General features: G+C 60.3%; 56 protein-coding genes, 4 tRNA genes and 1 pseudogene (1 of these 61 running past the window's edge). 14 read left to right on the top strand and 47 right to left on the bottom strand.

Annotation, left to right across the window (positions count from 1 at the left end; all coding sequences use genetic code 11):
* From ACTHXA_RS11220 to ACTHXA_RS11100, 25 genes are all read right to left on the bottom strand, one after another.
* Window positions 1-553 carry the start of a primosomal protein N' gene (locus tag ACTHXA_RS11220; RefSeq protein ID WP_441672367.1) on the bottom strand. Its footprint begins 1409 nt before the window's first position, so 553 of the gene's 1962 nt are visible here — the first part of the coding sequence; the start codon lies at window positions 551-553; its stop codon lies off the left edge, out of view.
* 44 nt (window positions 554-597) lie between these two features.
* Window positions 598-1788 carry a methionine adenosyltransferase gene (gene metK, locus ACTHXA_RS11215; protein WP_441672365.1) on the bottom strand — a complete coding sequence of 397 codons (1191 nt, stop codon included), beginning with the start codon at window positions 1786-1788 and terminating at the stop codon, window positions 598-600.
* A gap of 89 nt (window positions 1789-1877) precedes the next feature.
* Window positions 1878-3140 (bottom strand): bifunctional phosphopantothenoylcysteine decarboxylase/phosphopantothenate--cysteine ligase CoaBC, encoded by a 1263-nt coding sequence (coaBC, locus tag ACTHXA_RS11210; RefSeq protein WP_441672363.1) that lies wholly within the window; start codon window positions 3138-3140, stop codon window positions 1878-1880.
* 6 nt (window positions 3141-3146) lie between these two features.
* On the bottom strand, window positions 3147-3482 hold the full coding sequence (gene rpoZ, locus ACTHXA_RS11205) for a DNA-directed RNA polymerase subunit omega (protein ID WP_441672361.1): 336 nt from the start codon (window positions 3480-3482) through the stop codon (window positions 3147-3149).
* Window positions 3483-3496: 14 nt separating this feature from the next.
* Entirely contained in the window at window positions 3497-4393 is an 897-nt protein-coding gene (gene gmk / locus ACTHXA_RS11200) for a guanylate kinase (protein WP_441672359.1), read from the bottom strand.
* Window positions 4390-5280, bottom strand: a complete 891-nt coding sequence (pyrF, locus tag ACTHXA_RS11195) for an orotidine-5'-phosphate decarboxylase (RefSeq protein WP_441672357.1) — start codon at window positions 5278-5280, stop codon at window positions 4390-4392. Before pyrF ends, gmk begins: the two co-directional genes overlap by 4 nt.
* The gene (carB, locus tag ACTHXA_RS11190) at window positions 5277-8585 is read right to left on the bottom strand and encodes a carbamoyl-phosphate synthase large subunit (RefSeq protein ID WP_441672355.1); all 3309 of its coding nucleotides are present in this window, start codon (window positions 8583-8585) and stop codon (window positions 5277-5279) included. The genes pyrF and carB overlap by 4 nt, the downstream gene beginning before the upstream one ends.
* Window positions 8586-8600: 15 nt before the next feature.
* Complete coding sequence (gene carA / locus ACTHXA_RS11185) at window positions 8601-9755, bottom strand: glutamine-hydrolyzing carbamoyl-phosphate synthase small subunit (protein WP_441672353.1); 1155 nt, start codon at window positions 9753-9755, stop codon at window positions 8601-8603.
* Window positions 9752-10270: a PH-like domain-containing protein gene (locus ACTHXA_RS11180; RefSeq protein ID WP_441672351.1), complete on the bottom strand. Its 519-nt coding sequence runs from the start codon at window positions 10268-10270 to the stop codon at window positions 9752-9754. Before ACTHXA_RS11180 ends, carA begins: the two co-directional genes overlap by 4 nt.
* Window positions 10271-11623, bottom strand: coding sequence for a dihydroorotase (locus ACTHXA_RS11175; protein WP_441672349.1), 1353 nt, complete (start codon window positions 11621-11623; stop codon window positions 10271-10273).
* Window positions 11620-12573, bottom strand: coding sequence for an aspartate carbamoyltransferase catalytic subunit (locus ACTHXA_RS11170; protein ID WP_441672347.1), 954 nt, complete (start codon window positions 12571-12573; stop codon window positions 11620-11622). The genes ACTHXA_RS11175 and ACTHXA_RS11170 overlap by 4 nt, the downstream gene beginning before the upstream one ends.
* Before the next feature lie 5 nt (window positions 12574-12578).
* Entirely contained in the window at window positions 12579-13142 is a 564-nt protein-coding gene (gene pyrR, locus ACTHXA_RS11165) for a bifunctional pyr operon transcriptional regulator/uracil phosphoribosyltransferase PyrR (RefSeq protein ID WP_441672346.1), read from the bottom strand.
* Window positions 13143-13214: 72 nt separating this feature from the next.
* Window positions 13215-13631: a transcription antitermination factor NusB gene (gene nusB, locus ACTHXA_RS11160; protein WP_441672344.1), complete on the bottom strand. Its 417-nt coding sequence runs from the start codon at window positions 13629-13631 to the stop codon at window positions 13215-13217.
* Window positions 13631-14194 carry an elongation factor P gene (gene efp, locus ACTHXA_RS11155; protein ID WP_441672342.1) on the bottom strand — a complete coding sequence of 188 codons (564 nt, stop codon included), beginning with the start codon at window positions 14192-14194 and terminating at the stop codon, window positions 13631-13633. The genes nusB and efp overlap by 1 nt, the downstream gene beginning before the upstream one ends.
* A gap of 58 nt (window positions 14195-14252) precedes the next feature.
* Complete coding sequence (gene aroB / locus ACTHXA_RS11150) at window positions 14253-15341, bottom strand: 3-dehydroquinate synthase (RefSeq protein WP_441672340.1); 1089 nt, start codon at window positions 15339-15341, stop codon at window positions 14253-14255.
* Window positions 15338-15928 (bottom strand): shikimate kinase, encoded by a 591-nt coding sequence (locus ACTHXA_RS11145; protein WP_441672338.1) that lies wholly within the window; start codon window positions 15926-15928, stop codon window positions 15338-15340. The genes aroB and ACTHXA_RS11145 overlap by 4 nt, the downstream gene beginning before the upstream one ends.
* Window positions 15925-17193: a chorismate synthase gene (aroC, locus tag ACTHXA_RS11140; RefSeq protein WP_441672336.1), complete on the bottom strand. Its 1269-nt coding sequence runs from the start codon at window positions 17191-17193 to the stop codon at window positions 15925-15927. Before aroC ends, ACTHXA_RS11145 begins: the two co-directional genes overlap by 4 nt.
* Window positions 17194-17265: 72 nt before the next feature.
* A complete protein-coding gene (locus ACTHXA_RS11135) occupies window positions 17266-18201 on the bottom strand; it encodes a shikimate dehydrogenase family protein (RefSeq protein ID WP_441672334.1) in 936 nt (311 codons plus the stop codon).
* Window positions 18194-19657 carry an endolytic transglycosylase MltG gene (gene mltG / locus ACTHXA_RS11130; protein ID WP_441672332.1) on the bottom strand — a complete coding sequence of 488 codons (1464 nt, stop codon included), beginning with the start codon at window positions 19655-19657 and terminating at the stop codon, window positions 18194-18196. Before mltG ends, ACTHXA_RS11135 begins: the two co-directional genes overlap by 8 nt.
* 15 nt (window positions 19658-19672) lie before the next feature.
* Window positions 19673-20134, bottom strand: a complete 462-nt coding sequence (gene ruvX, locus ACTHXA_RS11125) for a Holliday junction resolvase RuvX (RefSeq protein WP_441672330.1) — start codon at window positions 20132-20134, stop codon at window positions 19673-19675.
* Window positions 20134-22803 (bottom strand): alanine--tRNA ligase, encoded by a 2670-nt coding sequence (gene alaS / locus ACTHXA_RS11120; protein ID WP_441672328.1) that lies wholly within the window; start codon window positions 22801-22803, stop codon window positions 20134-20136. Before alaS ends, ruvX begins: the two co-directional genes overlap by 1 nt.
* Before the next feature lie 44 nt (window positions 22804-22847).
* On the bottom strand, window positions 22848-23057 hold the full coding sequence (locus ACTHXA_RS11115) for a hypothetical protein (protein WP_441672326.1): 210 nt from the start codon (window positions 23055-23057) through the stop codon (window positions 22848-22850).
* Between the two features lie 72 nt (window positions 23058-23129).
* Window positions 23130-23498 (bottom strand): DUF948 domain-containing protein, encoded by a 369-nt coding sequence (locus ACTHXA_RS11110; RefSeq protein WP_441672324.1) that lies wholly within the window; start codon window positions 23496-23498, stop codon window positions 23130-23132.
* Between the two features lie 94 nt (window positions 23499-23592).
* On the bottom strand, window positions 23593-24222 hold the full coding sequence (rpsD, locus tag ACTHXA_RS11105) for a 30S ribosomal protein S4 (RefSeq protein WP_441672322.1): 630 nt from the start codon (window positions 24220-24222) through the stop codon (window positions 23593-23595).
* Window positions 24223-24409: 187 nt separating this feature from the next.
* A complete protein-coding gene (locus ACTHXA_RS11100) occupies window positions 24410-25732 on the bottom strand; it encodes a replication-associated recombination protein A (protein WP_441672320.1) in 1323 nt (440 codons plus the stop codon).
* 75 nt (window positions 25733-25807) lie between these two features.
* On the opposite strand from ACTHXA_RS11100, the gene ACTHXA_RS11095 reads away from it, so the two are divergent.
* From ACTHXA_RS11095 to ACTHXA_RS11085, 3 genes are all read left to right on the top strand, one after another.
* Window positions 25808-26599, top strand: coding sequence for a peptidylprolyl isomerase (locus tag ACTHXA_RS11095; protein WP_441672318.1), 792 nt, complete (start codon window positions 25808-25810; stop codon window positions 26597-26599).
* A gap of 127 nt (window positions 26600-26726) precedes the next feature.
* Complete coding sequence (locus ACTHXA_RS11090) at window positions 26727-27959, top strand: DUF349 domain-containing protein (RefSeq protein ID WP_441672316.1); 1233 nt, start codon at window positions 26727-26729, stop codon at window positions 27957-27959.
* A 162-nt stretch (window positions 27960-28121) separates the two neighbouring features.
* Complete coding sequence (locus tag ACTHXA_RS11085) at window positions 28122-28562, top strand: hypothetical protein (protein WP_441672314.1); 441 nt, start codon at window positions 28122-28124, stop codon at window positions 28560-28562.
* Window positions 28563-28575: 13 nt separating this feature from the next.
* On the opposite strand, the gene ACTHXA_RS11080 is transcribed toward ACTHXA_RS11085, so the two are convergent.
* From ACTHXA_RS11080 to ACTHXA_RS11015, 14 genes are all read right to left on the bottom strand, one after another.
* Window positions 28576-30807, bottom strand: coding sequence for a RelA/SpoT family protein (locus ACTHXA_RS11080; protein ID WP_441672401.1), 2232 nt, complete (start codon window positions 30805-30807; stop codon window positions 28576-28578).
* Window positions 30808-30890: 83 nt separating this feature from the next.
* Window positions 30891-31907, bottom strand: coding sequence for a protein translocase subunit SecF (gene secF / locus ACTHXA_RS11075; RefSeq protein WP_441672399.1), 1017 nt, complete (start codon window positions 31905-31907; stop codon window positions 30891-30893).
* On the bottom strand, window positions 31901-33646 hold the full coding sequence (gene secD, locus ACTHXA_RS11070; protein ID WP_441672312.1) for a protein translocase subunit SecD: 1746 nt from the start codon (window positions 33644-33646) through the stop codon (window positions 31901-31903). Before secD ends, secF begins: the two co-directional genes overlap by 7 nt.
* 35 nt (window positions 33647-33681) lie before the next feature.
* The gene (gene yajC / locus ACTHXA_RS11065; RefSeq protein WP_441672310.1) at window positions 33682-34113 is read right to left on the bottom strand and encodes a preprotein translocase subunit YajC; all 432 of its coding nucleotides are present in this window, start codon (window positions 34111-34113) and stop codon (window positions 33682-33684) included.
* 53 nt (window positions 34114-34166) lie between these two features.
* A complete protein-coding gene (ruvB, locus tag ACTHXA_RS11060) occupies window positions 34167-35171 on the bottom strand; it encodes a Holliday junction branch migration DNA helicase RuvB (RefSeq protein ID WP_441672308.1) in 1005 nt (334 codons plus the stop codon).
* Complete coding sequence (gene ruvA, locus ACTHXA_RS11055; RefSeq protein ID WP_441672306.1) at window positions 35168-35791, bottom strand: Holliday junction branch migration protein RuvA; 624 nt, start codon at window positions 35789-35791, stop codon at window positions 35168-35170. Before ruvA ends, ruvB begins: the two co-directional genes overlap by 4 nt.
* 4 nt (window positions 35792-35795) lie before the next feature.
* Window positions 35796-36410, bottom strand: coding sequence for a crossover junction endodeoxyribonuclease RuvC (gene ruvC / locus ACTHXA_RS11050; RefSeq protein WP_441672304.1), 615 nt, complete (start codon window positions 36408-36410; stop codon window positions 35796-35798).
* 27 nt (window positions 36411-36437) lie between these two features.
* Entirely contained in the window at window positions 36438-37199 is a 762-nt protein-coding gene (locus tag ACTHXA_RS11045; RefSeq protein ID WP_441672302.1) for a YebC/PmpR family DNA-binding transcriptional regulator, read from the bottom strand.
* 61 nt (window positions 37200-37260) lie between these two features.
* Window positions 37261-38529, bottom strand: a complete 1269-nt coding sequence (locus ACTHXA_RS11040) for a M18 family aminopeptidase (protein WP_441672300.1) — start codon at window positions 38527-38529, stop codon at window positions 37261-37263.
* A 9-nt stretch (window positions 38530-38538) separates the two neighbouring features.
* Window positions 38539-39135 (bottom strand): HIT family protein, encoded by a 597-nt coding sequence (locus tag ACTHXA_RS11035; protein ID WP_441672298.1) that lies wholly within the window; start codon window positions 39133-39135, stop codon window positions 38539-38541.
* Entirely contained in the window at window positions 39135-41186 is a 2052-nt protein-coding gene (thrS, locus tag ACTHXA_RS11030) for a threonine--tRNA ligase (protein ID WP_441672397.1), read from the bottom strand. The genes ACTHXA_RS11035 and thrS overlap by 1 nt, the downstream gene beginning before the upstream one ends.
* Window positions 41187-41273: 87 nt before the next feature.
* Window positions 41274-41681 (bottom strand): hypothetical protein, encoded by a 408-nt coding sequence (locus ACTHXA_RS11025; protein ID WP_441672296.1) that lies wholly within the window; start codon window positions 41679-41681, stop codon window positions 41274-41276.
* Window positions 41682-41757: 76 nt separating this feature from the next.
* Window positions 41758-42453, bottom strand: a complete 696-nt coding sequence (locus ACTHXA_RS11020) for an SCO1664 family protein (protein WP_441672294.1) — start codon at window positions 42451-42453, stop codon at window positions 41758-41760.
* Entirely contained in the window at window positions 42450-43088 is a 639-nt protein-coding gene (locus ACTHXA_RS11015; RefSeq protein WP_441672292.1) for a histidine phosphatase family protein, read from the bottom strand. Before ACTHXA_RS11015 ends, ACTHXA_RS11020 begins: the two co-directional genes overlap by 4 nt.
* 34 nt (window positions 43089-43122) lie before the next feature.
* On the opposite strand from ACTHXA_RS11015, the gene ACTHXA_RS11010 reads away from it, so the two are divergent.
* Window positions 43123-44511 carry an AAA family ATPase gene (locus ACTHXA_RS11010; protein WP_441672290.1) on the top strand — a complete coding sequence of 463 codons (1389 nt, stop codon included), beginning with the start codon at window positions 43123-43125 and terminating at the stop codon, window positions 44509-44511.
* 9 nt (window positions 44512-44520) lie between these two features.
* Entirely contained in the window at window positions 44521-46560 is a 2040-nt protein-coding gene (locus tag ACTHXA_RS11005) for a hypothetical protein (RefSeq protein ID WP_441672288.1), read from the top strand.
* Here the strand turns inward: ACTHXA_RS11005 and ACTHXA_RS11000 are convergent.
* Complete coding sequence (locus ACTHXA_RS11000) at window positions 46557-47528, bottom strand: CPBP family intramembrane glutamic endopeptidase (protein ID WP_441672286.1); 972 nt, start codon at window positions 47526-47528, stop codon at window positions 46557-46559. The genes ACTHXA_RS11005 and ACTHXA_RS11000 overlap by 4 nt on opposite strands.
* Window positions 47529-47667: 139 nt before the next feature.
* On the opposite strand from ACTHXA_RS11000, the gene ACTHXA_RS10995 reads away from it, so the two are divergent.
* Complete coding sequence (locus tag ACTHXA_RS10995; RefSeq protein ID WP_441672284.1) at window positions 47668-48930, top strand: sensor histidine kinase; 1263 nt, start codon at window positions 47668-47670, stop codon at window positions 48928-48930.
* Window positions 48927-49151, top strand: a complete 225-nt coding sequence (locus tag ACTHXA_RS10990; RefSeq protein ID WP_441672282.1) for a response regulator transcription factor — start codon at window positions 48927-48929, stop codon at window positions 49149-49151. The genes ACTHXA_RS10995 and ACTHXA_RS10990 overlap by 4 nt, the downstream gene beginning before the upstream one ends.
* A 97-nt stretch (window positions 49152-49248) precedes the next feature.
* Here the strand turns inward: ACTHXA_RS10990 and ACTHXA_RS10985 are convergent.
* The 3 genes from ACTHXA_RS10985 to ACTHXA_RS10975 form a co-directional block, all read right to left on the bottom strand.
* Window positions 49249-49320 (bottom strand) — tRNA-Val (locus tag ACTHXA_RS10985).
* Between the two features lie 28 nt (window positions 49321-49348).
* Window positions 49349-49419: transfer RNA gene (locus ACTHXA_RS10980), tRNA-Cys, on the bottom strand.
* 50 nt (window positions 49420-49469) lie between these two features.
* Window positions 49470-49542, bottom strand: a tRNA-Gly gene (locus ACTHXA_RS10975).
* A gap of 256 nt (window positions 49543-49798) precedes the next feature.
* Between ACTHXA_RS10975 and ACTHXA_RS10970 the strand changes: the two genes are divergently transcribed.
* Window positions 49799-49873 (top strand) — tRNA-Val (locus tag ACTHXA_RS10970).
* A gap of 60 nt (window positions 49874-49933) precedes the next feature.
* Here ACTHXA_RS10970 and ACTHXA_RS10965 read toward each other — a convergent pair.
* Window positions 49934-50710 carry a hypothetical protein gene (locus tag ACTHXA_RS10965; protein ID WP_441672281.1) on the bottom strand — a complete coding sequence of 259 codons (777 nt, stop codon included), beginning with the start codon at window positions 50708-50710 and terminating at the stop codon, window positions 49934-49936.
* 309 nt (window positions 50711-51019) lie between these two features.
* Here ACTHXA_RS10965 and ACTHXA_RS10960 point away from each other — a divergent pair, with 309 nt between their 5' ends.
* Both ACTHXA_RS10960 and ACTHXA_RS10955 read left to right on the top strand, forming a co-directional pair.
* The gene (locus tag ACTHXA_RS10960) at window positions 51020-51289 is read left to right on the top strand and encodes a hypothetical protein (protein WP_441672279.1); all 270 of its coding nucleotides are present in this window, start codon (window positions 51020-51022) and stop codon (window positions 51287-51289) included.
* The gene (locus tag ACTHXA_RS10955; protein ID WP_441672277.1) at window positions 51286-51642 is read left to right on the top strand and encodes a type II toxin-antitoxin system RelE/ParE family toxin; all 357 of its coding nucleotides are present in this window, start codon (window positions 51286-51288) and stop codon (window positions 51640-51642) included. Before ACTHXA_RS10960 ends, ACTHXA_RS10955 begins: the two co-directional genes overlap by 4 nt.
* 96 nt (window positions 51643-51738) lie before the next feature.
* Here the strand turns inward: ACTHXA_RS10955 and ACTHXA_RS10950 are convergent.
* The 3 genes and pseudogenes from ACTHXA_RS10950 to ACTHXA_RS10940 all read right to left on the bottom strand — a co-directional run.
* Window positions 51739-53100 (bottom strand): annotated as a pseudogene (locus ACTHXA_RS10950) (integrase core domain-containing protein); the annotation flags it as partial.
* A gap of 182 nt (window positions 53101-53282) precedes the next feature.
* A complete protein-coding gene (locus ACTHXA_RS10945; RefSeq protein ID WP_441672275.1) occupies window positions 53283-53645 on the bottom strand; it encodes an ATP-binding protein in 363 nt (120 codons plus the stop codon).
* A complete protein-coding gene (locus ACTHXA_RS10940; protein ID WP_441672273.1) occupies window positions 53579-53974 on the bottom strand; it encodes an ATP-binding protein in 396 nt (131 codons plus the stop codon). The genes ACTHXA_RS10945 and ACTHXA_RS10940 overlap by 67 nt, the downstream gene beginning before the upstream one ends.
* 568 nt (window positions 53975-54542) lie before the next feature.
* Between ACTHXA_RS10940 and ACTHXA_RS10935 the strand changes: the two genes are divergently transcribed.
* The 4 genes from ACTHXA_RS10935 (at window position 54543) to ACTHXA_RS10920 (ending at window position 57319) form a co-directional block, all read left to right on the top strand.
* Window positions 54543-55133 carry a hypothetical protein gene (locus tag ACTHXA_RS10935; RefSeq protein ID WP_441672271.1) on the top strand — a complete coding sequence of 197 codons (591 nt, stop codon included), beginning with the start codon at window positions 54543-54545 and terminating at the stop codon, window positions 55131-55133.
* A gap of 449 nt (window positions 55134-55582) precedes the next feature.
* On the top strand, window positions 55583-56134 hold the full coding sequence (locus ACTHXA_RS10930) for a hypothetical protein (protein WP_441672269.1): 552 nt from the start codon (window positions 55583-55585) through the stop codon (window positions 56132-56134).
* Window positions 56135-56324: 190 nt separating this feature from the next.
* Window positions 56325-57005 (top strand): hypothetical protein, encoded by a 681-nt coding sequence (locus ACTHXA_RS10925; protein WP_441672267.1) that lies wholly within the window; start codon window positions 56325-56327, stop codon window positions 57003-57005.
* Between the two features lie 20 nt (window positions 57006-57025).
* Window positions 57026-57319: a hypothetical protein gene (locus ACTHXA_RS10920; RefSeq protein ID WP_441672265.1), complete on the top strand. Its 294-nt coding sequence runs from the start codon at window positions 57026-57028 to the stop codon at window positions 57317-57319.
* Window positions 57320-57347: the final 28 nt, after the last annotated feature.

Genomic DNA, 57347 nt, shown 5'->3' with positions numbered 1-57347 from the left:
CGGCAAGCGTGCCTGCGGCAATATCGGCGAGGGATACGAGCGGTCGCGGTACGCCTTCAGTCATGCCTGTCGCAACCCGCAGCGACGCTCGGTTTCCAGGCTCCCCAGCGCAAAGCTCCATGGCTGCATCACCGTATGCGGCCGTGAGCGTGGTGGCGTCGAATGCAACGCGCTCACGGTGCTGCACACGCGCGGCGCGCTCCCCTGTTTCATCCGCGAACCACTCTGTCTCGAGCTTTACGGATCGAGCAGGAATGGCCAGCCTGAGGACATCCGACATTGTTCCGGCCTGCCGATCAGCGACGTCGCGTGCGAGCTTCGCGATCGGTCGAGTGAGCACCGGCACAGGAGATTCGATGGTATCGAGGGCTGCGAGCCGCCCCGAATACTCGGGGGTCTCGGCGGTGTCCAGCACATAGCCGCGCAGAATCCTGCCGCCGGTTCGAAGCGGCACCTTGACGCGCATTCCAGCCGCAACCTCGCCACGAAGCACGGGCGGGATCTCGTACTCAAATATTCGGTCGAGTTGGGGCAACGGGGAATCGAGTACCACCCGCGCAATCCTGTGCTCAGCACTCGCCGACTCGCCGAGCATCGCTACCTGATTGCAGCGCGTAGCGCTTCGACTCGGTCCGTGCGCTCCCACGTAAATTCGGGAAGTTCTCTGCCGAAGTGACCGTATGCCGAGGTGAGCGAATAAATCGGTCGGTTGAGGTCAAGGTCGCGAATAATCGCGCCGGGTCGAAGATCAAAGACGTCTTTTACGGCGTTGACGATCTGCTCCGGTTCCACAGTGTGCGTGCCGAACGTTTCGCAGTACAAGCCAACAGGCTCTGCCGAACCGATTGCATAGGCAACTTGGAACTCGACGCGCTTGGCAAAGCCCGCAGCGACGACGTTCTTCGCAACCCAGCGCATAGCGTATGCCGCAGAGCGGTCCACCTTCGATGGGTCTTTGCCGGAGAATGCACCGCCACCGTGCCGAGCCATGCCGCCATAGGTGTCGACAATGATCTTGCGACCAGTGAGTCCCGCATCCGCAGCCGGGCCGCCGAGCACAAACGGCCCGGCGGGGTTGATGAACGTCTTCAGCCCGCTCACGTCGAGGTCGACTCGCGACAGCACGACATCGATTACCTCACGCTGTATGTCTGCTTCAAGCTGACTCCGCGTGACATGTGCGTCATGCTGCGTGGAGACGACCACGGTTTCTACCGTGCGCGGAATATCGCCCTCGTAGCCGATCGTGACCTGGGTCTTCCCGTCTGGGCGCAGATAGCTCAGGACCCCCGACTTTCGTACCTCGGTGAGTCGCTCCGCGAGACGGTGCGCCAGCCAGATTGGAACTGGCATGAGTTCGGCGGTTTCATCGGTTGCGTAACCGAACATGATGCCCTGGTCACCGGCGCCGAGCTTGGCAATTTCGTCATCGCTTTGCTGATCGCGGTGCTGCAGCGAGGTCTCCACCCCGGAAGCAATCTCGGCCGACTGCTCACCGATCGATACCGAAACGCCGCAGAGGTTACCGTCAAACCCGAAATCGCTCGACACGTAGCCGATGCCGGTAATGATGTTGCGGACAATACCCGGAATATCTGCATAGCCGGCGGTGCGGATCTCCCCTGCCACGTGCACCTGGCCCGTGGTCACCAAGGTTTCCACGGCGATTCGAGAACTCGGATCCTGTTTGAGGAGGCTATCGAGGATGCCGTCGGAGATCTGGTCACAGATCTTGTCGGGGTGACCCTCGGTCACCGATTCGGAGGTAAATAGACGAAGCTCGGACATTATTGGCTCACTTTCCCTAGGAGTGCGCTGCCCTTGGCTCAGCGAGAGCACCAAAACAGCGTGGGAGGACTGGTGTGATGTGTTATTTGCTAGTCACGGTTTGCGACATCAAGGTTTGCAAGATCAAGAATGACATCAGCCACCGACAACTTGTCGCCGACAGCCTCGGATACGACTTCACCTGCCAGGTTGAGGATCTGAATCTCTGTCTCTTCGCGACCGAAACCGTGGTTCCAACCGACCCGGTTGAGCACGAGATAGTCGCATCCCTTGCGTGCGATCTTGGCTCGCGCAAGGTCAAGCCGCGCCGCTTCGTCTTCTTCCGTTTCGGCGGCGAAACCGACAATCAATTGATCCTGCGAACGGACCTCGACGAGGCTGCGGAGAATATCGGGATTCTTGACGAAAGTGAGCGTGAGGTCGTCGCCGGTGCTTTCTTTTTTGATCTTCCCCGCCTGCTCGTGCTCGGGCCGGAAGTCAGCGACCGCGGCCGCCATCACAATCATGCTATGACGCGGGGCAAGCTCGGCGCAGGCGTTCGCCATCTGCTGCGCACTTGACACCCGAATCACGTTGACATTCTCCGGTGGCTGCACTTCGATATTGGCGGCAACCAGAGTGACCTCGGCACCGCGTTCCGCGGCGCGTGCCGCGACGGCAACACCCTGCCGGCCCGAAGAGCGATTCCCGAGGAAGCGCACCGGGTCAATCGGCTCCCGGGTTCCTCCGGCGGTCACAAGAATGTCCTGACCGACGAGGTCCCGAGCTCGCTCAGCATCCTGCCGCTCACGAACGCCGCGGCGCGCCGCGGCGAGAATCGCGTTCACGATCTCATCGGTCTCGGCAAGCCGTCCGGGGCCCTCATCATTGCCCGTGAGCCGGCCAGAATCGGGGCCCACGAGCGTGACGCCACGCTCATCCAGTCGACTCGCATTCGCCTGAGTGGCGGGATGCTGCCACATTTCGGTGTGCATGGCAGGGGCCACGACAACCGGTGACCGAGACGCGAGGATGCTATTGGTGAGCAAATCATCCGCCATGCCGGCGGCGAGCTTCGCAATGGTATTTGCGGTCGCCGGAACCACGGCGATCACATCGGCCGACTGCCCGATCGAGACGTGCTGGACAGTGTCCACGTTCTCGTAGAGATCAGTCCGGATCGGATTGCGGCTGATGGCTTCGAGCGTTGGCGCACCAACAAAGCGCAGTGCCGATTCAGTGGCGATCACGTCCACGTGGTGTCCGAGGAGCACGAGCGAGCGAATGACCGAGACCGCCTTATACGCGGCAATGCCACCGGTTACGCCCACGACGATTCGCCAGGATGGCGCCTGCACTGCTGGTTCCGTCATTGCGGGTTATTCGGCCTCTGCGGGGCTCACGGTGTCCTCACCGAAATCGAGCAGATCCTCGGAAGCGTCATCTTCCAAGACGATTTCTGGTTTCGGATCCTGCATTACCAGCTTGTTCTCGTTAATTTCGCGCAGTGCGATCGAGAGGGGCTTGTCATCCACATTCGAGTCCACGAGCGGCCCGACGTTGTTGTAGATGGCACCGTCCTGCAGGTCGGTGTAGTAGTCGTTGATCTGACGTGCCCGCTTTGACGCGAAAATGACCAGTTGGTACTTGTTGTCTACCTGCTCGAGCAGGTCGTCAAGTGGCGGGTCAATGATGCCCTTTGGTTTCTCAATCATGCTGAATCCTCTCGCTAATTCAAGTCTTCTCTAAAACCCATGAGCCGCACGATCTTCTGCGCGGCCTGCGGAACGGAATCATTCACAACGCGAGCGTCGAATTCATCCTGCGCAGCCAACTCCACCTTGGCGGTACTGAGTCGGCGCTCCTGTTCCTCGGGAGATTCGGTACCCCGGCCGACGAGTCGATTGACCAGCTCGTCCCAGCTCGGAGGCAACAAGAACACCATCCTAGCCTCTGGCATCTGTTCCCTCACCTGCCGCGCACCCTGAATGTCAATTTCGAGCAGCACGGGTTCCTGCTGCTCGAGTCGAGCCTCGATCGGTGCGCGAGGCGTCCCGTAGCGGAAGGAGTTGTGCACAGTCGCGTGCTCGAGCAGTTCATTTGCCGCGACCATGCGATCAAACTCTTCGTCATCAACGAAGTAGTAGTCCTTGCCATCCACTTCGCCGGGACGCGGTTTGCGCGTGGTGGCCGAAATTGAGATCTGCACCTGCGGGAAGTTCTCCCGAATGTACTGCGAGACGGTGCCCTTGCCCACGGCAGTGGGCCCCGCAAGCACGATTACGCGCGGCACATCGGGACTCGACTTCTCCCAGGTATCGAGAAACTCTGCGAGCTTCACGCGCTGATTCCGGCCGAGACCACCCAGTCGCTTCACGGGCGCGATGCCGAGATCGCTCAGGATGCGTTCGGTCTTGGTAATGCCGATATGTGGAATCGCCCGCAGGAACTGCGTGACCCTCAGGGAAGCGGCCGCAGACTCTCGATCCTCAGACGCGGCAAGCACGTCGATCGGCCGTGCGGCGCCGCTGGCGATGCGGGATTTCACGAGTGCCCGCGCTCGCCGAGCCGCGACCGCCGCACGGGATGCGGCGACGCGGTCGACGGGTGGGGGTTTCTGGTTCATGCAAATGCTGTCTTTAAAGTTTCTAATTGGGTATCGATCGCACGATCGAGGCCATCAAGGCCCTCTTCGAGCATTCCGCGCGAAGACGTCACAATCACATTCTCCGCTGACTTTCCGAAAATCTGCCGAGCATCAGCAAAATCTGCGCCCTGGAACCCAAATCCCGGAGCCAAAATCGGGGTGTCGGGCTCGGTGGCAAGATCGTCCACATCGATGTCGAGCAGCTCAAGATCCACCGTGGCACCGATCACGACACCCACCGATCCCTTCGAACGTCCCACCGAATGCTCACGATTCCAAAGCGCCGTGCGTGCAGCGATTCCACCAGCGACACTGCGCCCTTCTTGCGAGCCGCGCACGCGGCGGGCAGTTTGAACCGACGCGGATTCCGGGTTTGAAGTTGCCGCAAGGATAAACAGACCCTTGTGGTACTTCTCGGTCATTTCCAGTGGCGGCTTGAAGGTGTCGAATCCCTGGTACGGGTTGATCGTCATCGCGTCGGCCTCGAGCGGCATTCCCGGCGTGAGCCACGCTTCCGAGTATGCCTCGAGTGTGGAGCCAACATCGCCACGCTTGACGTCTGCGATGACAATGAGGCCAGCGTCTCGTGCCGCCGCAAACACGTCCTCGAGGACCTTGAAGCCATTGGCTCCGAAGCGCTCGTAAAACGCGACCTGAGGCTTGACGATCCCCACTCGTCCCGCCAACTTCTCAACGATGCGCAGACCAAATTCGTGTGCGCCTACTGCCGAAACCGGCAAACCCCACTTTTCAAGCAGGTAGGTGTGTGGATCAATGCCGACACAGAGGTGACCGAAACGGTCCATGGTGTCGGCGAGTCGTTCGCCAAAGGGTCGATCACTGATTGGGGCACCTGCAATGCTCACGCGCTTGCCTTTCGTTGGGCGTGGTATTCCTGGAGCGAAGTTACCGAGAAACCGCTCTGCATCACTTCGAATGAAGCGACCGCCGCCTGCAATTCCGACATGGTCGTGAAGATCGGCAGGTCGGCAGACACCGCTGCAGTTCGGATTTCGTAGCCGTCACCACGAGAGCTGCCACCTGCGGAAGGCGTGTTGATGACCATGTCGATCTCCCCGCTGTGGATCATCTCTACGATGTTTGGCTTGTCGGCATCCTCGGCAGCAGTATCGCCCTCGCGGGTAAATTTGCCGACCAGTTCCGCCTTCACCCCGTGGCGCGCCAATACGAGCGCTGTACCCTCCGTGGCGAAGAGAGTGAAACCAAGTTCGGCGAGTCGCATGATGGGGGCAACGATGACGCGCTTGTCACGGTCGTTGACCGAGACAAACACATTGCCCGATTTTGGCAGCCCGCCGTACGCGGCCAACTGACTCTTGGCGAAGGCACGTGGGAAGTCTGTGTCGATTCCCATGACCTCACCCGTGGAACGCATTTCCGGCGAGAGCAGCGTATCCACGATTGAGCCCTCGAGGGTCCGGAATCGCTTGAATGGCAGAACTGCTTCCTTCACCGATACCGGGCTGTCCAGTGGCTGCAGGGTGCCGTCACCCTCGGCGGGCAGGATCCCTTCACCGCGAAGCTCGGCGATGGTCGCACCGGCCATGACTCGGCTGGCGGCTTTGGCGAGCTGGACGCCAAGTGCCTTCGAGACGAAGGGCACCGTGCGAGAAGCGCGAGGGTTTGCCTCGAGTACATAGAGTCGGCCCGCACCAATCGCAAACTGCACGTTGAGCAGCCCGTTGACTCCAACACCGGCCGCAATCTTGCGTGTGGCCTCGCGGACCTCACCGAGCACCTTATTTGACAGCGTGATCGCAGGCAATGTGCACGCCGAGTCACCGGAGTGGATACCGGCTTCCTCGATGTGCTCCATGATGCCGCCGATGTAGAGGTCTGTGCCGTCGTAGATGGCGTCGACATCAATCTCGGTGGCGTCATCAAGGAATCGATCAACCAACAGCGGGTGCGAGGAGTTGACGACCACTTCACCCTCGGTGCGCTTGAAATAGTCCTCAAGCTGGGCTGCGTCATACACGATCTCCATGCCGCGGCCACCGAGCACGAAGCTCGGCCGAACGAGGACCGGGAAGCCGATTCGCTCGGCAATCTCTTTGGCGCTTTCCGCATCGATTGCGGTGCCGTTTGCGGGTGCGGCGAGTCCCGCATCATCAAGAATCCTCGAGAACTGACCGCGTTCTTCAGCGAGGTCAATGGCACTGGGGCTGGTACCGAGAATCGGCACGCCAGCGGCTTCAAGCCCCTCGGCCAGACCGAGTGCGGTCTGTCCCCCGAGCTGCACGATCACCCCGAGCAGTTCACCATTTTCCCGTTCGACATCGACGATTTCAAGCACATCCTCGAGCGTCAGCGGCTCGAAATAAAGACGGTCAGAAGTGTCGTAGTCGGTCGAGACGGTCTCGGGGTTGCAGTTGATCATGATGGTCTCGTAGCCCGCGTCCGAGAGGGCGAAGGATGCGTGCACACAGGAGTAGTCGAACTCGATTCCCTGTCCGATACGGTTCGGACCGGCACCGAGGATGATCACCTTGCGACGATCTGAGGCTTCGACCTCGGTCTCCTGGTCATAGCTCGAGTAGTGATACGGCGTGTATGCGGGGAACTCCCCCGCACAGGTGTCCACAGTCTTGTAGACCGGGCGCACACCGGCGTTGCGGCGAATTGCGCGCACTTCACTTTCCTCGAGCCCGCGCAGCTGAGCGAGTTGCGCATCCGAGAAACCGTGCCCCTTAGCGAGCCGGAGCGTCTGCGCGTCAAGACCATCGGCATCCTTCACCAGCTGCGCGATCTCGTTGATCAACACGATTTGATCGAGGAACCACGGATCGATCTTGGTTGCTTCGAAAACCTGCTCCACGGTCGCACCCTTTGCGAGGGCGACCTGCACGTCAATGATGCGGCCGTCGGTCGGGATCTTCATCGACTCGAGCAGCTCTGGCACCGAACGCAAATCATCGGCCCAGGTAAAGGATGAGTTTCGCTTTTCCAGCGAACGCAGTGCCTTTTGCAGCGCCGTCGTAAAGTTACGGCCAATCGCCATTGCCTCGCCCACTGACTTCATGGTGGTGGTGAGGGTGGGGTCCGCAGCCGGGAACTTTTCGAAGTTGAAGCGGGGCACCTTGACCACGGTGTAGTCGATGGTCGGTTCGAAGCTCGCCGGCGTCACCTGCGTGATGTCGTTGGGGATTTCGTCGAGACGGTAGCCGAGTGCGAGCTTTGCGGCCATCTTCGCGATCGGGAATCCGGTCGCTTTCGAGGCCAGCGCCGAGGAGCGCGATACCCGGGGGTTCATCTCGATAACGATGACACGGCCGTCTTCGGGATTGATTGCGAACTGAATATTGCAACCACCGGTGTCCACGCCGACGGCGCGAATAATCGCAATACCGATATCCCGGATGTTCTGGTATTCGACATCGGTGAGGGTGAGCGCGGGTGCCACGGTGATTGAGTCACCGGTGTGCACGCCAACCGGGTCGACGTTCTCGATCGAGCACACGACGACCGTGTTGTCAGAATTATCGCGCATGAGTTCCAGCTCGTACTCCTTCCAACCGAGGATGGATTCCTCGAGGAGCACTTCGGTGGTTGGTGAGGAAAGCAGGCCGTCTTCGACGATGCGCAGGAGCTCTTTTTCCGTGTAGGCAAACCCTGAGCCGAGGCCACCCATCGTGAAGGACGGGCGAACCACCAGCGGATAGCCGAGCTCCGCCGCATATTTCACGGCTTCTTCGGGCGTCTTCGCGATAAACGAACGGGCCGATTCGGCGCCGCAGGCTTCGACGACTTCCTTGAATTCCTGTCGGTCTTCACCACGGCGGATGGCGTCCACCTTGGCACCGATGAGTTCGACATCGTGCTTCGCGAGGATCCCGAGGTCGTCGAGGGTCATCGCGGCGTTGAGCGCGGTCTGGCCACCGAGGGTGGGCAGAATCGCGTCGGGCTTTTCCTTGATGATGATTGCTTCGATCGCTTCTGGCGTGATCGGTTCGACGTAGGTCGCATCGGCGAAGTCAGGGTCGGTCATAATCGTGGCCGGGTTTGAGTTCACCAGGATGACTCGAACTCCCTCTTCGCGAAGGACACGGCAGGCCTGGGTTCCGGAGTAGTCGAACTCCGCGGCCTGACCGATCACGATCGGGCCCGAGCCAATTACGAGGACGCTGTTGATATCTGAGCGCTTAGGCATATGAGTGGGCTCCTACTACTTTTCGGACTTCTTGCTGGACGCTTCGAGCACCATGTCGCGGAAGCGATCAAATAGCGGTGCGGCGTCGTGGGGGCCGGATGCGGCCTCGGGGTGGAACTGCACCGAGAATGCGGGAATGTCGAGGCACCGTAGGCCCTCGACCACTTGGTCGTTGAGTCCGATGTGGCTGACTTCCACCCGACCAAAACCGGCGGGTGAGTCAACCGTTTCGTCGACCGGCACATCCACGGCGAAGCCATGATTCTGCGAGGTGATTTCAACGCGGTTCGTTGCGGTGTCACGGACCGGCTGGTTCACGCCGCGGTGTCCAAAAGGCAGCTTATAGGTGTCAAAACCGAGTGCTCGGCCGAGGAGTTGATTGCCGAAGCAAATGCCCATAAATGGGTAGCCATCGTTCAACAGGGTCCGCAGCAGTTCAACCTGCTCGACATTGGCTTCGGGGTCGCCGGGGCCATTCGAGTAGAAGATCGCGTCCACTCCGAGCGAGCGCACCTGATCGGCAGTGCTATCGGCGGGAAGAACATGTACGTCAAAGCCGCGGGTGTTGAGATTCCAGATGGTCGCCCGCTTCACCCCGAGGTCGAGCAGTGCGACCGAGCCAATGCGAGTGTCGCCGAGCGTCTGTTTCGAGACATAGGCTTCCTTCGTCGTGACGACGTCGGAGAGGTAGCGACCAGCCATTTCTGGTTGTGCTCGAACCTTGTCGAGCTGTGCCTGAGCATCCGTTGCGGCAGCTTCGCCCGAGAACACACCACCGCGCATGGCACCGACGTTTCGGATGCGTCGCGTGAGCGCGCGAGTATCGACATCGCTGATACCGACGATGCCTTCTTGTTTGAGCTTGCCTTCCAGATCACCTTCGGCGCGGAAGTTGGAGACCACGCGGCTTGGGTCACGCACGACGTAACCGGCGACCCAGAAGCGGTCCGATTCCATGTCCGTGGCGTTAACTCCGGTGTTGCCGATATGTGGTGCAGTCTGCACGACGATCTGGCCCGCGAAACTCGGGTCAGACAGTGTCTCCTGGTATCCGGTCATGCCGGTGGTAAAGACCACCTCGCCCAGACGCTCACCGGTGGCACCGTAAGCAAAGCCCTCGTAACGGGTGCCGTCCTCAAGGACAAGTACGGCGGGTTCGGTGCGGATCATTTGTGCTCCTCACGGGTTGCGTGTTCGTTGGGGGTGATGTTGATGGCGGCCTCGAGCAGTTCGGCACGCTGTTTCGGGTTCACGATACGGATGAACGTCTCGACCGAGTGCGTCGGGTCAATATTCCACTGGATCGCGATGAGTCCGTCGGGCTCAACCGCCCGATCAATGGTTGCCTGGGTGCGAGCAACCAGGGTCATCTGCTCGCGCGGGATGAAGAACGGCCGCTCACTCTGGATGCCGATGGCAATACCGCTCGGGTGGACCTCCACGACCGCGCGTCCGCGATATGCAAGCGGTCGCACCGCGATGCGGTTGAGTGCGTTTCCGGTGACGGACGTCGCCACATAGTGCGCGTCATCCACCGCGAAATTCGGTTCTCCGAGATCCTGAGGCAGCTCCGGTGCCGGGGAAAGGTCGGCCTGTCCCTTTCGTCGTCGCCTCCACCCCAGCCACATGCCACCAATAATGATGGCAATGATTGCCAGGATAGAAAGGGTAATTAGCCAGCCCATTTATTCGTGCTCTCCTTCAGCGATGCGAGTCCGACTTGCTCGGGCTACCTCTTCAGCCGGTGCTGGGGTGCCCGCGCGAAGTGTGGGGGTGCCACGGAAGATGGTGTATTCCACCGAACCCGGCAGTTCGAGGCCAAGATATGGTGAGTTCACCGATTTTCCGGCGAGATCCGCCTCGCTGAACACGCTCGAGACGGTCTCGTCATACAGCACGATATTCGCGAGTTCGCCGACCTGCAGCGGACGGCCGGCGTCCGTTGCCGAACCAATCTGGGCCGGTGCTTCACTCATGACCCGCGCGACACCGCGCCAGTCGAGCAAACCGGTGTTCACCATGGTGGCGTGCACGATCCGCAGCGCCGATTCGAGCCCAACCATGCCCATTGCGGCGTGATCCCACTCGGTTTGTTTGCTGTCCATGGGGTGCGGTGCGTGGTCGGTTCCGATCACGTCGATGGTGCCATCTGCGAGAGCTTCGCGGAGCTTCACCACGTCCTCTTCAGTGCGAAGGGGCGGGTTCACCTTAAACCGGGCATCAAATCCGCGCACCTTCTCTTCTGTGAGGAGGAGGTGGTGCGGTGTTACCTCAGCGGTGATTTTGATGCCGCGCGCTTTCGCCCAGCGGACGACATCCACGGCCGTCGCAGTCGAAAGGTGACACACGTGCACGCGAGAGTCGACCTGCTCCGCGAGCAATGCATCCCGCGCAATGATCGAGGTCTCGGCGACCTCGGGCCAGCCGCCAAGGCCGAGCTCTGCGGATAGCGCGCCCTCGTTCATTTGCGCGCCGCGGGTGAGCTGTGGATCCTGCGCATGCTGCGCGATCACGCCATCGAAGGCCTTCACATACTCGAGTGCGCGGCGCATGATGAGTGGGTCGAAGATGCAGAGGCCATCATCCGAGAACATCCGCACGGCCGCGCGCGAATCGGCCATCGAGCCGAGTTCGGCGAGCTGTTCACCCGCTTGGCCGACCGTAACCGCACCAATCGGGTGCACATCCGCATACCCGGCTTCGCGACCGAGCGCCCAGACGGTTTCGACCACACCGGCCGAGTCCTGCACCGGACGAGTGTTCGGCATCGCAAATACGGTGGTGAAGCCGCCCTTTGCTGCGGCACGACTGCCGCTCAATACGGTTTCCGAGGACTCGAAACCGGGTTCGCGCAGGTGCACGTGCACGTCGACCAGTCCTGGAAGGGCGATAAGCCCCTCGGCCTCGATGATTTCAGTGCCCTCGGTCGCCGTGATGACGCCAGGGTCTGCGATCTGCGTAATCCGGTCGCGTTCGATCAGGATGTCTTGGGGTGCTTCGCCGTATGGGCGAGCGCCGCGGATCAAGATGGTGCTCATGCGTGTCCTTCAGTCTGCCCCGAACAGAGCAGGTAGAGCGCCGCCATTCGGACGCTCACCCCGTTCGCAACCTGTTCGAGCACGGTGGATTGGGGTGAGTCTGCGGCGGCCGTGGAGATTTCCAGGCCGCGGTTCATGGGCCCGGGATGCATCACCGAGGCGTGCTCTGGCAGCTTCCGCAACCGAGCCTCGCTGAGTCCCCACCGCCGCGCGTATTCGCGGGTGTGGGGGAAGTAGGCGTCCTGCATGCGTTCCGCTTGGATGCGCAGGGTCATGACCGCATCGGGTGCTTGCTCGAGTGCGTGGTCAAGATCATAGTTCGTCTCGGCAGGCCACTTGGCGGTATCGGAAGGGATCAGTGTCGGTGGACCGACGAGGGTCACTTTGGCGCCGAGTGTGTTGAGCAGCCACACGTTAGATCGCGCGACACGGGAATGCAGAATATCCCCCACGATCACGACGTGCACGCCATCGAGGCCCTTACCTCGCGAGGCCTGCCCGTGAATCCGGCGGCGGAGCGTAAACGCATCCAAGAGCGCCTGGGTGGGATGCTCGTGCTGGCCATCACCCGCGTTGAGGATCGGGGTGTTGATCCAGCCCCGTTCCGCGAGCATTTGCGGCGCACCCGAGGAGGGGTGACGGATCACCACGGCGTCGGCGCCGATTGCGTGCAGTGTTTGTGCGGTGTCCTTGAGCGACTCACCCTTAGAGACCGAGGACCCCTTGGCAGCAAAGTTGATGACATCGGCACTCAAGCGCTTTTCTGCCGCCTCAAAGGAGATGCGAGTGCGGGTGGAGTCCTCGTAGAAGAGGTTCACCACGGTGACGCCGCGGAGGGCCGGGAGTTTTTTAACGGCGCGCTCCTGGGTTGCGGCCATGTCCTCCGCGGTGTCGAGCAGCAGAATCGCATCCGTGCGGCTCAATTCGGCCGTCGAAATCAAATGCTTCATCGTGTCTATTCCTCCGCGTCTTGAATAACGACGCGATCTTGGCCGCCGTCGATCTCCACCAGTTCCACGGAGATCCGTTCACTTCGCGCCGACGGCAGGTTCTTCCCCACAAAGTCGGCGCGAATTGGGAGTTCGCGGTGTCCGCGGTCAACGAGCACGGCAAGCTGGACTCGGCTCGGCCGACCGATATCGCTGATCGCGTCGAGTGCCGCTCGAATGGTGCGGCCCGAATAGAGCACATCATCCACGAGTACCACGGTGCGATTATCGATACCGGCAAGCGGAATCGAAGTTGGATGCGATTCCGTCAGGGGTCGGCGCCGCAGGTCATCCCGATACATCGTGATGTCGAGCGTGCCCACCGCCGAGACGGGATCGAATTCTTCACCTTCAAGCGCTGCGATCGCGCGCAGGTTAGCGCCGAGCCGCTCTGCCAGCGGGACGCCACGGGTGGGAATCCCCAAGAGCACGACGTCCTCGGTGCCCTGATTTGCTTCGATGATCTGATGGGCAATGCGCATAAGTGCGCGCGAAATGTCGCCGGGTTGGAGCACTTCTCGCTCAACCACAGTGACCCCCTTCCCCGCCTCTCTGGACGGCATTAAAGGATGAGTCTGAACAGATCTTTAGCCTAACACCCGCTAGCTGGCGTGCCGGTCGCCAATCCGGCCGAGGACACCGTTGATGAACCGGCTCGAATCCTCAGTGGAGTATTCGGTGGCCGCAGAAACCGCCTCGGCGATAGCCACCACATTGGGCACTTCATCGTTATAGCGAATCTCCCAGACACCGATTCTGAGGATCGCGCGATCCACACGCGGCATCCGTTCGAGACGCCAGTCTCGCGAGGTTGACTCAATCTCTTCGTCAATCTCCTCGATGTGTTCGTCGATTCCCGCGACAATCTGGCGAGCGTATCGCCAGGATGCTTCGCGCTCGGGCTCGTTTGCTGCCCGTACCTGTTCGTCGGCAAGGACGTCGACCAGCGGGCGTTCCACAAGATCCGATTGGAACAGCATGTCGAGGGCGCGTTTGCGCGCCTTACTCCGGGCGCTCACTAGTCGTTCACACGACCGAGGTAGTCACCGGTGCGAGTGTCAACTTTTACTTTGGTGCCCTGATCGACGAACAGCGGGACCTGGATTTCGGCACCGGTTTCCACGGTCGCCGGCTTCGTTCCTGCGTTCGAGCGGTCGCCCTGCAGGCCCGGCTCGGTGTAGGTGATCTCCAGCACTACCGAGGGTGGCATTTCCACGTAAAGCGGGTTGCCTTCGTACATGCCGATCTGCACGTGCTGCTGTTCGAGCATGTAGTTTGCGGCGTCGCCAACAACGGTGCTCGAGACGGTGAGCTGGTCGTAATCCTGCTCATCCATGAACACGAAGTCCTCGCCGTCCTGGTACAGGTACTGGAAGTCGCGACGGTCTACCGTTGCGGTCTCGATCTTGGCGCCAGCGTTGAAGGTACGGTCCACGGTCTTGCCCTGCACAATGTTCTTGAGCTTCGTGCGGACGAACGCCCCACCCTTACCGGGCTTGACGTGCTGGAACTCAATCACCTGCCAGAGCTGGCCGTCAATGATCATGACGAGGCCATTCTTGATGTCTGCGGTGGTTGCCATAGGTAAATTCCTTTCGAATTCGGACGATTCAGCTTAGCGTGACGCGAGGGCTGATCGGTTAGGAGCCGATCTCCTGATACGCGGCGAAGAGCATTGACTCGTCCGGTGCCTGCATAATTGCCGGCTTGCCGATTGCATCAAGGACGACAAATCGCATCATGGAACCGCGGGTTTTCTTATCGCGCTTCATGACTGCCAGGAGGGTCTGCCAGCGTCCCGCCGGATACTGCGTCGGGAGACCGAGGAGCTCGAGGATACGCAGGTGACGATCGGCATCGGCGTCCGAGAGCCGGCCGGATAGCCGTGCGAGTTCCGCCGCATAGCGCATCCCCACTGACACCGCGGCACCGTGTCGCCAGAGGTAGCGTTCCGAGTGCTCGATGGCGTGGCCCAGTGTGTGCCCGTAGTTCAGCATTTCTCGGCCACCCTGCTCGGTGAGGTCGGCCGCGGTGACTTGCAGTTTGTAGCGGATGGCAATCTCCATGATCCGACGGAATTCATCCGATTCGGGATCCGTTGCCTTCTCCGGGTCGGCCTCAATGAGGTCCAGAATCTCTGGGCTGTGGATGAATCCCACTTTGACCGCTTCGGCGAATCCGGTGACGAGTTCATTGCGTGGCAGCGCCGCGAGCGAGTCAAAATCAACGACGACCCCGGCTGGCGGATAGAACGCGCCCACCATGTTCTTGCCCTCATTGGTGTTGACGCCGGTCTTGCCACCGATCGAAGCATCCACCATCGCGAGGACGGTGGTGGGCACCTGCACGACTTTGACCCCGCGGAGCCAGGATGCTGCAACCCAGCCGCCGAGATCGGTGACCGCTCCCCCGCCAATCGCGAGAATCGCATCCGAGCGGGTGAAATCTGACTGGCCCATAATGCCCCAGAGGAACTCCGCGACCTCGACTCGCTTCGCGGCCTCAGCGTCGGGCACTTCCGCCATCAACACGCGTCGGTACTTCGCTGCGAGCAGCTGACGCACTTCCTCTGAGATTGCGCCGAGACTCGGTTGGTGCACGATCAGGAGCTGTTCCACTCCGTCACCGAGGAGTTCGGGAAGCACCGAATCAAAATTCTTGATGAGGCCGCGCCCGAGCAGTACGGGGCCGTGGTCACTGCCGGATACGATGGTTACATACTCAGTCAACTGTTTTCCTGTTCCCGTTCCTGTGCGTTGAGGGCCTGGTCTTGAGTGGCTTCTTCATCAACGTGCTGATTACTACTTGCCAGCAGCGGTGAGTCGACCTTTTTCAGGTAGCGACGCACCTCGTTGACCACTTGCCACATCGGGCGAAAACTCGTGTCCACTTTGATATCGGCGAGTCGCTCGTAGATTTCCTTGCGCGCGTTGAAGGTCTCAATCCAGGAGTCGATACCGCTCAGTAGCGGTCGGTTGGTTTTTCCGCTGATGCGTTCTTCGATTGCTTTGGGACTGGCTACCAGGAGGACCACATCGTGGGCGTCCGATTCGAGATCAGCTTGGGTATTGGCGTCAAGGATCGCGCCGCCACCGAGGGAGACGACTTCAAATTCGCGCAGGGCCGAGGCCACCACTTCACGTTCGAGTCGACGGAACTCCGCTTCGCCCTCGCGCGGGATGAACTCGCTGATGGCACCGTGCTGTTGCGCAAAGAGCTTGTCAGTGTCGGCGAAACTCGCACCGAGTCGACGCGCGATTCGCTTGCCCGCGCGAGATTTTCCGGCCGCGGGCGGGCCGATGAACACGAGACTCATACCTTCCACTCGCTGAGCGAGTCCCCCATTGGTGTGTCGTCAATCGGGCCGTCGAAGTCTGAAGGATCCACGAGCTCCGAACTGGTGCGGATGGTGTCAGGGATCGAGGCGAGGAAGCTCGAGAGGTTCCGCTGGACCTCGGCGAGTGAATCGCCACCAAACTTTTCGAGCAGCGAGTTGGCCAACACGAGTGCGACCATAGCTTCGGCGACCACACCGGATGCTGGCACGGCGCAGACGTCGGATCGCTGGTGATGCGCGGTGGCGTTTTCTCCGGTAGCGACGTCCACGGTGTGCAGTGCCCTCGGCACCGTGGCGATCGGCTTCATCCCAACGCGGGCACGCAATACGGTGCCGGTAGTCATGCCGCCTTCGACTCCCCCGGCTCGGTCGGCGGCGCGGTGAATCGTGCCGTCGACGGAATAGAGAGGGTCGTGTGCCTTGCTCCCCGGACGTCGAGTGGTTTCGAGGCCGTCGCCAATTTCCACCGACTTGATCGCTTGGATGCTCATGAGCGCCCCGGCCAGTCGTGAGTCGAGTCGGCGGTCCCAGTGGACATAGGAGCCGATTCCCGGTGGCAGGCCATATACGAGGACCTCAGTGACGCCACCGATGGTGTCACCGCTGTGTCGAGTTTCGTCAATCTTCGCGACCATTGCGGCGGATGCCTCGGCATCGAGGCAGCGGACGGGGTCGGCGTCGAGTCGCGCCACGTCTTCGGGTACGGGCCAAGTCGCGTTTTCCGGTACCTGCTGGTCACCGATAGCAACCGTGTGGCTGACCGTTCGGATGCCGAGTTCGGCGAGGAATTTCTTGGCCACCGCGCCGAGGGCCACGCGTGCGGCAGTCTCACGAGCGCTTGCGCGTTCGAGTGCGGGGCGAGCTTCCTCGAAACCGTATTTTTGCATCCCCACCAGGTCGGCGTGGCCGGGCCGTGGTCGGGTGAGCTTGCGGCCACGGCCGGTCTCGAATACCTCATCGCCGACGGGCTCGGGACTCATCACCTCGGTCCATTTGGGCCATTCGGTGTTTTGAATCCGGATGCCCACCGGCGAACCAATCGTAAAACCGTGACGGATCCCGCTCGACAGGGTGATCTCATCCTGTTCAAACTTCATCCGTCCGCCACGTCCATAGCCAAGCTTCCGTCGCGCAAGATCGGCTTGAATATCCGTAATTGCGATCGGAACACCGGCGGGTACGCCTTCTAAGAGTGCGAGTAGTTCGGGGCCATGTGATTCCCCCGCAGTAAGCCAACGAAGCATTCGTTCATTCTCTCACGAACCGCAGTGGGCTATTCAACAACCTCGGTGTGATCGCTGGCGTCCACGACGCACTCAAGAATCGAGGGCAGCCCTCATCGCCGCAATAATCGCGGGCTCTTGTGGCAGGTGTTCGTCCACTCCGCGGCCGGTAAACAGCCGCACCTGCCGTACTGCTTGGTGCAAGAGCAGGTCCAGTCCCGTGACGATCGGTGCTTTGGCCTCCAGCCAAACGGATGCCAGTGGTGTCGGCCAGGGCGAGTAGGCCGCTGAGAACAATACCGGCGCGGTTTGGGACGGTACCGCCAGTCCTCCGGTATCAATCACTGCTGCCGGTGCCGCGTATCCGCTCGGCACCGTGTCGATGACCGCCGACACGCCGGGGTCGAGTCGCCAGTCCGCGAGGTTTCTCCCGGAGAAGCCGGTACCGAGTTGCTGAGCCAGTGCATCGGCGGCCTCGGGGCGTCGGGCCCAGATTCGGATGTCGCTGGCGCCCAGCCGCTGTGCGGCGATCCCGAGGGAGGCCGCCGTACCGCCGCCACCGAGCACGTCCACGCTGCCGTAAAGCTCGCTGATGCCCCGCTCGGCAAACGCGTCGAGGGCACCGAGGATGTCGGTGTTCTCGCCACGCGCGAGGCTCCCCGGCTCGAGCGTGTCAAACACAATCGTGTTCACCGCGCCCGAACGGATCGCATCTGCACTCGCCGTGGCCACAAACTCAAGAGCTTCTGCCTTGTGCGGTGCGGTCACCGAGAATCCACGCCAGCGCTCACCGCGACCTTCGAGTGCCGCGGTGACGCCAGCTTTGGGAATCTCCCAGCGGGAATACTCCCAGTCCAGTCCGAGTGCCCGGTACGCGGCAAGATGCAGCTGCGGTGAACGCGAGTGTGCCACCGGACTGCCGAGCACCGCCAGCCTGCTCGAGGCTCCGCGGTGCGCAGGCTCCTCTTGGTAGTACTCGGCAGCGTCCTGGTCAGTCGTACTCTGCTTCGCCTTACTCTGCTCAGCCATACTCTGGGTTCTCCTCCAACCAACGGAGCCAGTCGTCGACCGCCTCTTGGTGCTCGGCGTAGGTTTCCGTAAATACGGTTTCTCCGGTTTCGAGATTCACCGTCACAAAGAACAACCACGGACCTTCAGCGGGGTTCATCGCGGCGTCGATCGCCGTATCCCCGGGGTTTGAGATTGGCCGAATCACCATCCCAGAGTGTTGATAGGTGTTGTATTCATTGCTCGCGTCATTGCGTTCGGTGTCCGTGGTTGCCGCGCGATCGTATTCACCGGTGCCATAGGTCACCGTGGCATCGGACTGCAGCAGCATATCGATGTCAATACGGTTGAGGAACACTCGCGAGACCTTATAGAAGTCCTCTTCGAAGCGCGCTTCTTTTTCAATCAGCGAAGCGAGACGGATGACGTCCCAGACATCTTCCTCGGGGACCCCGTGTTCGCCGAGCGACTCGTACGTGCGCTCAACCATGGTGGTAATCACGTCCTCGGCGGTGTCGTCCGGGGTGAAGTTATAGGTGGCCGGGAACAAGAAGCCTTCGAGCGATTCCGCCTCTTCGGGCAAACCATAGGCCTGGGGGTCTTCGGCAGCGGCCTCGAGATCCGTAGCAGGAATGCCGATATCGCTCTCAATGAGCGTAAAGACATCGCGCATAATCGTCCCCTCCGGAATAGTCACCGAGTTTTGTACCCGGTTCTCTTCGTCCGTAAGGGTCACCAGCGCGGATGCGGCGCTCATTTCTTCTTGCATGACATACGTTCCGGGAATGAACGTGGGCTCCTCGGGCTGGGCCATAATCGAGCGGACGAAGGCTTCGGAGGTCATAACAATGCCCTCCTCCTGCAGCCGAAGACCGATATCGGTGCCGGTGTCACCCGGGAGGATTGTGAAATTCACTTCCGTCCCGTTGCCAGTGCCCTCATAGTCGTCTTCCTGGGTGTCAAAAATGTCCGTGATGCGGTCGCCGAAGGCGTTCCACGCCACCATGCCAGCTCCCACGAGTGCCGCGACAAGGACGAGCACAACGATCAAGCATCCCCAACCGCGTCGTTTCTTGCGCGGCTTGTGGTCATCGCTAATGAGCGAGCCATCCGTGTCACGAGCGGGAGCAGATTCTCCGAGGATGTCAGCGAAAGGATCAGATTGTTCCGGTGCTGCGGATCCGGTGACCGCCGCATTCGACTCAGCCGGCCGTCGTGAGCGCGCTGCCTCGGCAGTTGGCTCCTCGGGGGCCGACTGCTCGGTGAGCGGCTCATCGGTGAGTGATTCCTCAGCGAGCGGCTTATCGGCGAGGGGCGCATCATTGCGTGGCTGATCGGCGCGTGAGTCGTTGTCAGGCGCCGACTGCGCGGCCTCGTCTTCCTGCGCCTGCTGCAGCTGGCGCAGTCGTTCGCGCTCCCGCATCTCGCGTCGCGTGAGCGGGCGTTCTGGTTCGTTTCCGTTGGATGGGAAATCCATAACGTCGATTGGCTCCTAAGGAGTTGAAAGTTCGGTACCCGCGGGCGTGCCGTGCTGTCGTTCGCGATCCAGTGCATCCTGCAGCAACACCACCGCTGCCGCCTGATCGATGACCTCGCGCGAACGAGATGCTTGCTTACCTGCGGCACGGAATTGGCGAGCCGCACTCACGGTCGTGAGTCGCTCATCCAATAACCGCACGGGTGCCCCGACGATAGCCGCTAAATCCTGGGCGACACTCACCGCATCCTCAGTCGAGGGCGTGGACTCACCGCGCATATTAAGCGGATGGCCGACGATGAGCTCGAGGACCTCGTACTCCGCCGCGAGTTCGGCAATCCGAGTGAGGTGACTGCCCGACTCAAGATCACGTTTCACCGTTTCCAACGGGATCGCGAGCAGACCGTCGGGGTCCGAACGAGCGATGCCGATGCGGGCCTTCCCGACGTCAATGCTGAATCGAATACCGCGACGCACTACGTGCTCATTAGCTCTCGACGAACGGCTTCGAGGGCCTCGGGCAGCTTGCTGGCGTCCTGGCCACCACCCTGCGCGACATCGGGTTTTCCGCCGCCACCGCCGCCGAGAATGCCGGCGGCGAGCTTGACGAGCGCACCGGCTTTAACGCCGAGGGCGCGGGAGGCGTCATTGGTTGCGACAACGATCACAGGCTTGCCATTCGCTTCCCCGCCAAGCGCCACCACGGCCGCCTCACTACCGAGTCGCTCCCGCACATCGAGCACGAGTTGACGGACCTCGTCGGCACCACCGATGGCGCCCAGCGCAGCACCCACATAGGCAATCGATCCTGCTTGCACGGCGCCACCCACGAGCTCAGGTACGCGCCCGCGCAGGGCCGCAGCCTCGAGCTCGGCGATGCGCTTTTCGGCACGCTTGAGGTTGGCCAGGAGGTCTTCCACCCGGTTCGTCACCTGTTCGCGGGGTACTTTGAGGCCGCTTGAGAGTTCGCGCACAATTGCGCGTTCCGTTGCGAAGTCAGTGAAGGCGTTCCGCCCGACGAGTGCCTCGACGCGCCGGTTCTGTGCACCCACGCTGGACTCGCCAATGAGATTGACCAGGCCGACCTCCGATGAGTGCTCGACGTGCGTACCACCGCAGAGCTCACGTGACCACGGTCCGCCGATCTCCACCATCCGCACGGTTGAGCCGTATTTCTCACCGAACAGCGCGCGGGCACCGAGTGCCTTCGCCTCATCGATCGGCATCGTTCGGGTGATGACTTCATAGTCGGCGCGAACAGCGTTATTCGAGATCTCCTCGAGCTCGGTCCGGGTTTCCACGCTCAGCGGTTGGTTCCAGGAGAAGTCAAGGCGCATGTAGCCGGCCTTATTGAAGGAGCCGGACTGGTGTGCATCGGGGCCGAGGGTGTCTCGGAGTGCGGCGTGGATGAGGTGAGTCGCGGTGTGCGCTTCGTTGGCCTGACGACGGTAGGTCGCATCCACTACGGTCTCCACCCGCTCACCCACGCCAACGTCACCCGCAGTCACGGTTACCGAGTGCGCGGTGAGGCCTGCGACCGGCTGCTGCACATCGTCGACCTGTGCTTCAAAGCCGCCGGCGGGCGCGATGATCCAACCCTGGTCCGCATCCTGGCCACCGGCTTCCGCGTAAAGCGTGGTCTGCGCGAGGATGATTTCCGCGTGCTGGCCGGCACGAGCGACCGGAACGCTTTCGCCGTCAACGATGATGCCGAGCACTTCCGATTCGGTGCGAAGCTCGTCATAGCCGAGAAAGAGCGTGGTTCCCTTGGCACGGAAGTCGCTGTAGACGGAGAGGTCAGCGAGTGCCGAGCGTCGTGACCGGGCATCCGCCTTGGCACGCTCGCGCTGCTCGGTCATGAGCTCATTGAATTTCTCGCGGTTGACATTGAGACCGGTCTCATCGGCCATCTCGAGCGTGAGGTCGATGGGGAAGCCATAGGTGTCGTGGAGCTTAAACGCCACGTCGCCCGCGAGCTGTGCCGAGCCAGCCGCCTTTGCCCCAGCAACCGCATCCTCAAAGATGGTGGTGCCCTGAGCAAGCGTGCGCAAGAAGGCTTCCTCTTCCGCGTAGGCAATGCGAGCGATGCGGTCGAAGTCTCGCTCCACCTCGGGATACGCATCCCGCATGGCGCGCATCGAGGTGGGGAAAAGGCTTGGGAAGGTGGCGGTGTCGACCCCGAGCAGCCGCATATTGCGCACCACGCGACGCAGGAGTCGTCGCAGGATGTAGCCGCGGCCTTCGTTGCCGGGCTGTACCCCGTCGGCGATCAGCATGAGTGAGGACCGAACGTGGTCGGCGACCACGCGCATCCGCACGTCGTCGTCATCCTCCTCGCCGTACTTTCGTCCCGAGAGGCTCTCCGCGAGGTCGAGCACTGGTCGCACCTGGTCGGTCTCGTACATGTTCTCGACACCCTGGAGCAGGAAGGCGATGCGTTCGAGCCCGATTCCGGTGTCAATATTTTTCTTCGGCAGTTCCCCGAGAATCTCGAAGGTGCCGTCACCCTTGTCCACGCCTCGCTCAAACTGCATGAACACGAGGTTCCAGATTTCGACGTAGCGGTCGTGGTCCGTGGCTGGCCCACCGTCGGGTCCGTATTCGATGCCGCGGTCGAAGAAGATTTCCGAGTCCGGCCCCGCGGGCCCACCGGGTTTGCCAGCAGACCAGTAGTTGCTCTCGGCATCGAGTCGCTGGATGCGCTCTTCGGGCAACCCCGCAATCTCCCGCCAGAGATTGAATGACTCGTCGTCTTCACGATAGACCGTGACCCAAAGATCCTTAGGGTCAAAGCCGAGGCCACCTTCGTCTTGTGCCGTCGTGAGGAAGGTCCACGCGTACTCAATCGCTTCACGCTTGAAGTAGTCGCCGAATGAGAAGTTGCCACCCATTTGGAAGAAGGTGCCGTGCCGCGGGGTGCGTCCAACCTCCTCAATGTCATTAGTACGGATGCATTTCTGCACGCTCGTAGCCCGCGGGTAGGGTGCGGGGACCATCCCGGTCATATACGGGATGAACGGGACCATTCCCGCGATGGTGAACATCACGGTGGGGTCCTCGGAGACGAGCGAGGCTGAGGGGACCACCTCGTGGTTGCGGTCCTCAAAGAACTTCAGAAAGCGACGCTTAATTTCTGCGGTCTGCATGGCAGGGTGGCACCAGGTTTCGTGTCTAGTCAGCTGAGAGTGGGTTAGCGGCCTTCGGCCTCGAGTGCGGCGTAAATCGCTTCAGTGCGAGCTTTGTAGCCCTGCTTCACGGCATCCGTTACTTCATCCACGCGGGCGTTGATCTTCGCGAAGCATTCGCGCCCCTTCGGGGTGGAATTGATGAAGTGTGCGAGGGCGAAGCCACCGATGACACCGCCACCAATGAGCGCGGCGGTCCGGAAGAAGTTGCGCATGCTGTTCCTTATTCAAAAGTTTGCGGGATCTGCAATGGGGATTGCTCGGTTGAAGGGTGTCGTTGCCACAAACTAGCGGCGCTTACGCCCTTTGGGCCGCAATGCGCGGAAACCGGCAACGGCCGCGGCAGAGAAACCGGCAAGTTTAATGAGCGGGCCACCCACTGTCGCTGCGGTCAGCGCGACCAGCGAATTCACATTGCTTGTGACCTCGTGTGCGTTGGTGGTGATCGAATCGATCTTTGCGAGCTGCTTATTGGTCTCCTGCATGGTGACCTGGGTCTCAGCAAGCGTCGGGGTGATTTCGTCTACCGATTCCCGGATGCCGCGACGCAGTTCGTCGAGCACGCCGCCGAGTTTGAGGATCGGCACGGCGAGCAAAGCGACGAGAATCAGAAATACACCAGCGGCGATGAGGCCTGCGATGTCACCACCCGACATAAACACTCCTGAGGTTGATCGAAATTCTTGCGTTAACGCATTGAGGGCGGATCGCCTGCTGGCGATCCGCCCTCAATGCTAGCGGTCTTGAGAACTAGCGCGCAGCGTAGTACTCAACCACGAGCTGGACCTCACACTGGATCGGCACCTCTTCACGCTTCGGGCGACGGTCGAGGGTCGCCTGGAGCTTGTCGAGTTCAACACTGAGGTAACCCGGTACCGCGGGGAGCACCTCAGCGTGGCCACCAGCCGCAGCAACCTGGAAGACTTCGAGTTCTTCCGAGCGTGGCTTGACGTGGATGAGCTGGCCCGGCTTCACGCGGAAGGACGGGCGGTCAACGATCTTGCCGTTGACGAGGATGTGACGGTGCACGACGAGCTGACGCGCCTGTGCGGTGGTGCGTGCAAAGCCGGCACGGAGCACGAGCGAGTCGAGACGCATTTCGAGCAGCTCAACGAGGTTCTCACCGGTCAGACCGGGAGTCTTACGAGCTTCCTCGAACGCGATGCGCAGCTGCTTCTCACGCAGACCGAACTGGGCGCGAAGACGCTGCTTCTCGCGCAGACGAACGGCGTAGTCACTCTCGGTGCGACGACGGGTGCGGCCGTGCTGGCCGGGTGCGTAGGGGCGCTTTTCGAGGGCGCGAGCCGCCTTAGGGGTCAGGGCAACGCCGAGGGCGCGCGACAGGCGCACCTTCGAACGGGTACGGGTCTTCTTAGACAAGAGAAGACTTCCTTTCAGTAATATTCGCAATTGGCGCGCGTGAGCGCGCAGATGAGTTGTGCTCTCCGCCCCTGTCTTGGATTCAGGGCGTCAAACGCGATGTATGTCCGATGCATCCGGCTACAGGACCAGCATCTTCCGACTCCAGGGCGCAGCCGCACACAACTGGAATCAGGACCGCGCTAGCTTACCACGAACGAGTAATTCGGCGCAGCCGTTCGAGGCGATTACTGATCTCGCGCTCCCAACCGAGCTCGGTCGGCTGGTAATATTCTCGATCGGTCAGTGGATCCGGCAGGTATTGCTGTGCGACCACACCGTGCTCATCGTCATGCGGGTAGCGATATCCCTTGCCGTGACCGAGCTTTGCGGCACCCGCATAGTGTGCGTCCCGAAGGTGCGGTGGTACCCGGCCGATGCCACCGGCCTTGACCTCGGCAATAGCCTGATCAATCGCCATGTAGGCGGCATTCGATTTCGGCGCGGTCGCAAGGTAAATGGTTGCTTCCGCGAGTGGGATGCGTGCCTCCGGCATGCCGATCAACTGCACCGCACTCGCTGCAGCTTCGGCAATGAGGAGCGCTTGCGGATCGGCCATGCCAATGTCCTCGGCGGCGTGCACGATGAGCCTTCGGGCGATGAAACGGGCGTCCTCCCCCGCGACGATCATGCGCGCGAGGTAGTGCACTGCCGCATCCGGATCAGAGCCACGAATCGACTTAATGAAGGCGCTCGTCACGTCATAGTGCTCATCACCGTTTTGGTCGTAGCGAAGCAGCGCCTGGTCGCTCGCGCCTTCCACGTCTTCTGCCGTGATTCGTTCGCGACCGTCCGCTTGTGCCCCCGAGGCGGATGCTTCGAGGGTGGTCAGTGCGCGGCGGGCGTCTCCGCTTGCGAGCCGGATAATTGCGGCCTTTGCCTCCGAATCGATGCTGACCTCATCCTTAAGGCCGTGCGGAGCGCTCACCGCGCGATCGATGAGTTCCTCGAGGTCAGCATCCTCGAGCGGGCGAAGTGTCAGCAGCAGCGATCGACTCAGCAGCGGTGAAATCACCGAGAACGAGGGATTCTCGGTGGTCGCCGCGACGAGCGTCACCCAGCCCTGTTCGACTCCCGGAAGCAGCGCATCCTGCTGTGCCTTCGTAAATCGGTGAATCTCATCGAGGAAGAGCACAGTCTGCTCCTCATAGAAATCTCGTTCACGAAGCGCATCATCCATGACTTTTCGGACATCCTTGACACCCGCAGAAATGGCGGAGAGCTGGATAAAACGCCGCTTGCCTGATCCGGCCAAGGCCTGGGCGATCGTGGTCTTGCCGCTGCCCGGAGGGCCCCAAAGAATTACCGAGGTTCCCGCGGTATTGGCCGCATCCGCGCTCGCGAGGCGCCGCAGCGGTGAGCCTGGGCGAAGCAGGTGCTGCTGACCAACCACCTCGTCGAGATTCCGCGGTCGCATCCGCGCGGCAAGCGGCGCAGTTCCGCCGCCACCGAGTGTTACCTGATCAGTCATCAGAGGAATGTTAGTAAACTGCCCTGGTTATTAGCCCCGCGAAGACGGGGATTGTGTTCACGTCAAGGGGAATAAGTGGCCGACTCATCCAAGCAATCACGCGAAGAGCGCCGACGCGCGCGCCAGTATGAGGCACGCATGGTGGTAAACGACGTGCAGCAGGATCGTCGCCGCAGCGACAACGGGATCGGCATTCTCGTACTCATCGTGGTCGCGGTGCTCGCAGTCGGGGCGCAGTTGGCGTTCTACTTCACCGGGGGCCAGACCACCATCGCCGACCCAACCCCGACTCCCACCTCAGCGGAATCCGAGATCCCCGCCTCAGATCCGGCACTCGCTGAGCCGACGGGCACACCGCCGCCGGCCACCATTGCCGAGGATCGCGAGTGGACCGGCACCATGACCCTCAATGAAATCCCCGTCGAGATCTCCATTGACGGCGTGAACGCACCGCAGGCCGCGTCAAACTTTATTGATCTCTCGCAGTCCGGTTACTACGCCGACACCCCCTGCCACCGCCTCACCACGGAGGGCCTGTACGTCCTCCAGTGCGGGGATCCAACCGGTAGCGGTTCGGGTGGCCCAGGCTATTCCTTCGGTCCGCTCGAGAACATTCCCGAAGACGGTGTGTACCCCGCTGGCACCATCGCGATGGCTCGTGCTCAGGCCGAGGATTCCATGGGCTCGCAGTTCTTCATCGTCTACGAGGACACAGAGCTGCCCGCACCCGGTTACACGATATTTGGCCAGGTCACCGGTGGGCTTGACGAGTTGCAGACCGCTGTCATTGACGAGGGTGTTCAGGGTGGCGTCTCCGATGGTCCGCCGTTGGTTCCCGTCAGCATCACCGACATCACCCTCGAGTAGTTGCTTGGCGTTGGTTTCAAGGACCGAACCTGATTTGGGCGTACTCACAGATGCAATACGATGTGGGTACGTCTGCCAGCACGGCACTGTGCCGTGTTTCACCCCTGATGAGCACTGAGGAACACGCATGTCTGGTCTCCCCGTACATCCTTTTGGTCGCGTCGAAGAAGACGGGACCGTCTACGTCACTGACGGAGAGAAGGAACGATCTGTCGGGCAGTACCCCGACGGAACCCCTGAAGAGGCACTGGCCTACTTCGTTCGTAAATTTGATGATCTTGCGGGACAGGTAACCCTGCTCGAGCAGCGTGCTCGTGCCGGTGCCAATGCCGCGGATGTGGCGAAGTCGGTCCGGCACCTGCGCAGCCAGCTTGACGATGCCAATGCTGTCGGTGATCTTGGCGCACTCCGTACTCGGCTCGGTGCGCTGGATACCGAAGTTGAACAGTTGAGCGGACAGCAGAAAGAAGCACAGCAGGCCGCCCTCACCGAAGCACTCGCGCACCGCGAGTCCATCGTCGTAGAGGCAGAGAAACTCGCCGCGCAGAACCCCGCTTCCATTCAGTGGAAGCGTACTTCGGCACAGGTTGAGGAGCTTTTCGCCCAGTGGCAGCAGCACCAGAAGGATGGTCCGCGACTGCCAAAGAACGATGCCAACGCACTTTGGAAGCGCTTCCGCACCGCTCGCACGCATCTCGACACCGAGCGGCGCAAGTTCTTCGCCGAGCTGGATGCACAGCACAAGGTCGCGCGCGAAGCCAAACAGCGAATCATTGAGCGCGCCGAGGCACTCGCGCCCAAGGGCGCCGATGGTGTTCCCGAGTATCGAAACCTACTGGATGAGTGGAAGGCCGTCGGTCGCGCGGGTCGCAAGCACGATGACGCGCTGTGGGACAAGTTCAAGGCCGCCGGTGACGCGCTCTTCCAAGCCAAGGCCGAACTCGATGCGAAAGATAATGAGGAGTTCCAGGCAAACCTCGTTCAGAAGCAGGCACTGCTGGACGAAGCGGAGCCACTGCTCAAGGTCACCGATCGGCAGTCCGCACGCGAGAAGCTGCGAAGCATCCAGGAACGCTGGGACGAAATTGGCAAGGTTCCGCGCGATTCCTTCCGTCAGATCGAGGACCGACTGCGGAAGGTAGAGCAGCACGTGCGTCAGCTCGATGACGAGCACTGGCAGAAGTCCGATCCCGAGAAGCAGGCACGCCAGAACGGCATGGCTTCGCAGCTTGAGGATGCGATTGCCAAGCTTGAAGAGGAACTCGCCGCCGCGAATGCCTCCGGCAATCCCAAGAAGATTAAGGAAGCCGAGGAGGCACTTGAGGCACGTCGGACGTGGCTCAAGGCAATCGGAGGCTAAGTCAAGCGCAATAGCGGATTAGTGGGTTGGGGATAACGTAGTTTTCCCCAACCCACTGTCGTTTCCGGCAGCTGCATTTTCCGGATGTTGCAAGATGTCGGCATGACACCGCAATCGACCAGCGCCTCATCGACATTGATGCCGCGACATTCGTTATTTCAGTTGGATCAGTTTTCCGAGACCGAGCTGCGGGCGATGCTCCTCGCGGGTGAGCTTGAGATCCATGGGATTCGCGGATTCGAGTTTTTCCTACCGGTCGGTGTGCAACCAACTCGAGAGGAGCGAGCTCTAAGCCTCGCGCACCTCATGCGACCGGGACGCGTCATGACCGGGCCGACCGCCCGCTGGATTCACGTGGGCGGGCCCACCCCACAGGTGGTGGAGCTTTCGCGCCGCAGCGGTCGAACACTGCTCGTTGATCACCCGCTGCGCGCCAGATTCAAACGACTGCGAGACCGCGAAGTCATTGCCTGTGCGGGAGTCGTCGTCACCACGGTTGCGCGCACGATGGCTGATCTTCGTGGCGACGGGCTCCATGATGAGGCTGCGTTACTGAAACCGCTCCTCGAGAGTGGCGCTCAACCGGCTGGGAAGGCGGGCTAGGCAGTCGGGTTCGCTAAGTGTTGTGGACGCGATACACGTCGTAAATACCGTCAATCTGCCGCACTGCCGAGAGCAGTCGGTCCAAGTGGGTGGTGTCCCCCATCTGGAACGAGAATTTCGAGATCGCGACTCTTGCCTTCGAGGTGTGCACCGATGCCGAGAGAATGTTGACGTGGTACTCGGAGAGCACGTGGGTGATCTCGCTGAGGAGTCCCGCCCGGTCAAGGGCCTCCACCTGAATATTGACGAGGAATAGCGCCTGGGAGCGCTCAGCCCACTCCACGTCGATCATTCGCTCGGGTTGCCGCTCGAGCTCGGTGACATTTCTGCAGTCGCTTCGGTGCACCGAAACACCCGTACCGCGGGTGATGAAGCCGACGATCTCGTCGCCCGGCACCGGCGTGCAGCATTTCGCGATTTTCACGAGAATGTCCGGGGCGCCGCGCACCAGGACTCCGGAATCACTGACCGCGGTTTGCTCGACCGCCTTGCCCGTGATCTCTTGCTGTTCGGAGAGCTCTTCAACGGTCTCGCTGTCAGCACGCAGCTCATCCGTGAGCTTCTCCATGACCGACTGCAGTGACACGTTGCCGTCGCCGACGGCGGCGTAAAGACCGGACACATCCACGTAGCGAAGTCGGGAGGCTACCGTCGAAAAGGCTTCTTGCACCAGGTCAGCCGAGTAGCGCCACTGCTGTTTGCGCATCGCCTTGGCGATCTGGTCCTTCCCGATCTCGATCGCTTCATCGCGTCGCTCTTTGGAGAACCACTGCCGAATCTTGTTCCGAGCACGCGGAGAACCCACAAAGGCCAACCAGTCCTGCTTCGGCCCCGCATCCGGATTCTTGGAGGTCAAAATCTCGACCGTATCGCCGGTCTGGAGCTTGGTATCGAGCGACACCAACCGCTGATTCACCTTCGCACCCATCGTGCGATGCCCCACATCGGTGTGGATGGCGTACGCAAAGTCAACCGGAGTTGCCGACTGCGGTAAGCCAATGACCTTCCCTTGCGGGGTAAAAACATATACCTCTTTAGCGCCGATTTCGAAGCGCAGTGAATCGAGGAACTCATCCGAATCAGAGGTTTCTTGCTGCCAGTCATTAATGCGCTTGAGCCAGGCCATCTCACTGGTCCCGGATCGCGGCAGCTGCTGGCGTCCGGAGGACATGTTTTGCTTGTACATCCAGTGCGCCGCAACACCGTACTCCGCGCGCTGGTGCATCTCCTGCGTGCGGATCTGAATCTCCACAGCCTTACCGTCGGGGCCGATTACCGTGGTGTGCAGCGACTGATAGAGATTGAATTTCGGGGTCGCAATGTAGTCCTTGAATCGCCCCGGCATTGGCGTCCACCGCGCGTGAATTGCGCCGAGCACTGCGTAGCAGTCGCGGACCGTGTCTACGATAATCCGAATCGCAATGAGGTCGTAGATCTCATCAAACTCGCGGCCGCGAACCACCATCTTTTGATAGATCGAATAGAGCTCTTTTGGTCGGCCCATCACCTCGCCGCGAATGCGCATATCGCGCAGATCCACGCGGATATCACCCATGACGCGGCTGAGGTACCGTTCGCGCTGCGGCTGTCGCTCACGCACGAGGTGTTCAATCTCAGAATAAATCTTTGGCTGCAAGACGGCGAAGGACAACTCTTCGAGTTCGTTCTTCATGGTCTGAATACCCATGCGGTGCGCAAGCGGAGCGTAGATCTCCATCGTCTCGCGAGCCTTCTTTTTCGCCTTCTCCGGCGGCATGAATCCCCAGGTCCGGGCATTGTGCAGGCGATCGGCCAGTTTGATCACGAGCACGCGAATATCTTTCGACATTGCGACGATCATCTTGCGTACGGTCTCGGCCTGGGCCGCATCCCCGTAGGTGACCTTATCGAGCTTCGTCACACCATCCACCAGCATGGTGATTTCATCGCCAAAGTCTTGCCGCAGTTCTTGCAGCGAATAGTCGGTATCCTCGACCGTGTCGTGCAGCAAGGCTGCGGCAATCGTAACCGGGCCAATACCGAGCTCCGCAAGAATCGTGGCCACCGCGACGGGGTGAGTAATGTACTCCTCACCCGATTTGCGAAACTGCCCCGAATGCCATTTCCTCGCGACTTCGTAGGCACGCTGCACCAACGCGGTGTCGGCTTTCGGGTCGTGCTTGCGAATCGTCCGGATGAGTGGAGATATTTCGGGGCTCGCGGGCGACTTCGTAAAAATTCGCGGCACGAGGCGACGCATGGACATCGAGCTTTGATCGCTCACCTTGCATCACCCCCTGCCGCGAAGAAGCCAATGGCAGCCGCCGATAGCAGCTTAGAAGTAGGAGTCTATACCTCCGCAGGCTCAGTTTCGGAATCGCGCTCTCGAGCGGATTCGCGGGCTTCACGAATCTCCGCATCAATGTCCTGAATGCCGAGTTCATTCACGCGGAATTGCGCGTAGAGCGGTCCCGCAAGAAACACGGTCGAAAGCGCACCGACGAAGATACCGATGAACAATGCCAGCGAAATATCGCGCAGCGTACCCGCACCCATAATGAACGCACCGATGAACAAAATTGCGGCCACCGGGAGCAGTGCCACCACCGAGGTGTTAATCGAGCGGACCAGCGTCTGATTGATCGCGAGATTGACGAGTTCACCGAAAGTACGAGTTGATTTCGGCGAGTAATCCGCAGTGTTTTCACGGATCTTGTCGAATACCACGACCGTGTCGTAGAGGGAATAGCCGAGGATGGTCAGAAACCCGATCACCGCGGCCGGTGTCACTTCGACTCCGGTAAGGGCGTAAATACCCGCTGTGACAATCAGGTCATGGAAAAGCGTCGTGATCGCGGCCAGGGCCATCTTCCAGGTGCGGAAATAGATCGCCATGAATCCCGAGGCGAGGACGAGGAAGATACCCAGACCGATCAGCATTTGCCGCGTAATATCGGCACCCCAGGATGGACCAATCGTGGAGACGGTGACGTCTTCGACCGTCACACCGTAGGCTTCGGCAAGGTCTGCACGCAGCTGGTTATTTTGTTCTGTCGTAAGCGGGTCGGTCTGGACGCGGATTGATCCGTCACCGAGGACCTGGACGCGGCTTGCGCTTTCCGAATAAGCGGCCGCAGCATCGGATGCGAGCGGCTGTTCGGTGGTCGCGGGGTTTGCGACCTGGAATTCGGAACCGCCGGTGAACTCAATGCCGAGATTGAAGCCACCGCGAATGATCGGGACCAGGATCGATGCGAGGATCAAGACAATCGCGATACCGAACCACACCTTTCGGCGGGCTACGAATCCGAATGAGCGCTCACCGGTGTAGAGGTCGTTTCCGAGCTGTTGGAAGTTCTTCACGATTCGTCACTCTTTCCCGCGGCCGATAGTTCGGCCGCTTTACGCTCGGCAATAGATTGTCGCCGCTGCGCCTCGTGTGTGGCACCCTTCTTCTTCGCGGTCGTCGCCGTGGTCTTAAACTCACCGCGTCCGCGATACACCGCACCGAGCGCCTTCGGGTCCAGCCCCGACCAGGGGTGGCCGCCAGCGAAGAATTTCGTGGTTGCGAGCAGGCGCATGAGTGGATGCGTGAACATTGTCACGACGAAGAGGTCAATGAGGGTGGTGATTCCAAGAGTGATCGCGAAACCACGGACGTTACCGACCGCCACCATTGCGAGGACGATCGCGACGAGGAGCTGGACCGCATCTGAGGCGAGGATGGTGCGGATCGCACGGGACCAACCGTGCTCCACCGCCGTGGCAAGCGTCTTGCCTTCTCGAAGCTCATCCTTGATGCGCTCGAAGTACACGATGAAGGAGTCGGCCGTAATACCGATCGCCACGATGAGGCCTGCCACACCGGCCAAGGAGAGTCGGTATCCCTCTTGGTTGGACAGGAACGTCACCACCAAGTAGGCAACGACACCGAGGATTCCGAGGGATGCCACGGTGACCAAGCCGAGCGTGCGGTATTGGAATAGCGAGTAGATAAACACCAGCGCCATACCGATCGCGCCGGCAATCAGACCCGCTTGCAGCTGCCAGGTACCGAGGGTGGCAGAAATAGTCTGTGTGGATTGCGTCTCAAAGCTAAACGGCAACGCACCAAACTTGAGCTGGTCGGCGAGTGCCTGCGTGGATTCTTCAGTAAAGGCACCGGAGGAGTTCGTGATCTGTGCCTTACCGTCGGTAATCACGGCGTTTGCCGTTGGGGCGACGATCACAGCGTCATCCATCGTCACCGCAAATCGTGAGCGGTTCTGATCTGGCATGCCCGTGGTGGGATCCGGAGTGCTTCCGATCCCGTAAAGGCGTTCGGTGACCGCACGGAACTGCTCGGTTCCGGTGGCATCAAACTCGAGGTTCACAGCCCACTGACCGGTAGCCGCACCCTGCTGCGTGGTGACGACACCGTTGGAAGCATCCTGAATGTGGGCGCCGGTGATCTCTACCGGACCGAGAATGAACTTCTCCATGCCCGCTTCATCACAGGTAATCAGCGGTTGATCCGAAGGGGCTGGTTCTGTTCGATTGCCCATGTCTGCGCAGTTGAATGCGTAGAAATCAGCCATCGTCTGCTCAGACACCTGAATCGGGTCGGAGGGGTCGGCGGGCTCCCCCGCTGGGTCCGGACTAAATGTTGAGCCGGGCTCCAGGCCCATCATCTCGGGAGTGACTTCCTGGATCACGTCAGACGTTTCTGAGAACAGCACCGGACGGAATTCAAGCATTGCACTTGACTCGATCCGCGCCTGCGTCTCAGCATCCATCTCGCCGGGGACAGATACGACCACGTTCTGACCACCCTGGGTGGTGATCTCTGCTTCCGAAACTCCGGATGCATCCACTCGCTGTCGAATAATCGACACAGCCTGGTTCATTTGTTCGCCACTGGGCGACGCGCCTTCTGGCAGCTGTGCTTCGAGGACCACCTGCGTTCCACCCTCGAGGTCGAGCGCAAGCTTTGGTGTCCATTCACCACCTTGGAAGGCCACCGCTGCCCAGTTCAGGCCCAGGAGCGCGACAATCACGACGAGAAGCCAAATAAGTATGTTGCGACCCGATTTCACGGCCGCGGAAACGCGAGATGATTTCGCCAAACTAATACTGCCTTTCGCCCCGCGGGGCTGAAGAACTAGGCCTTGGGGCGGTCGTCGTTCGAGTTGTCGCCCTCGTCGTTGAGTTCTGTGTCGGCAGGGTCATTTGCGCTCGCGTCTTCTACCACTGCGTCATCGGCACTGGTTACGCGGTCGTCCTCATCGACGGTGTCGCCAGTCAGTGCGGATGCGTCATCGGGAACGTCGACAGTGGGTTCGACCACGTGGGCGATGGTCGCGCTGTGTACGCGCAGAACAGTTCCCGGCGAGGTCTCCAGCGTGGCGACGTTGGCGGCTTCGTCCACAGAAACCAGGGTTCCGTAGATTCCAGCCTGGGTCATGACTTCCGCGCCCGGTTGGATCTTGGAGCGCAGTTCCTGCTGCTGAGCGGTGCGCTTTTTATTGCTGCGCCACATGAACACCATCATGAGCACGAGCAGGCCGAGGGGAAGAAGGAGAGAGAGTTCCAAGAGTGGCTCCAAAAAATTGGTTACAGGTCACCGAAGTGGCAACAAAATCACGATTATAGATCAGGAAGCGGAACGCCCATATGTTCATAGGCTTCGGGGGTTGCGATACGGCCCTGTTGCGTTCGAGCCATCATGCCGATTCGCACGAGGAAAGGTTCCACCACGGCCTCTACGGTATCGGGTTCCTCGCCCACCGTCACTGCCAAAGTTCGTACCCCGACCGGGCCACCTCGAAACCGGCGGATCAGCGTGTCGAGCACGGCTCGATCCAGCCGGTCTAGCCCGCGCTCATCGACGTCGTACAGTTCGAGCGCCGCGGCGACTGCCTCATGGGACACCGTGGTGCCGTGGACGAGTGCGTAGTCGCGCACGCGTCGGAGCAATCGGTTCGCAATTCGCGGCGTGCCTCGCGAACGCCCAGCGATTTCTGCCAGTGAGCCGGGAACTGTGTCAAGCTCGAGCAGCGCAGCGGTACGGTTCAGCACCCGCTCGAGTTCCGCATCCTGGTAGAACTCAAGGTGCGCCGTGAACCCAAATCGGTCACGCAGTGGTGCGGGGAGCAACCCGGATCGCGTGGTCGCCCCCACTACGGTAAACGGTGAGAGTTCGAGCGGCACTGACTGCGCGCCTGCGCCCTTGCCCACCATGATGTCAATCCGGAAATCCTCCATCGCGAGGTAGAGCATCTCTTCGGCGGTGCGAGCCATCCGGTGGATCTCGTCAATGAACAGCACCTCGCCCGGAACCATGCTCGACAACACGGAGGCAAGATCTGCCGCGTTCTGCAGCGCAGGGCCGGAGGTGAGTCGAAGCGCTTGGCCGGTTTCCTCCGCCACGATCATCGCGAGCGTGGTCTTACCGAGTCCGGGAGGGCCTGCCAAGAGAATATGGTCGGGTGTGCGGTGCTGCATTTCCGCGGCACGCAGCAGCAGGTCAAGTTGATTTCGCACCTTCTCTTGACCAATAAAATCGTTCAGGGTGCTCGGACGAAGCGTCGATTCAAATTCGAGTTCGGTTTCGTTTTCCACCATCTCCGGCAGCCGCCACTCATCGCTCATCGACGTACCCCGCCACGTCCGAGCTCACGCAGGGAGGCGCGGAGCAATGCGGGTACGTCTGCATCCTCACCAAGTTCCTCCGCCGCAGCTTCAACTGCCTGTTGTGCGGTCTTTTGTTGGGTACCGAGTTCCACAAGCGCCTCTACAACCTGATCCACAGTGCTGACCATGGCGGCTGGAACAGCCGCCGCGGTCGAGGAACCAGGAGTTGGGGTGACAGCCGCGAGAAGCTTGCCCTTGAGCTGCACTATGATGAGTTTCGCCGTTTTCGGACCGACACCGGGAACCGGTTTGAAGGCGTTGAGATTTTCACTCTCTACCGCGTGCGCCAATTCGGCAGGTGAGAGGTGCGACAACACATTCAGGGCGGATTTTGGACCGACACCGCTCACCGTCGTGAGCTGCTCAAAAATAGTCCGCTCATCAAATGACCTGAAGCCGAAGAGAATCTGCGCATCCTCACGGACGATCATCACGGTGACCAGCGTAACTTCGCTGCCGTGTCGCAACTCAAGCAGGTGGGTGGGCGTCAGCTGCACCTCGTAGCCGACGCCCCCGACATCGATGACCGCAAATTGTGCACTGAGGTGCGTCAAGGTTCCGGTAAGCGAGGCAATCACTCGTCTACCCTAGGCGGCGGCCCCGCGACTTTGCCGCACGCTCCGCGGCGAGCCACGCTTCCTGTGCTTTGGTTGGCGCAGCCACTCGTTCGGCCGCAGCAGAGCCGTGCAGTCGTGATGCCGATCGGGCGCTCGAGACCGGAGTCTGCCATGCCGCGCAAATTGCCAGCGCGAGTGCGTCGGCGGCATCCGCTGGCTTCGGCGCCTCTTTGAGCCCCAAGAGGCGTCGCACCATCTCGCCAACCTGAGCTTTCTCGGCTCGCCCGTAGCCGGTAACGGCTGCTTTCACTTCGGAAGGAGTGTGCAGCTGCGTGGAAATGTCGCGAAGCGCTGCTTCGCGCAGGGCGATACCAGAGATCTGGGCGACGCCCATCACGGTATTGAGATTTCGTTGCTCGGCGAAGACCCGTTCGAGGGCCATCGCTCCGGGCGCGAACTCGTCCAGTACCGCTTCGAGGCCATCCCCAATGATGCGCAAGCGCTCGCTGAGTTCCTGATCAGCATGGGTTTGAATCACGGAAACGTGCACAAACCGCAGCTTCCGTCCCGCTGCAACGTCAATGATCCCGACCCCACATCGTGTGAGGCCGGGATCGATGCCGATGATGCGGCGTGCCACAGCGCTTCGGTCGTTTCTGTCGAGCCGCTAGTCGTCTGACTCGTCGAGCTTCGACTGCACCTCGGCCGGGATCTCCATGTTCGTGTAGATGTCCTGCACATCGTCGAGGTCTTCAAGTCCGTCGATCATGGCGAGCACCTTCTTCGCGGTCTCGAAATCCACGGGCACGAGTACGTTCGCAACGAACTCTGCCTCGGCTGAGTCGTAATCGATCTCAGCATCCTGGAGCGCTCCACGCACGGCGACCATGTCGCTGGCTTCGGTTCGGAGTTCAAATACTTCCTCATGTTCGAGGACCTCTTCCAGGCCGGCATCCAAACCCGCGAGCAGGATGTCATCCTCGGTCGTGTCCTTCTTGGGCACGGCGATGACGCCCTTGCGCTCGAAGTTGAAGGACACCGAACCCGGGTCGGCCATGTTGCCACCAGCGCGGTTCACCGCAAGACGGGTCTCTGCAGCAGCACGGTTCTTATTGTCAGTGAGGCATTCGATAAGCATTGCAACGCCACCCGGGGCGTAGGCCTCGTACATGATCTGGTCGTAGCTGACCGCTTCGCCGCCAATTCCAGCGCCGCGCTTGACGGCACGGTCGATATTGTCGTTCGGTACGGAGGTCTTCTTTGCCTTCTGAATCGCGTCCGCGAGTGCCGGATTGCCTTCGACGTCAGCACCGCCAGCGCGAGCTGCCACCTCGATGACCTTGATGAGCTTGGCGAACGACTTTGCACGCTTGGCGTCGATGACTGCCTTCTTGTGCTTGGTAGTCGCCCATTTGGAGTGTCCGGCCATTAGTTCCCTGCACCCTTTCGTGTCGAACTATTGCTTCGCGAAGGTACCGCGGCGTTCCATCCTAGTGCGCGTGGCTGTAGAACTGCGTGAGGACGTGCTGCAGGCCGGAGATGTCTTGCAGCACCGCAAGCTCGCGAGCCGAGTGCATTGACAGGATCGGGATGCCTACATCGACTGTCCGCATGCCGAGCCGTGTCGCCATGATCGGCCCCACCGTCGAACCACAGGGCATCGTGTTTTTCGATACGAAGGCCTGGGCCGGCACATTGGCGTCTTCGGAAAGCTGTCGCCACAGTGCTTCACCGGCACCATCGGTCACGTAACGCTGATCGGCATTGATCTTGATGATCGGCCCCAGGCCTGCGATCGGCCGCACATCATCGTCGTGCCGCTCGGGGTAGTTCGGATGCACCGCGTGGCCGACATCGCTCGAGATCACCCAACTTTGGCTCGCCGCTCGCCTCGCCTCACTCGCGGTGGCACCCAATGATTCTCGGATGCGTGCCAGCACGTCTTCGAGGAAGGGTCCACCCGCACCGGTCCTGGTGTTCGAGCCAACTTCTTCGTGGTCGAACCCGGCAAGCACGGGGATGACTCCCACGGGCTCGGATGCGATCAGCGCGCGCAGCCCCGCGTGGATGCTCACGAGGTTGTCGAGTCGGCCGGAGGCAATGAGCTCGCCATTTGTGCCGAGTTTCGAGGGTGCTTGCGAGTCGGTGAAGAAGGCGTCGAAGGCGCGGACGTCCTGCGTATCCACCCCGGCATCGAGTGCCAAAAGCTCCACGATTCCCGGCCCGTCCGCGAGCCCAATCACCGGATGTGTGTGCTGCTGGGCGTCAAGCTTGAGTCCCTCCGCGTTCACCTTGCGGTCGAGGTGCACCGCAAGTTGCGGGATGCGAGCTACGCCACCGGTCACGGCGAGTGCCTCGGTGCCATCGTTCAGGATGAGTCGGGCACCGATTCGTAGATCGCGATCCAGCCACGAGTTGAGTAGCGGTCCGCCATAGACTTCCGCGTTGAGGCTCTGCCACCCCGACCGGCTCGTGGCGGGCACCGGCTTGAGCCGGAATCCGGGCGAATCGGTGTGCCCAGCGACCACGCCAACCGGGGTGAGCGCATCCACCTGCGCCGGAATACGCCACGCGATGACGGCACCATCACGGACCACAACATAGGAACCGGGACCCTGCGGCCACGCCACGGCTTCGTCAAGCTCGGTGAACCCCGCCTCCGTCAGCTGATACGCGACTTCACGCGCCGCGTGATAGGAGGTCGGCGATGCCGAAACCAGCGCGGCTAGCTGTTCGAAGGTCGTCTCGAGCGTGCTCATATTGGGGTCCTACTCCTGTGTGTCGGTACCTGATTCCCAGTTCTTGGCGAGGAGTACTCGGAGATCTCCGAGCAGCTGCGGTATCGGCTTGGTTTTGCCAATGATCGGCATGAAGTTTGAGTCACCGAACCAGCGGGGCACAATGTGCTGATGGAAGTGCCCCGCGATTCCGGCGCCAGCCACCGATCCCTGATTCATTCCGATATTGAACCCGGCCGCATTGGTGGATCGGCGCAGCACTCCCATGGCGTGCTGCGTAAGTTTGCCGATCTCAAAGAGCTCACCGTCATTGAGACCGTCATACATTGGGACGTGGCGATACGGACATACCAGCAGGTGTCCGGAGTTGTACGGATAGAGGTTCATCACCACATAGGCCAGCTCCCCCCGAAACACAACGAGCCCATCCTCATCGGACTTTTTCGGTACTTCACAGAATGCGCACGCGGCATCAGCCTTGTCCCGTTCACCACCGTCATTGATATAGGTCATTCGGTGCGGGACCCAGGTGCGCTGCAGTTCGTCCGGAACTCCAGCAAATTCCTCGGCGGGAGTCACGCTGCCCGCATCAAATTCACCAGCGGGGAAACCGAGGAAACCCGCCATTACAGATCCTCGTCAGTGTTGACGACCTTGTGTTCGGCAATCGCTCGCTGAATGAGCTCGATCGCTTCCGCAACCGGAACGCCATTGCGCTGCGAACCATCGCGGAAGCGGAAAGACACGGCGTTATGCGAGCGGTCATCCTCACCCGCGATGAGCTGGAACGGGGTCTTTGCCTTGGTATGCGTGCGAATCTTCTTCGGCATCCGGTCATCAGAATCATCGAGCTTGGCGCGCACGCCCTTCGTCTTGAGCTGTGCGATCACACCACCCAAGTACTCCTCGTACTCCTCGGCCACGGGGATACCAACAACCTGCTCAGGCGAGAGCCAGACGGGGAACGCTCCCGCGTAGTGCTCGAGCAGAATGGCAAAGAATCGCTCAATCGAGCCAAGCAGCGCACGGTGAATCATGATTGGTTGCTTGCGGGTTCCGTCAGCCGCCGCATATTCGAGTTCGAAGAGCTCCGGCTGGTTAAAGTCAAGCTGCACGGTCGACAACTGCCAGGTGCGGCCGATCGCGTCACGTGCCTGCACCGAAATCTTCGGTCCATAGAAGGCAGCCCCAGCCGGGTCGTCAACGAGTTCAAGACCCGACTCTTCACCCACCTCGCGGAGGGTCTCCTCCGCGACGCGCCACTGCTCATCCGTACCCACCGACTTTTCCGGGTCCTGGGTGGACAGCTCGAGGTAGAAGTCGTTGAGGCCGAACGCACGCAGCGTATCGAAGACAAACTCCAGCTGTCGCTTGATCTCTGCCTTCACCTGGTCTTCGGTGACGTAGATATGCGCATCGTCCTGGGTGAGCCCGCGCACGCGAGTGAGTCCCGAGAGCGTGCCGCTCTTTTCGTAGCGGTAAACCGTACCGAACTCTGCGAGCCGCAGCGGTAGTTCGCGGTAGCTCCGTGCCCGCCCGCGGAAAATGAGGTTGTGGAACGGGCAGTTCATGGGCTTCAGGTAGTAGTCCTGGCCCGGCCTGGTGACCTTGCCCGCGTCGTCGGTGACCTCATCGAGGTGCATTGCCGGGAACATCCCGTCCTTGTACCAGTTGAGGTGCTGGCTGGTCTCGAACAGCGTGCCCTTGGTGATGTGTGGGGAATTGACCAGCTCGTAGTCGTGCGCGAGCAATTGTTCGCGCAAATACGTCTCGATCTCGTGGCGGATGATGCCGCCCTTGGGGTGGAATACGGCGAGGCCCGAGCCAATCTCATCCGGGAAAGAGAACAGATCGAGTTCTACCCCGAGCTTGCGGTGATCGCGCTTTGCCGCTTCCTCGAGTCGCGTTTTGTAGGCGACGAGTTCGTCCTTGGTCGGCCACGCCGTGCCGTAAATGCGCTGCAGCATCGGGTTCTTTTCGCTGCCGCGCCAGTAGGCGCCTGAGCTGCGGAGCAGCGACCAGCCGTTCGCGAGCAAGCGAGTGGATGGCAGGTGCGGTCCACGGCAGAGGTCGGACCAGCAGGTTTCGCCCGATTTCGCATCCACATTGTCGTAGATCGTGAGCTCGCCCTCGCCGACTTCGACATTCTCGTTGTCGGCGGATCCAGCACCGCCCTTGAGGGAGACAAGTTCAAGCTTGTACGGCTCGGCTGCGAGTTCTTCACGCGCCGCTTCGTCGCTCACCGACCGACGCGCGAAGCGCTGGCCCTGCTTGACGATGTTCTTCATTTCCTTCTCGATCGCCTTGATGTCCTCAGGCGTGAAGGGGTTCTCGACATCAAAGTCGTAGTAGAAGCCGTCCTTTATAAAGGGACCGATGCCGAGTTTTGAACCGGGGAAAAGCTTCTGGACCGCCTGGGCCGTGACGTGAGCGGCCGAGTGGCGCAGGATGTTCATGCCATCCTCGCTGTCGATAGTCACCGCTTCGGCGGTCTGCCCGGCCTCGACCTCGCGGAAGAGGTCGAGAAGTTCACCGTCCACGCGCATCGCCACCACGGCGGGGTTTTTCGGCGCCTCGGCGAAGAGGGTGAAACCGTCGGTCGTCGTCGTTGCTTCCACTCGCAGCGGTGCGGCTACTTGCTTGACGTCGATTTGGCTCACGTCGGCTCCTTGGTACATCGAGGTGGTAGTGGGTGGTGCGACTGTTTTTGTCACACAGACAGAGTCTCAGTCTAGGCGCGTTGGGTGGATGCGCGTGCTCGGGTGCTAGCCGCTGACGACCATGCCGCCCAAGGCAGCCACGTACTGATCTGGGTCGGGCGTATTAATGATCCAGTTTTCGCCGACAATCATGTGTGTCGGCATCATGAGGTCGAGTGCGCGATCAACGACTTCGTCGATTTGCGTGGTGTCGTTGTAGATCGCAATCACGACCTGGTCGCTGCAGCGTCCGGCCTGGGCGTCGTACTCACCTGGATCGATTTCTTCCCATTCTGGGCAGTCGCCACCGGCTTCAACATAGAGATCACGCAGCCCTTCAAGCGAATCGTAGCTCGTAGCTTCGCCGGTGATCGAGGGGGCGGGATCACCATCGCCACCTCCAGCGCAACCGGTAAGGGCGAGTCCCCCCACGCTCAGAGTTGCCACGGTGGTGAGGATTCTACGAGACTGCATAATTTTCACGCCTTGACCCTATCGCGCGGGGGAAGAGACCGTAACGAGTCGATGCCACGGTGAGCACACGCGTGGGTTACACCAGCGGCCACGGATAACGCCAGCCGCTTTCGTCGGTCGGCAATTCGCGCGAGGCAAAGAGATAACGTGCGCGAGCCTGCAGCGCTCGAACCTCTTTCGGGTCGAGCAGTTCCGCGACTTCGCTCGGCACGGTGTCGATAAGCTTGCCCGCTTGTTCCAAGAGTTCCGGGTCAATCGGCTCCCCCGCGAACTCCCAGATCACGGTGCGCAGTTTGAATGCCGCCGAAAAACACAGCCCGTGATCGATACCCCAGATGCGCCCATTGGTATCGCGCAAAACGTGTCCAGACTTACGATCGGTGTTGTTAGTGAGGAAGTCATATACGGCGAGTCGACGAAACTCGTCATGCAGCTCCGGCGCATCCGTATAGAGCGTGAAATAGTGTTCCTCAGGGTTCGCGTCGACAAAGAGCTGCAGCGAACCGATCCCGAATGGCGCATCCTCCCGAATGATCGTCAGCGGCACGATCCCCCACCCCAGTGCCTCACTCAGGAGGTATGCGGCACGCTCTCGCCGATATAGTCCCGGAGGAAAATCCCGCAGTGGTGCCTCACCCAACTCGGGTTTGTAAATCGCGTGGATTCGTTCGTTGCCCTGCGTCAGTTCGACGAGAAAGGTCTCATTGCTGCTGTCAACGAGTTGCCCAATGAGCGCAATCTCGCCGCATTCGAGCACTTGGGTCACGTTCACTGCGGCAAAAGTTGCGTGAGGGATGCGTCAGTGGAATTCACCGTGAGCACGATGCCCTCACCAGTCTCGGGATAGGCAACTGCCGATACCGAGCAGGGGCTCACGCTGACCCGCTGCAAGGCATCCAGTGGCGAGCCCAACGCGTCGGACAGGAAAACTCGGATCGGGTCGGCGTGCGAAAAACACACCACCGTGCCCCCAGGATGATTGGCCCGGAGCCGAGCGATCGTGTCACGCATCCGGTCCCGCTGTTCCACGAAACTCTCACCGCCTGGGAAACGAAACACGGAAGGTTCGCGTTGGACCGTCTGCCATTCGGGGAGCTTCGCGAGTTCGCTGAGTGATCGGCCAGTCCACTGGCCCACATCCGTTTCAATGAGCCCGGGTTCTTGCACGATGGGCAGGTTCAGGGCGGTCGCGGTGGGTGCCGCCGTTTCAAGAGTTCGTTCCAGCGGTGAGGAGTACAGGGCATCGACGCGCAGCTCGGCGAGGCGCTCGGCAACGCGCGCGGCCTGCGCTCGACCGTGATCTGACAGCTGCAGGCCAGGCGCGCGGCCCGGTAGCTCCTGACCGGTGGTCGGTGTGGCGCCGTGGCGAACGAGCAGGATACGGGTGGGGCGGGGTTCGGAAGTCATCGCTTCTCAGGGTAGGAGGCATACCGTGGAGATTGTGAGTGAGCAGCCTACAATTCGGACCATCGGCGAACTTCGAGCAAGCGGCCACGTCTATCGATCGCTTCGGGAAGAACTCCGCGACAATCTCCTGCGCATCCTCGGAGGTGGTGAGTCACCGTGGGCCGGGGTACACGGCTTCGAAGACACGGTGATTCCGCAATTCGAGCGCGTCCTCATTGCCGGACACGATGTCGTCCTCCTCGGTGAGCGTGGCCAGGGAAAGTCCCGCCTGCTGCGCACCCTGCCGAATCTTCTCGACGAGTGGGCACCCGCGGTCGCGGGCTCCGAGCTGAATGAGCATCCGTTTACCCCCGTCACCGACGCGACGCGCGAACGCATCGCCGAGGCAGGCGACGACCTCCCCATCGTCTGGCTGCACCGCTCGGAACGCTACGTTGAGAAGCTCTCCACACCGGACACCTCGGTGGCCGACATCATTGGCGACGTTGATCCCATGCGGGTGGCGGAAGGTCGGAGGCTCAGCGACTCCGAAACCATCCACTACGGCCTCGTGCCGCGTGCCAACCGAGGCATCGTTGCACTGAACGAGCTTCCGGACCTTCCCGAGCGGATCCAAGTGGCGCTGCTCAATGTGATGGAAGAACGCGATATCCAGATCCGCGGGTATGTGTTGCGGCTGCCGCTCGACGTGCTCGTGGTGGCGTCGGCAAACCCCGAAGACTATACGAACCGCGGCCGCATCATCACCCCGCTCAAGGACCGCTTCGGTGCCGAGATTCGCACTCACTACCCGCAATCGGTGGACGAGGAGATCGCGGTTGTGCGCCAGGAAGCGAACCTCACCGCGGAGGTTCCCGAGACCGTGCTCGAGATTCTGGCCCGCTTCACCCGCGAGTTGCGGGACTCCACCGCGGTCAATCAGGCTTCGGGAGTTTCGGCGCGATTCACGATTGCCGGTGCGGAAACGGTGGCCGCTGCGGCCCGCCGCCGCGCAACCATCCACGAGGGTGAGGACGCAGTGGCCCGCTTTGGTGATCTGCACGCTGCTGTGGAGGTGCTCCGCGGCAAGATCGAGTTCGAAGCTGGCGAAGAGGGTCGTGAGAATGAAATCCTCGAACACCTCCTGCGTATTGCCACCGTAGAAACGGTACGCGCCCACTTCCGCGGCCTTGACTTTGGGCCACTCGTGGACGCCTTTGACGGTGAGCGCACCGTATCCACCGGTGAGCGCATCACCGCAGCCGATTTTCTCGCCAATCTGCCGGAGTTGGCAGAGTCGAATCTGTACGAGGAACTCGCGGAGCGACTCGGTGCGGAATCCGACGGTGAACGTGCCCTCGCGATTGAACTCGCCCTCGAGGGTCTGTATCTCTCTCGTCGGCTCTCGAAAGATCGCGACGCGGGCGAAACCGTGTACGGCTAGGACAAAATTGTGGCTACCAGCAATCGCGACTACCGCTACGGCCGATACGAAGACGGGCCGGACCCCCTTTCGCCGCCATTCGACCTGAGTGAGGCGCTCGATGCCGTCGCGGATGACGTCATGTCCGGATACTCCCCCGAACAGGCGCTGCGCGAATATCTGCGCAATGGTGGCAGCAGCCGCACCGGACTCGACGAACTGAGCGGACTCATCCAGCAGCGCCGCCGTGATTTGCTCTCGCGGCACAGCCTCGGCCACACACTCGAAGAAGCGAAGCAGCTGCTCGATGAGGCGGTGTTGCAGGAACGTGGGCAGCTCGCCCGCGACATCGAAATGGACGATACCGATCGCGCGTTCCGGGAAATGCAACTGCAAGAGTTGCCCGCTTCGACCGCCGCGGCAGTATCGGAACTCGCGCAGTACGACTGGCAGTCTCAGGATGCGCGTCGCACCTTCGAGCGCATCCGCGATCTGCTGGGCCGCGAGCAACTCGAGGCTCGATTCGCGGGTATGAAACAGGCGCTCGAGAACGCCACCGACGAGGATCGCGCCGCCGTTACCGAGATGCTGCGCGACCTCAATGTGTTGCTGGAGAAACACGCCCGCGGTGAGGATTCGCAAGCCAACTTTGACGAGTTCATGGCAAAACATGGGGATGCCTTCCCCGAACAGCCGCGCGACATTGACGAGCTCATCGACACCCTCGCCAAACGCTCCGCCGCGGCCCAGCGGATGCTCAATTCGATGACCCCGGAGCAGCGCGAAGAACTCATGGCGTTGTCAGCGCAGGCCTTCGGCTCTCCCGAGCTGATGGCGGAATTGTCTCGGCTGGACGCCGGTCTGCAGTCGCTTCGGCCCGGTGAGGACTGGTCGGGCTCAGAGCAATTCGAAGGTGGCCAGGGGCTCGGTCTCGGTGATGGCACCGGTGTGCTGCAGGATCTCGCCGAGCTTGACCGACTTTCGGAGCAGCTTTCCGAAGCGAGCGAACGCGCTCCACTGTCGACGATCGATTTGGAGGCGCTCGCGCGCCAATTGGGTCAGGATGCGGCGATCAGCGCACGCGATCTCGCCGAAATTGAACGCGCCATGCGAAAGTCCAGCTACTTGCGTCGCGGCACGGACGGTGATCTGCGGCTTTCACCCGCCGGCATCCGGAGGCTGGGTCGGTCGCTCTTGCGGGATGCAACCAACCGACTTTCGACAAGAACCGGCCAGCACGATTCCCGGCTCGCGGGCGCCGCAGGTGAGCAAACAGGCGCAAGCCGCCCGTGGCAATTTGGCGACGCGGAACCGTGGGATGTGGGCCGAACGATCACCAATGCGATTCTCCGGGATGCCGGGGAAGGCTCGCGGCGGGCTTCGGAGCAGCCGCCGGATGCGGCCCCCGGCGACAACTCAGGTCGCGGCGTGCGCATCCGCGTCGACGACGTGGAGATCCGCGAAACTGAGGCGCGCTCGCGTGCCGCGGTAGCGCTGCTGGTCGACACGTCCTACTCCATGACGGCAGAGGGCCGCTGGCTACCCATGAAGCGCACCGCGCTGGCGCTGCACCAATTAGTCGAGACGCGGTTTCGCGGGGATGATCTGCAACTGATTTCTTTCGGCAGACTTGCGCGACAGCTTCCCGTGGAGGAGCTCACGGCGATGGCGCCGGTACACGAGCAAGGCACGAATCTGCACCACGCACTGGCGCTCGCGTCAAGGTTCTTCCGCGCCCATCCTGGGATGCAGCCGGTATTGCTGGTGGTCACCGACGGTGAGCCGACCGCACACCTGATGCCCGGTGGTGAGGCGTGGTTCTCGTGGCCACCGGCGCCAGAAACGCTCGCGGCGACCATCACCGAGCTGGACCGGATGAGTCGGCTCGGTGCGGACTCGACGTTCTTCCGACTCGGCGATGATCCAGCGCTGGCGCAGTTCATTGACGCCGTTGCCCGCCGCGTGCGTGGCACCGTCGTCGCACCGGACCCCTCAGACCTCGGCGCGGCGGTCGTCGGAGAATTCCTCCGCGCCCGCCGCGCCTCACCCTTTGACGAGGGCTGGAGTTAGCCACGTACTGACTGCTTGTGGCTTCGCTGCTGCCAAATCATGAGCACAATTGCGGTGAACACGAGGTACACCGCACCGACAATCACGAGTTCACCTGACTGAACCGGTACCGGGAAGAGGACCATGATGATGGCACTCGCAATATGTAAGCCGCCGTGTACGCCAGCAGCGACCCACATCGATCCGGTGAGCAGCACGAGCGCACCCGCAAACGCACCGAATCCAAGGGGTACGGCGAGGTAGAGGATGTGGTCGAGTACGGTTTCTTGGCCGCCGCTCGAGATGAGGTGAATCACGGTGAAGGCGAGCGAAGTCCACACCATGGTGAGCCAGGGACGGTCGCGCGTCACCGAAAACAACCAACCGCGATAGAGCAGCTCTTCGGGAATGCCCTGCAGCAGGTATGACTTCGTGATCACGATCGCGATAAGCAGCCATATCGGCGTCGGCGCAACCCCGGCATTCGCTTCGGGCAGCGCCTCAACCGCGGGTGTGGGCAGCACCAATGTCACCACGAGCGTGGCCACAGCCATCACCACAATGCTGGCGAGTGTGCCGGCGCCCAACCAGCCAATCGAGGACCATCCCCCGCGCCAGCCGGCAGCGCTGAGTGGCTTGCGTTCCACTAGGCGCATCCATCCCCACACCATGAAGACGATGGCTGCGAACACCACGATGTGGCCAGCGAGCACGATGAGCCCCTGGGGCACGCTGTTTGTTTCGAGTTGCATCGCGAGCGGCTGCACAATCACACCGACCGCGGTGGTGGCAAGCATCAACATGCCAAAGGCAGCCACGGCACGGATGAGCAGGCCCCACCATTTTGTGGACAGGCGCGGGGACTTCGGTGCCGAGGATGCGGTCGCCACTCGCGGTGTCGATTCAGTGATCTTTGCGGCGCCAAGCGAGGTCGTTGTTTTCGCGGTGTCAGCTGGGTCCTGGGTGTTGGATGTATTCGTCGTGTTCATGTCCAAAACGCTATGAGGGTGCAGGATGCCGTGACAGCAACTGCGGTCACGACAAATCTGCAATAAGTCATGGTCTCGTCTTGAAAAGTCATGACCACGGTCATGCGTTTTGGTTCCTGCCCACAGTTAGTGTTGCTGCATGCCAAGTTCCTCGACGCCCGAGCGCAAACGCGTCTTTGACCTGAAGCTCCTCGACACCCTGTTCATCCTCGCGATGATTCTGCTCACGAGTCGTTTTCCCGGGGGCACGGCGGGGCTACTGCCGTTCGCTTTTGAGGTAACGCTTATTGGTGTTGTCCTCGTTATCGGCATGTGGATCTGGTGGCGTATCCGCCGCGCAAAGGGACAGCGCTCGAGCATCCTCGCGATTGTCTTTGCCGTCCTCGCAATTTCGTTCTATCTTGTCGCGAATAACGTCTCGAGCCTCGGATTGCAGTGGATTGCCGTCCTCGTGCTAGCGCTCGAACTCGGTGTCATTGCGAGCGTCGCCTATGCCGGGGTGATTGTGGTGCTCACCCTTGGGGTGCATGTTTTCTTCGGTTCCGGTCTTTTCGCCGGCCTGTTCGAAGGCTTGGCTTCCGCAGTGTTGCTCGGCGTCGGTGTGCAATTCGCGCTACTCATCAGGCATGCAGAACGCGTGGATGCGGAACGACTGGCGGCCTTGCAGGAGCTCGAGCACGCCAACACGGAGCTCGCTCGGGCATTTGAGGAGCAGCGACTCCAGCATGGCCGCGATCAAGATCTTGTCATTGCTGAAGAGCGGGCCCGCGTAGCAACTGGGCTTCACGACGGCCTGGGCCATCGACTCACCGCAATCGGGATGAGCCTGGATTTCAGTGACCGGATGCGCGATCGAGACCCCGAACGTGCGGCGGCCGAAGTGCGTGCTGCGCGCGCGACATCCGCCGAAGCGCTCGATGAGATGCGTCGGGTGGTGCGAGCAATGCATCCGGTAAACACCGATGCTGACAATATTGCGGGCTCGCTCGAATCCGTCGCCAAGTCCTTTGGTTCCACCGGGTTGACTGTGCGATTTTCGCGAACTGGCGACGGTGAGATCAGTCCGGAAACGGGGCTTATTTTGTTGCGCTTTGCTCAAGAAGCGCTCACCAATGTCGTGCGTCACTCGGGTGCGAGCCAGGTGGAGCTCGCGTTGGCCCAAAGTGCCGCTGAGGTTGAACTCGCCGTGCGTGACGATGGCGAGAGTGCTGAGCCATTCGCGGCAGGGTTTGGAATTCGTTCCCTGCAAGAACGCGCGCAGGCCACCGGTGGAATGGTGGATGCGCAGCCGGGGCAAGGTCTGGATGGCGGCTTCGCGCTATCAATCACCTTGCCAACCACCCCGGCGCAGAAGACCGGATACGTTCATCCTGATCACTCAGAGAAAGCCGAGGCAGCATGACTGAGACCATCCGAGTGATGTTTGTCGACGATCACGAATTGCTCCGTCGTGGCCTGCAGCTCGTCTTTGAAACGATGACAGGCATCGAGGTCGTCGGCGAAGCGAGCGATGGCAACGAAGCCCTCGCACGCATCCCTGATACGAAACCCGATGTGGTGGTTTCGGATGCGCGCGATCGCACCTCGCTCGCGTTGCACCTTGCGAAAGCGCTGGGGCGCTAGCGGGAAACTGCATCGCTAGCGGGATCCGGGGATCCGGGGTCACAGGGGAAACGCAAAAGACCCCGCGAAAACGGGGCCGGTTCGGAATTTTGTTCAGTGCGCGATACTGGGATCGAACCAGTGACCTCTTCCGTGTCAGGGAAGCGCGCTACCGCTGCGCCAATCGCGCTGATCTCTCACGAGATTAGCTATTTTTGAGGTGACGACGGGATTCGAACCCGTGTAAACGGCTTTGCAGGCCGCTGCCTCGCCTCTCGGCCACGTCACCGTGTGTGGGATCTACTTCCCGTGTAACAAGGCAGGCCTTGGTCACACTCGAGCGGATGACGAGACTCGAACTCGCGACCCTAACCTTGGCAAGGTTATGCGCTACCAACTGCGCTACATCCGCGTGGCTGTTGCGATTTCCCCGGAGGGCGCCTCAGCACTTGAATTACATTAGTGCACGTCGCCGCGGAATGCCAAATTGGCTGCCAACTTTTCTTCCACACTCTCGCAGATCGGCTTGTTCGCGCCGATCTGAGACGTAACACACGGCGCGTCGTTTTCCCGTTACCTGGACGACACCGACTTTTCGCGAAAGGTTTCCACACCGTCCACGATTACCAACCTCGCCCCTAGCTGTGACAAGATAGCTTCTCACGAGCGGGCAATTAGCGTAGTGGTAGCGCGCTTCCTTCACACGGAAGAGGTCACTGGTTCGATCCCAGTATTGCCCACCACAGAAAACAGCTGGTCACACGGCGGGAGCCGACCACAGTCTCTTTGGTAATCCAATCCTCTTAGCCGCAGGCCCAGTCGAATGTTTCGGACTCAAGATCGAGCTGGCACACACCGCCGCCGAAGTTCAACATCCCGAACTCCCAGAACTCCAGGTAGTAGGGAGTCAGGTCTTCAGGCAATGCCTGGTACGGGAATGAAGTACCACCGAGGTGCCCGTCAAACTCGTGAAGTGGGTCGGCCCAGGGCTTGAAAGGTTGGGTTGGCCCTTCAAAATCATAGGGGTCCTGGTAACCATTCACCGCGGGCTCGCTCGGCGCCTTACCTGCGTTGAGGTCGTCGCGATCTGACTGATAGACCAGACCGTGCGCAACCTCACTGTCCCAGGCGTTCGGTCCCTCATCATCGTTGTGTTCACCGTCGCGGCGGACATCTTCAGGCGGGGGTGTTGGTCCGCCGCTGAGTTCCGCCTCAGTCAGCCAAATAAACGCGAACTCGCCGCCGATAATGTCTTCACGACGTTGCAGCATGGGGTGATCCTGCGCTCCAGCAAGCTGTTGAACAAATGGATCTTCAGCTTCACGTTCAAATTCTTCGGCAAACTCCCCCTCACCTTGGAAGAAGGCAATACCCGGATACTCGGCGCCTTTTCGCAGGTATTCCTCCGGCAAGCGGATAGTGAATCCATGCATCATCGGCAATCCGGTGAGTGTTCCGCGCGGCCACTGCTCCGTCGGAATAGCCGGACCGTCCGTACCGAGCCAACCGATTTCCACCGCGTCCTCGGGCTGCCCAGCCCCGGCATCAGAGGTCTGAAAATGTAGATTGTATGCGCGCATACACGCTCCTGATTCGACGATGTGTGCTGCTGTTGTGGAGCAGCCGACGGCACACTAGCAACGCAAATTAACGCAGACGTGAGTGCGACTCTCCTTAGCACCGCCGTAATTCGGCCTGGGTACTCCTCCGCGAGTTCAGGCATCACATCGCGCACGCGGTCATTTCGGTCATACGTGCGCTTAAATCCATGCAGCTCCGAGATGAGCGTGTTCCAGCGCCCTTTCGTGACGCAGATCGTGAACAGAATGAACAGCGAATACAGCCCAGTTTTCTCAACCACGATCCCGTGCTCGACGTAGACTGGCGTCATGAACTGGACCCTCGCCGAAGTGCTTGACGCCGCTCGCGCGCTTTCGCGCTCCGAGCGTGCCGAAGTCGCCCACGTACTCATCACGACGCTTGAGACAACGAACGAGACTGATGAAGGTCGCTACGCCGAACTCAAGGCAGCGGTGAACGTCGGCTTGGAACAGCTCGACAGCGGGGAAGGCATCGAGATTCCTGCAGACTCTCTCGCCGATTACATTCACAGTCTCGGCCAGATCGCGACGGAACGAGCAGCACGGCGCTCGGCGTGACCTATCGGCTTGATCTTGCCCCAGCGGCTCGTGCCGACATCATCGAAACACTCGATTGGTCGACGCAGAACTTCGGTGTGAAGGTACGCGAAGGTTACGAAGCTCTAATCATTGCCGCTCTCGGCCTGATCCGTGACGACCCAGCGGTGATTGGATCGCACGAACGTGTCGACCTCGCGGATGGCCTGCGCACGATCCATCTCCGTGCGTGCCGGAAAGTGGTCAACCCTGCTGTTCGGCGGATCGCGAGCCCCCGCCATCTCGTGGTCTACCGCGAGCGCGGAGAGGTCGTCCAGGTGGTTCGCCTGCTCCATGAATCGATGGATGCGTCGGCGATCGACTTCGCCGATTGAGTACAGGGAATAGTCACTCCGAAATCGCCCCGACAACGGATTTAGGGGCTCAGCGACACCTGCAGACCTAATCGGATGACGTAGCTCGTCGTACGCAGCCCACGCCTTCGACGGAATCGTCATCTGCACGCCCTGAATCGAATACGACAACACGTAACGACCTCGTACTCGAAGCGCGACCATCGGCAACGGAAACGAGAACACCACCTCGCCCGTGTCGATATCCGACAACAAGAACTCATCATCCGTGATCGTGCGATACCACTCGCGGCCGGTAAACGGCGCGGGCAACGACACGTGATAGCCCAGGTAGTACACCTGTCGATTGTTGACGGTGACCTCCACGATCGATTGATTCGCAGCTTGGGCCGTCTCTCGCTCCGTATGGTCAGGCAGCGGCCGCCCACTCTTCGACACCGTGACCGTCGCATGCCGCAGATCGGTCTCGTCAACGTGGCGTTGTTGACGATACTGCGACTCTCTTGCCTCCAGCACTTCAACCGCGATGGGTTCGCTGGCTGGCGTGTGCTCGAGCAACGCCCACGCTTGCGCGGGCGTGGACTGCCCCAATGCTTGATGCGGTCGACGGAGGTTGTAGTGTTCGCGATATCGCGTGATTAACGTCCGAACCTCGTCAAGTGACCCTGGCCGGTTCGCGTCCAGGAACCGCTGCAATGTTTGGTGTGACCGTTCGTTCTTCCCCTGCGTCGTCGGCGGACCTGGTCGGCCGCTGATCGGCATCGTGCCTTTCGAGTCGAGATAGATTTCGACCGCCCCGATCCCGCCACGTCGTAACTGGTGGAAGGCGTAGGAGTTGTCCGATAACAGTTCTTGCGGGGCCCCGTACCGGTTGATCGCGGTTTCGAGGACCGATTTGGCGTCGGCACTGTTCTCGTGACGGTGATGGGCCCAGCTGCCGGTATCGAACCGGGTCGCATCATCCAGCAACTGATACACCGTCACTTTCTGCCCTGTGGTGAGTCGATACTCGAATGCGTCCAGCTGCCATAACGCCATCGCGGTGGCCCGCACGAGCGGCACGTACGACGATTTCGGTCGTTTTCGTGGCGTCACCTCAACATGCCCAACCTTGGCGAGTAGCCGGGCGATCGTCGCGACTGAAGGCACGACTCCGCCAGGGAAATCGGTCTGTAAACAGGCTTCGTGGCGAACTGTTTCGGGCCCGTAGTCCCAGCCGTCGGCTTTGAGTCGTTTACGGATTTTCACGAGCGCGTTGACCACCTCCGGGCCGTACTTCCGTGTTGGTTGTTTCGGGGCCCGTGACTGCGGGTGCAGGGCCGCGGTTGAGGTGCGGGCCGCTTGGTCACGGATTTTGTAGAACACGCTGCGTGAGATCTTCTGCGCCCGGCAGAACTCGACCACCGTTAACGCGTCGGGCTGCGTGGGGTCGTAGTTGATGATCAGTGCCCTTGTTCGGGGTGTAAGCGCGTTTGACATGCGCTCAACACTGACCCAAAACTCATGCCGCTCGTGTCCTCGATGCGTTGAGACATACTGTCCACGATGTCATGACATCGTGTGTCCACGAAGCGATGAGACAGGACTTTCTAGCAAGTTGGTAGCGGTTCGTGACAGTCGTGTGCTTGCTGTCACGAACCGCCTGGTGATGCCCCGGTGGGCTATTCCCAGTAGCCGGTGGTGGCCTTTTTCTCGTTGGTACGTTGGCGGCGCATGTCCACGGTGCCGAGATCGATGCGTTTGGCGTTGTTCGCGATCCGGTTCACGATTGAGTCCGCCGCGACCCGGTCAGGCAGTACCTCGAGCCAGTACGCGGGCGAGGTTTGCGAGGCGATGACCGTGGGCGTGTGGTGTTCACGGTTCGCGAGCACGGTGAACAAGTCCGAGGCGGCGTCGGAATCGATGCCCACGGTGAGGAACTCGTCAAAGATGAGCACGTCTACATCGCTGATGTCGTTCAGCAGTTTCTGGTGCGCGATGCCGTTGCCGCGCGCGAGCACGAGTCGGCGCGCGAGGATGTCCATGCGTCAGTACCGTACGGTGAACTCGTTCTGGCAGGCCGCAATCCCGAGGGCGCAGGCGAGATACGTATTCCCGCCCCGGTTGGGGAGACGATCACTAGGTTCATGGGTTCGGCGCGCCAGTTTTGGCTGGCGTAGCGAGTGATCCGGTTGCGGGTGATGCCGCGTCCTTCCCGGTAGTCGAGTTCCGCGATCGTCGCGGTGGGTAGTGGGAAGCAGGCGCTGCGGAAGAGTTTGTCGATCCGCGCGGCGCGGCGTTCTTCGAGCGCGTCATCGACCGCGGTCAGGAAGAGTTGTTCCGGGGTGAGGGTGTCGTTGGTTTCGTCTTCCATGAGGACTAACGATAACGTTTGTGCAACCCGTTCCATTTTTGCCGCTTTGTCGGGTTAAGATCGGAAGTGCCAGAATTGATTATCAAAGGGGATATGAAAATGGCACGATTGAACCACTCGCATCCGTCGCCTCGGTACCTGAATTCGGCGTTAACAGGGATAACGCTCAATAAGGTTAGTCTAGCTCTTATTCTGGCTTTGGCAATGACTCTCACATTTGCACCCATTGCTGAGGCAGCTTCCTACACTTACGCGAACAACATAGCCACAGGCAAGCTGGTAGTTCGGGATTCCGGTTTGCGCGCTTCAGCTATCGGTGGGAAAGGACGCACGGAAATTTTCGATGGCGACGGCGGCGCGGCAACTGTTTATGTTGAGACTTACAGGGCAAATCCCGGCTATCAGACAATTGCTTTCGCATCGTCAGGAGGAAGCGTCACGTTGACTCACGCTCGAGCGACCTCCGTCCGCCAAAAGTGCTATTGGACATATGGGTGGGGCGACCTTCCGGGAAGTTTGAAACTTACTTGCTCAGTGACTTATTAATGTTGAAGATAGGAGAATTATCATGGACAAGAAATCCATCAGTATAGTTGGCGCGCTCTGTACAGGTATTGTTTTCTCATTATCGTTTCCTGTTGTGTCCACGGCGGAGTCCGCTGTCACAATAGAGGACATGATTCCTTTACTCACTCAACCCCAGACTAAAATTGATACGGTTCCGGAGTCCGTTGATCTCGAGGCACTGGGAAACATCTCAAGTGCGTCAGTGAGACTCGCCGGTGAAGACGCACTAGCCCAGTACTGGATCGGGCTTACCGAAGCGTCGGAAGTTTGCCTAATCATGCACATCCCGACCAGCGGCATATCAGCGTCAACCTGCGGTCTGGCTACTGATTTTTATAGTTCCGGCCTGGGCCTCGTCGCGGGAGAAAGCCGAGACGACCCCAGTAGCAGCGCAGAAGCGTACTTGCTGCCATTTGACATTGATTCTAGTGAAGTAGGTGCTTCTACTTCACTGTCCCGAGACCGAGGCGTCGAAGGCGTGAATCTTGTCACGGTGCCCTACCAGGCGAACGGTCTGTTTAGCGTGGATGTTGAGCGCGCTAACGGCGGTGCCGAGTTTCATTTCGATCCGATTCGCTTGGACGAGGAGTGATTACTGAAATGAACGCTTCGAAAAAGCATCTTGTTGCGGTCAGAGGCGCACTTGTTCTGGCACTTAGCGTATTGGTATTAGCGCTAACTGTTCCAATGGCTCACGCTGCCACCTTGACGTATTGGAACGGATCGGCGTCGGCGAACCAGGTCAAGTATTCTGGCATGTTGGCAAGTATTGCTGGAGGAACGTCGAAGACCGGCTTGGGCGGCGGCACCTCAACAATCATTACTTACAAGGACTATCCCGGTTACTCAGAGATCGGTCACGCCACTGGCAACAACCCACACGTTTCGCGGCTTAGACACACAGGGACTTCAAGCGTTAAGAGTAAGTGCTACTGGTATTGGGCTGGGGTGGGCGGTTCCACCACGCTAACGTGTACCGCCACCGTGTAATGCAAATCACCCTCCCACCCTCGGCCGACCGAAGTGGAGAATTGGACAGTTATGAAGGCAACAATTTGGGCAATCAATGGTCTTTTCGTAGGCATTCTTTTTGTCGCGCTAGTCGGTGTTTTGAGCGTCCAGACGATCGGCCTGAAGGCGGGCGCAATATTCAATCTCAATAACGAAATGGTCTTAATCGTGGGGCCAACTGAGCCGGTGATGCCGTTACTGGGACTGGCGGCGTTGAGCGGCCTCGTCATGTATCTGCTCACGGTGATGATGCGCAACCGTCTAAAGTCCTCGAGGGTAGTCATGACCGCGACATTCTGCTTGACAGTCACAGCCCTTGTGATTGTTGGCGTATCCCTCTCGGCTGCTCGCGGAATTGACCCAGATCTGCCGCTGGGGATTCCGACTGGAGCGAATGGCTGGCTAGAGCTGGGCGCTGTGAACCCAGCTGTACACACAGTCCTCGTCTTTGCAATTGGGTCAATATGGGCTTACCACTATCCCCATCCACCCAAAACAAAGGATGACAAGTCCGCTCCCGGAGAACAGAGTTTGTCGAAAAGCGATGCCAAGGCTGCCTCATCAGGAGCATCGTACTCGTAGCGGCTCTGAGTCGTTATCCTTACACTGATTGTCTATCCGTGCCAGCGTCATACAGGGAAGGAAAGAAATAAGTGCATTCCGAAAAAAATCGGTGCTATTGTGTCACTATTCTTCGCTGGCATCTTAATTGTTATTAGAAGATCTATTGTGACAGCGAGCATTAAAGTCAAAGAAGACAAAAAGGAGCTTCGTGATTAAGAAGAAACTAATTCGTGCCCTCGTCGCTTTCACAATGACAGTGGCAACTTTCGCCACCGCGGCCTCGGCCACTGCAAGTGAAGTTAACGTCGAGCCCGAGGTCAGCGAACTGCAGCTGTTCATGAAAAATGAGGCAGGCGAGACCGTCGAAATTGAGTGGCCGGAAATGCCCGAAATGTCAGAACCTGAAGAATCTGACGAACCACAGCCCTATCTGATTGATATCACTCAATGGTCAAGATGTTTCATCCTTAATTTTGAGAGAGACACGTTCGAGAAATTTCCTTTTCCGTTTAACGGTCAGCTTATTTACGTGCACTTGCGATGTGGCACCGGGGACCCTGATAGGCCCCATGTTGGATGGGGGTATCAGCACATCACTTACAAGCACGAAGATGACTGGCAAGCCAAACTTAATCAGATAACCCCGCCTGGTACGACGCCAGATAAGTCATGGGATGACGTAATGGCCGCAGGAATTTCCGTGGCTACTGGTGCGCCGACTGACGTCAAGCCCCGTAACAACAACGATACTTTTTGTGCAATTGGTGAGATGGGGTTCAAGATGGAAGGTCAGGGGCTGATTCAGTGGATGGGCGTTAAAGTCGCGTTCTCACAGGACGGCGATCGCGTCATTACTGCATACCCGGTTTCTCTTAATAGCGTGTGCTAGCGAAATGGTCGGGCGGGGTATTGAACGAGCGAAATAAATTCAGACTGAAGTTCTTTAATGATTTCTGTGCAGAATCGGCACTTTGGGAGATCGGCGAAGGACCGATTGCATACGAGAAGTTAAACATCTCAACTGAGTTAATTAGCGAACTCAGAATATGGTCGGATTTTTGGGTCGAGCATCGTAAAATTGATGGCTGGGATTCCTTAGAAAACGAGTCTTGGTATGTCAGTAGAGGGAAGGAGCTGCTGAATTCATTGCGCGATGAGCTCCCGACAGACTGGATTATTTACCCGCTGGATTGGAATGAATAGCACTTGTTCGGTGCTGCCCATTAAGGCT

This window comes from Gulosibacter sp. (assembly GCF_052090685.1).
Classification (GTDB): Bacteria; Actinomycetota; Actinomycetes; order Actinomycetales; family Microbacteriaceae; genus Gulosibacter.
This window is presented reverse-complemented; position numbering and strand designations above follow the sequence as displayed.

Coding starts and splice junctions, on each gene's coding strand:
- metK (WP_441672365.1), bottom strand. CDS start 1,788: ATGTCCGAGCTTCGTCTATTTACCTCCGAATCGGTGACCGAGGGTCAC.
- coaBC (WP_441672363.1), bottom strand. CDS start 3,140: ATGACGGAACCAGCAGTGCAGGCGCCATCCTGGCGAATCGTCGTGGGC.
- rpoZ (WP_441672361.1), bottom strand. CDS start 3,482: ATGATTGAGAAACCAAAGGGCATCATTGACCCGCCACTTGACGACCTG.
- gmk (WP_441672359.1), bottom strand. CDS start 4,393: ATGAACCAGAAACCCCCACCCGTCGACCGCGTCGCCGCATCCCGTGCG.
- carB (WP_441672355.1), bottom strand. CDS start 8,585: ATGCCTAAGCGCTCAGATATCAACAGCGTCCTCGTAATTGGCTCGGGC.
- carA (WP_441672353.1), bottom strand. CDS start 9,755: ATGATCCGCACCGAACCCGCCGTACTTGTCCTTGAGGACGGCACCCGT.
- ACTHXA_RS11180 (WP_441672351.1), bottom strand. CDS start 10,270: ATGGGCTGGCTAATTACCCTTTCTATCCTGGCAATCATTGCCATCATT.
- ACTHXA_RS11175 (WP_441672349.1), bottom strand. CDS start 11,623: ATGAGCACCATCTTGATCCGCGGCGCTCGCCCATACGGCGAAGCACCC.
- ACTHXA_RS11170 (WP_441672347.1), bottom strand. CDS start 12,573: ATGAAGCATTTGATTTCGACGGCCGAATTGAGCCGCACGGATGCGATT.
- efp (WP_441672342.1), bottom strand. CDS start 14,194: ATGGCAACCACCGCAGACATCAAGAATGGCCTCGTCATGATCATTGAC.
- ACTHXA_RS11145 (WP_441672338.1), bottom strand. CDS start 15,928: ATGAGTCTCGTGTTCATCGGCCCGCCCGCGGCCGGAAAATCTCGCGCG.
- aroC (WP_441672336.1), bottom strand. CDS start 17,193: ATGCTTCGTTGGCTTACTGCGGGGGAATCACATGGCCCCGAACTACTC.
- ACTHXA_RS11135 (WP_441672334.1), bottom strand. CDS start 18,201: ATGGCTGAGCAGAGTAAGGCGAAGCAGAGTACGACTGACCAGGACGCT.
- mltG (WP_441672332.1), bottom strand. CDS start 19,657: ATGGATTTCCCATCCAACGGAAACGAACCAGAACGCCCGCTCACGCGA.
- alaS (WP_441672328.1), bottom strand. CDS start 22,803: ATGCAGACCGCAGAAATTAAGCGTCGCTTTCTGAAGTTCTTTGAGGAC.
- ACTHXA_RS11115 (WP_441672326.1), bottom strand. CDS start 23,057: ATGCGCAACTTCTTCCGGACCGCCGCGCTCATTGGTGGCGGTGTCATC.
- ACTHXA_RS11110 (WP_441672324.1), bottom strand. CDS start 23,498: ATGTCGGGTGGTGACATCGCAGGCCTCATCGCCGCTGGTGTATTTCTG.
- ACTHXA_RS11100 (WP_441672320.1), bottom strand. CDS start 25,732: ATGACTGATCAGGTAACACTCGGTGGCGGCGGAACTGCGCCGCTTGCC.
- ACTHXA_RS11090 (WP_441672316.1), top strand. CDS start 26,727: ATGTCTGGTCTCCCCGTACATCCTTTTGGTCGCGTCGAAGAAGACGGG.
- ACTHXA_RS11080 (WP_441672401.1), bottom strand. CDS start 30,807: ATGTCCATGCGTCGCCTCGTGCCGCGAATTTTTACGAAGTCGCCCGCG.
- ruvB (WP_441672308.1), bottom strand. CDS start 35,171: ATGAGCGATGAGTGGCGGCTGCCGGAGATGGTGGAAAACGAAACCGAA.
- ACTHXA_RS11045 (WP_441672302.1), bottom strand. CDS start 37,199: ATGGCCGGACACTCCAAATGGGCGACTACCAAGCACAAGAAGGCAGTC.
- ACTHXA_RS11040 (WP_441672300.1), bottom strand. CDS start 38,529: ATGAGCACGCTCGAGACGACCTTCGAACAGCTAGCCGCGCTGGTTTCG.
- ACTHXA_RS11035 (WP_441672298.1), bottom strand. CDS start 39,135: ATGGCGGGTTTCCTCGGTTTCCCCGCTGGTGAATTTGATGCGGGCAGC.
- thrS (WP_441672397.1), bottom strand. CDS start 41,186: ATGTACCAAGGAGCCGACGTGAGCCAAATCGACGTCAAGCAAGTAGCC.
- ACTHXA_RS11025 (WP_441672296.1), bottom strand. CDS start 41,681: ATGCAGTCTCGTAGAATCCTCACCACCGTGGCAACTCTGAGCGTGGGG.
- ACTHXA_RS11015 (WP_441672292.1), bottom strand. CDS start 43,088: ATGACTTCCGAACCCCGCCCCACCCGTATCCTGCTCGTTCGCCACGGC.
- ACTHXA_RS11000 (WP_441672286.1), bottom strand. CDS start 47,528: ATGAACACGACGAATACATCCAACACCCAGGACCCAGCTGACACCGCG.
- ACTHXA_RS10995 (WP_441672284.1), top strand. CDS start 47,668: ATGCCAAGTTCCTCGACGCCCGAGCGCAAACGCGTCTTTGACCTGAAG.
- ACTHXA_RS10990 (WP_441672282.1), top strand. CDS start 48,927: ATGACTGAGACCATCCGAGTGATGTTTGTCGACGATCACGAATTGCTC.
- ACTHXA_RS10965 (WP_441672281.1), bottom strand. CDS start 50,710: ATGCGCGCATACAATCTACATTTTCAGACCTCTGATGCCGGGGCTGGG.
- ACTHXA_RS10960 (WP_441672279.1), top strand. CDS start 51,020: ATGAACTGGACCCTCGCCGAAGTGCTTGACGCCGCTCGCGCGCTTTCG.
- ACTHXA_RS10945 (WP_441672275.1), bottom strand. CDS start 53,645: ATGGACATCCTCGCGCGCCGACTCGTGCTCGCGCGCGGCAACGGCATC.
- ACTHXA_RS10940 (WP_441672273.1), bottom strand. CDS start 53,974: ATGGAAGACGAAACCAACGACACCCTCACCCCGGAACAACTCTTCCTG.
- ACTHXA_RS10935 (WP_441672271.1), top strand. CDS start 54,543: ATGGACAAGAAATCCATCAGTATAGTTGGCGCGCTCTGTACAGGTATT.
- ACTHXA_RS10930 (WP_441672269.1), top strand. CDS start 55,583: ATGAAGGCAACAATTTGGGCAATCAATGGTCTTTTCGTAGGCATTCTT.